General features: G+C 63.3%; 37 protein-coding genes. 17 read left to right on the top strand and 20 right to left on the bottom strand.

Annotated elements, in window-relative coordinates; all coding sequences use genetic code 11:
- Positions 1-139: 139 nt before the first annotated feature.
- Positions 140-1,039, top strand: coding sequence for an alpha/beta hydrolase (locus GE027_RS17185; protein ID WP_153558450.1), 900 nt, complete (start codon positions 140-142; stop codon positions 1,037-1,039).
- 49 nt (positions 1,040-1,088) lie between these two features.
- Here the strand turns inward: GE027_RS17185 and GE027_RS17180 are convergent, their stop codons facing one another.
- From GE027_RS17180 to GE027_RS17160, 5 genes are all read right to left on the bottom strand, one after another.
- Positions 1,089-2,606, bottom strand: a complete 1,518-nt coding sequence (locus GE027_RS17180; protein ID WP_153558449.1) for a DUF1559 family PulG-like putative transporter — start codon at positions 2,604-2,606, stop codon at positions 1,089-1,091.
- A gap of 61 nt (positions 2,607-2,667) precedes the next feature.
- Positions 2,668-4,182: a hypothetical protein gene (locus tag GE027_RS17175; RefSeq protein ID WP_153558448.1), complete on the bottom strand. Its 1,515-nt coding sequence runs from the start codon at positions 4,180-4,182 to the stop codon at positions 2,668-2,670.
- Between the two features lie 2 nt (positions 4,183-4,184).
- Entirely contained in the window at positions 4,185-4,925 is a 741-nt protein-coding gene (locus GE027_RS17170; protein WP_153558447.1) for a hypothetical protein, read from the bottom strand.
- A 4-nt stretch (positions 4,926-4,929) separates the two neighbouring features.
- A complete protein-coding gene (locus GE027_RS17165) occupies positions 4,930-5,418 on the bottom strand; it encodes an RNA polymerase sigma factor (protein WP_153558446.1) in 489 nt (162 codons plus the stop codon).
- A 152-nt stretch (positions 5,419-5,570) separates the two neighbouring features.
- Entirely contained in the window at positions 5,571-7,325 is a 1,755-nt protein-coding gene (locus GE027_RS17160) for an AAA family ATPase (protein ID WP_153558445.1), read from the bottom strand.
- A 234-nt stretch (positions 7,326-7,559) separates the two neighbouring features.
- Here GE027_RS17160 and GE027_RS17155 point away from each other — a divergent pair, with 234 nt between their 5' ends.
- The 3 genes from GE027_RS17155 to GE027_RS17145 all read left to right on the top strand — a co-directional run bounded on the left by GE027_RS17155 (position 7,560) and on the right by GE027_RS17145 (position 11,389).
- Entirely contained in the window at positions 7,560-8,600 is a 1,041-nt protein-coding gene (locus tag GE027_RS17155) for a vWA domain-containing protein (RefSeq protein WP_237607609.1), read from the top strand.
- Positions 8,597-9,673 carry a hypothetical protein gene (locus GE027_RS17150; protein WP_153558444.1) on the top strand — a complete coding sequence of 359 codons (1,077 nt, stop codon included), beginning with the start codon at positions 8,597-8,599 and terminating at the stop codon, positions 9,671-9,673. Before GE027_RS17155 ends, GE027_RS17150 begins: the two co-directional genes overlap by 4 nt.
- 141 nt (positions 9,674-9,814) lie before the next feature.
- On the top strand, positions 9,815-11,389 hold the full coding sequence (locus GE027_RS17145) for a sulfatase (protein ID WP_153558443.1): 1,575 nt from the start codon (positions 9,815-9,817) through the stop codon (positions 11,387-11,389).
- 481 nt (positions 11,390-11,870) lie between these two features.
- Here GE027_RS17145 and GE027_RS17140 read toward each other — a convergent pair whose 3' ends face one another.
- Positions 11,871-13,130 carry a trypsin-like peptidase domain-containing protein gene (locus GE027_RS17140; protein WP_237607608.1) on the bottom strand — a complete coding sequence of 420 codons (1,260 nt, stop codon included), beginning with the start codon at positions 13,128-13,130 and terminating at the stop codon, positions 11,871-11,873.
- Between the two features lie 365 nt (positions 13,131-13,495).
- Between GE027_RS17140 and metG the strand changes: the two genes are divergently transcribed.
- The 4 genes from metG to GE027_RS17120 all read left to right on the top strand — a co-directional run bounded on the left by metG (position 13,496) and on the right by GE027_RS17120 (position 20,565).
- A complete protein-coding gene (gene metG / locus GE027_RS17135; protein ID WP_153558441.1) occupies positions 13,496-15,532 on the top strand; it encodes a methionine--tRNA ligase in 2,037 nt (678 codons plus the stop codon).
- 612 nt (positions 15,533-16,144) lie between these two features.
- On the top strand, positions 16,145-16,537 hold the full coding sequence (locus GE027_RS17130) for a hypothetical protein (protein WP_153558440.1): 393 nt from the start codon (positions 16,145-16,147) through the stop codon (positions 16,535-16,537).
- Positions 16,538-16,731: 194 nt separating this feature from the next.
- Positions 16,732-17,553: a hypothetical protein gene (locus tag GE027_RS17125; RefSeq protein WP_153558439.1), complete on the top strand. Its 822-nt coding sequence runs from the start codon at positions 16,732-16,734 to the stop codon at positions 17,551-17,553.
- Positions 17,554-18,123: 570 nt separating this feature from the next.
- Positions 18,124-20,565 carry a tetratricopeptide repeat protein gene (locus GE027_RS17120; protein WP_153558438.1) on the top strand — a complete coding sequence of 814 codons (2,442 nt, stop codon included), beginning with the start codon at positions 18,124-18,126 and terminating at the stop codon, positions 20,563-20,565.
- Between the two features lie 214 nt (positions 20,566-20,779).
- On the opposite strand, the gene GE027_RS17115 is transcribed toward GE027_RS17120, so the two are convergent.
- From GE027_RS17115 to GE027_RS17080, 8 genes are all read right to left on the bottom strand, one after another.
- On the bottom strand, positions 20,780-21,841 hold the full coding sequence (locus GE027_RS17115) for a transporter (RefSeq protein ID WP_315852921.1): 1,062 nt from the start codon (positions 21,839-21,841) through the stop codon (positions 20,780-20,782).
- A gap of 123 nt (positions 21,842-21,964) precedes the next feature.
- Positions 21,965-22,957, bottom strand: a complete 993-nt coding sequence (locus tag GE027_RS17110) for a serine/threonine-protein kinase (protein ID WP_153558437.1) — start codon at positions 22,955-22,957, stop codon at positions 21,965-21,967.
- A gap of 200 nt (positions 22,958-23,157) precedes the next feature.
- Positions 23,158-24,183, bottom strand: a complete 1,026-nt coding sequence (locus GE027_RS17105) for a glutamine synthetase beta-grasp domain-containing protein (RefSeq protein WP_153558436.1) — start codon at positions 24,181-24,183, stop codon at positions 23,158-23,160.
- Positions 24,184-24,541: 358 nt separating this feature from the next.
- The gene (gene mutL / locus GE027_RS17100; protein WP_153558435.1) at positions 24,542-26,629 is read right to left on the bottom strand and encodes a DNA mismatch repair endonuclease MutL; all 2,088 of its coding nucleotides are present in this window, start codon (positions 26,627-26,629) and stop codon (positions 24,542-24,544) included.
- 282 nt (positions 26,630-26,911) lie between these two features.
- Positions 26,912-28,207: a Gfo/Idh/MocA family protein gene (locus GE027_RS17095; protein ID WP_153558434.1), complete on the bottom strand. Its 1,296-nt coding sequence runs from the start codon at positions 28,205-28,207 to the stop codon at positions 26,912-26,914.
- 604 nt (positions 28,208-28,811) lie between these two features.
- Complete coding sequence (locus GE027_RS17090; protein WP_153558433.1) at positions 28,812-29,450, bottom strand: 3-keto-disaccharide hydrolase; 639 nt, start codon at positions 29,448-29,450, stop codon at positions 28,812-28,814.
- A 142-nt stretch (positions 29,451-29,592) separates the two neighbouring features.
- Entirely contained in the window at positions 29,593-29,985 is a 393-nt protein-coding gene (locus tag GE027_RS17085) for a hypothetical protein (protein WP_153558432.1), read from the bottom strand.
- 90 nt (positions 29,986-30,075) lie between these two features.
- Positions 30,076-32,886: a serine/threonine-protein kinase gene (locus tag GE027_RS17080; RefSeq protein ID WP_202617448.1), complete on the bottom strand. Its 2,811-nt coding sequence runs from the start codon at positions 32,884-32,886 to the stop codon at positions 30,076-30,078.
- 159 nt (positions 32,887-33,045) lie between these two features.
- On the opposite strand from GE027_RS17080, the gene GE027_RS17075 reads away from it, so the two are divergent.
- The 3 genes from GE027_RS17075 (at position 33,046) to GE027_RS23780 (ending at position 35,738) form a co-directional block, all read left to right on the top strand.
- Positions 33,046-34,491, top strand: coding sequence for a sulfatase-like hydrolase/transferase (locus GE027_RS17075; protein WP_237607607.1), 1,446 nt, complete (start codon positions 33,046-33,048; stop codon positions 34,489-34,491).
- A gap of 108 nt (positions 34,492-34,599) precedes the next feature.
- Positions 34,600-35,274, top strand: a complete 675-nt coding sequence (locus GE027_RS17070) for an alpha/beta fold hydrolase (protein WP_237607606.1) — start codon at positions 34,600-34,602, stop codon at positions 35,272-35,274.
- Positions 35,275-35,504: 230 nt separating this feature from the next.
- Positions 35,505-35,738 (top strand): DUF559 domain-containing protein, encoded by a 234-nt coding sequence (locus GE027_RS23780; protein WP_390621607.1) that lies wholly within the window; start codon positions 35,505-35,507, stop codon positions 35,736-35,738.
- A gap of 196 nt (positions 35,739-35,934) precedes the next feature.
- On the opposite strand, the gene GE027_RS17060 is transcribed toward GE027_RS23780, so the two are convergent.
- Positions 35,935-37,992 (bottom strand): spermidine synthase, encoded by a 2,058-nt coding sequence (locus GE027_RS17060; RefSeq protein ID WP_153558428.1) that lies wholly within the window; start codon positions 37,990-37,992, stop codon positions 35,935-35,937.
- Between the two features lie 136 nt (positions 37,993-38,128).
- On the opposite strand from GE027_RS17060, the gene GE027_RS17055 reads away from it, so the two are divergent.
- The gene (locus tag GE027_RS17055) at positions 38,129-40,048 is read left to right on the top strand and encodes a DUF885 domain-containing protein (RefSeq protein WP_162006777.1); all 1,920 of its coding nucleotides are present in this window, start codon (positions 38,129-38,131) and stop codon (positions 40,046-40,048) included.
- Between the two features lie 173 nt (positions 40,049-40,221).
- Here the strand turns inward: GE027_RS17055 and GE027_RS17050 are convergent, their stop codons facing one another.
- On the bottom strand, positions 40,222-41,175 hold the full coding sequence (locus tag GE027_RS17050) for a ribose-phosphate diphosphokinase (RefSeq protein WP_153558426.1): 954 nt from the start codon (positions 41,173-41,175) through the stop codon (positions 40,222-40,224).
- The gene (locus GE027_RS17045; protein ID WP_153558425.1) at positions 41,168-41,926 is read right to left on the bottom strand and encodes a sugar phosphate nucleotidyltransferase; all 759 of its coding nucleotides are present in this window, start codon (positions 41,924-41,926) and stop codon (positions 41,168-41,170) included. The genes GE027_RS17050 and GE027_RS17045 overlap by 8 nt, the downstream gene beginning before the upstream one ends.
- 231 nt (positions 41,927-42,157) lie before the next feature.
- Between GE027_RS17045 and GE027_RS17040 the strand changes: the two genes are divergently transcribed.
- From GE027_RS17040 to GE027_RS17030, 3 genes are all read left to right on the top strand, one after another.
- On the top strand, positions 42,158-43,087 hold the full coding sequence (locus tag GE027_RS17040) for a lysophospholipid acyltransferase family protein (RefSeq protein WP_153558424.1): 930 nt from the start codon (positions 42,158-42,160) through the stop codon (positions 43,085-43,087).
- A gap of 269 nt (positions 43,088-43,356) precedes the next feature.
- The gene (locus GE027_RS17035) at positions 43,357-44,592 is read left to right on the top strand and encodes an amidohydrolase (protein WP_153558423.1); all 1,236 of its coding nucleotides are present in this window, start codon (positions 43,357-43,359) and stop codon (positions 44,590-44,592) included.
- Between the two features lie 28 nt (positions 44,593-44,620).
- Positions 44,621-45,736 carry a carboxylate-amine ligase gene (locus GE027_RS17030; protein ID WP_153558422.1) on the top strand — a complete coding sequence of 372 codons (1,116 nt, stop codon included), beginning with the start codon at positions 44,621-44,623 and terminating at the stop codon, positions 45,734-45,736.
- 4 nt (positions 45,737-45,740) lie between these two features.
- On the opposite strand, the gene GE027_RS17025 is transcribed toward GE027_RS17030, so the two are convergent.
- The 3 genes from GE027_RS17025 to GE027_RS17015 form a co-directional block, all read right to left on the bottom strand.
- Positions 45,741-46,583, bottom strand: a complete 843-nt coding sequence (locus tag GE027_RS17025) for a serine/threonine-protein kinase (protein WP_153558451.1) — start codon at positions 46,581-46,583, stop codon at positions 45,741-45,743.
- Positions 46,584-46,833: 250 nt separating this feature from the next.
- Complete coding sequence (locus tag GE027_RS17020; protein WP_153558421.1) at positions 46,834-48,441, bottom strand: amidophosphoribosyltransferase; 1,608 nt, start codon at positions 48,439-48,441, stop codon at positions 46,834-46,836.
- Between the two features lie 93 nt (positions 48,442-48,534).
- Complete coding sequence (locus GE027_RS17015) at positions 48,535-49,647, bottom strand: HD domain-containing protein (RefSeq protein ID WP_153558420.1); 1,113 nt, start codon at positions 49,645-49,647, stop codon at positions 48,535-48,537.
- A gap of 425 nt (positions 49,648-50,072) precedes the next feature.
- Between GE027_RS17015 and GE027_RS17010 the strand changes: the two genes are divergently transcribed.
- Both GE027_RS17010 and GE027_RS17005 read left to right on the top strand, forming a co-directional pair.
- On the top strand, positions 50,073-51,335 hold the full coding sequence (locus GE027_RS17010; RefSeq protein WP_153558419.1) for a serine hydroxymethyltransferase: 1,263 nt from the start codon (positions 50,073-50,075) through the stop codon (positions 51,333-51,335).
- Between the two features lie 65 nt (positions 51,336-51,400).
- Positions 51,401-51,853 carry a response regulator gene (locus GE027_RS17005; RefSeq protein ID WP_153558418.1) on the top strand — a complete coding sequence of 151 codons (453 nt, stop codon included), beginning with the start codon at positions 51,401-51,403 and terminating at the stop codon, positions 51,851-51,853.
- Positions 51,854-52,035: the final 182 nt, after the last annotated feature.

Genomic DNA, 52,035 nt, shown 5'->3' with positions numbered 1-52,035 from the left:
ATGGGGTGGGTGTGGCCGCTTCTGCGCTAAGCTCGCCCCGCTTCAAGGAGAAGTGCGACGAAGGTTTACTGCAACCCGTTGCTCGTCCGGGTAGACTGGTCCGAGCAATTCGTCCTGTTTCCTCCTGTGAGACCTCACCATGCGTACCCTCCTTGCCGTTTCTCTTGCTTGCCTTGTCAGCTGTTTACTGTTGCCGCCGGCCGGTGCTGCCGAGCCGGAATCGATGCGGCTATGGGACGGAGACGCTCCGGGGGAAACCGCCGAGTTGGGGCCCGAGCGGACGCTGCCCGAACGCGACGAAAAACCGACCCCGATCGTGCGGCTGACCGATGTCTCCACGCCGATGATCACCGTGTACCGGCCCGAGAAACAGGATCCTCTTCGCACCGCCGTCATCGTGGCTCCCGGCGGCGGTTACCACATCCTGGCTTACAACCACGAAGGCACCGAGATCTGCGAGTGGCTGAATTCGATCGGCGTTACCGCCGTACTGCTGAAGTACCGGGTGCCGCGTCGCGGCGACACCGAGGTTCATCAGGTGCCGCTGCTGGATGCGCAGCGGGCCGTCCGTACGGTTCGGGCGAACGCAGAGAAATGGAATATCGATCCGAATCGAATCGGCATGCTGGGGTTCTCCGCCGGCGGTCACCTGACCGTCATGACCGGCGTGCACGGCGACGCTTCGGTTGCCTCGCCCCGCGATGCGATCGATCGGGAGAGCGCGGCCGTGCAGTTCATCATCCCGATCTATCCGGCTTACTTGCTGGATAAGGAATCGCAAGGGCTCAATGCCGCGGTCAAGGTCGATGAAAACTTCCCGCCCGCTTTCATCGCGATCACGTTTGACGATGCCGATCGAGCCGTCGGCAGCGCGGAACTGATGATCGCGATGAAGGCCGCCGGTGTGCCGTGCGAGCTGCACGTGTATCGCAACGGCGGTCACGGTTACGGCATGCGCCCGACCGGCGATCCGGTTGCCGGTTGGCCACGGTTGTGCCGCGACTGGATGGTCGCGTCGGGGTTGTTGTCGGGGGAGTAAAACAGGAACCGCGGGCTAGCGCCCGGCGGCTAATAGTTAATCGCGTTGCTTAGAACGCGTCTTGCGGGATCACTTCTCGGCCGGCCATGGTTAGGAGTGCTTTCAAGACGGCCGCTTCGATGGTCGGTGACAGGAGGCGGACCGAACCATCCGCGAAGCCGACGATGGCTTGCTCCTGATCGCCGAAGAACTGGGCGTTCAGCTGTTCGCCGTCCAACTGCCAGGCGTCGGGTTTGGTCCACGGGACGGCGGCCGACTGAGGCGCGGTGCCGATCATAATTGTGTTGCTGGTCCCGTCGGTCACGTCTCGAATGGTTCGCGGCGGGCCGTCGCCATGCCACATGCTTCCTGCCAGCGCGGGCAGGCGAATACGGCTGTGGCCGGCGGGCAATTCGTCATTCGGTGCTTCGTCGCTCATGACCTTAAACACCGAAGGCATTTTCTCGATCAGCCGGCGGTTGTGCTCGCTGTCCCATGGCTCGTCTAGTTTGAAGGACCTATACAACTCAATCTGATCGACGAAGGGTAGCAGGGCGACTCGCCAGGACAGCAGCGGTCGGCCTTGCTCGTCGACGGTATGTCGGCCGGGAAAGGATTTGTACGTTTCGTGGAAATTGTGCATGCCCAAGGCTAATTGCTTGAGGTTGTTTACCGTTTGCATTCGGCGAGCGTTCTGGCGTGCTGGTCGAAGCATGCTCTCGATCAGGTTCTGCAGTTTTTCGCGGTCGGCTTTGACCACCACGGTGGCGTCGTCGACCGTGATCTCCGGACGCGGCATCTGGGCCGGCACCAGCTTCAGCAGATTCTCCCACTGAGCCTCGTTGACGGCGGCCGCGTCGGCGTCCGCAGCCTGCACGCGGATTTCGAAGGCGGCTTGCGGCGGCAGGTCCCAGCCGATCTGGACCGACCGGGCCGAGGCCATCCAGCTCCGCGGCGAGATGCCGGTCTGATCGTTCTCGCCCAAGTTCTCCGGCCACATCGCGATCACCTCCTGCCGGATATCATCGGGCAGGCTGAGCACCGCCTGATGCGCGAACTGGCTCATCGCGGCCAGCCCACGATCGAACTCCGGCCGCTGCGGGTCGGGCACGGCCTGAGCGTCCTCGCTGTAGATGTCTCGCAAGCTGGCCGGGCAAACGATCACCGCACCCTCGACGCGCAGGACTGCGAACTCGAAGGGAAAGTTGCCGGGCTGGAACATGGCATCCAGGAAGGAGCTGACTTCGGCCGTGTCCTCACATTCGATCCGCACGCAGGCCGCTCCCTGCAGTAGTGCTCGTCCGTGAACGCTGACGAACACGTGGTCCGCTCCGGCGTCCCGCAGGACTTTCCAAAGTGGCCCGGCGGTGCTCGACAACTTTTGTCCCGCCGCAACCTGAGACAGGATCTGTTCGAGGGCGGACGCGTCGATCTCGTCCAGGTCCAAATGTGCGGCCAGCAGCGTGTCCGACAACACGACCTTGGGTGGGAAACGATCGGGCGTTTCCCCGCGGGTCACGCCGGTCCACAGGAACAGGCTCAGGGCAGCGAAAAGGACGCAGAGTCGTGAGGTGCGAAGCAAAGGCATGGAGGTCAACCTCGTTGGCGAAAAGGGGCGTAGGCGAAGGAAAAAGCAGTGCAGGAGACGATCATTGCTGAGTTTGCAGCTGGAGAATGATGGTGGTGTCAGGGGCGCCCTGGCGAGCAGGGCGGGAGGTCAGCTGAGCTTCGGTTGGCGACCGGCGTTCGTAACCGAAGGGGCCTCCAGCAACCGGATCCGGCCACGCCGGCAGGTTCTGCAGGTCGTCCAGCGACTCCGGCAATTGGCCGTGCGTGGCGGCGTAGTCGCGGATCGCTTCGACCGTGGCCATCCGAGCGATGGTTTGTTGCATTCGCAAACTTGCCGAATTGGCCGCTCGAATCGCGGGCATCAGCTGGCCGGCTAAGATCGCCCCGAGGGTTCCGAAACGCAGGCCTCCAGCTCGGTTGTCGAAGACGATCGCCTTCTCGGTGCGGTCCAAGTAGTCGGCACGAATCGATTCGGGCAGCAGCGTCCATTTAAAGAACTCGTCTTGGATCACGGCGATTTGGTCAGCCGTCGCTCGCAATATCGCTTCACTGGGGCTCATCGCTCGCACGGTTTCTTCGCTTCTGCCGCTGGCGATCAACTGTTGGCGAGCCGGTTCGGTCAGAGCGATCACGAGACCGCCGGCGGCCAAGCTACTGATCGCCGGCTCAGGACTAGACCCCCATTCATTCAAAGCCCGAACCTGGTCGATCATCTCGACCAAGTGCTCTCGCCAGACCGTGTTGGTGGCTCCTTCCGGCAAATCGTTCAAGGTGGGAAACACTCGAGTGATCAACGAGGCTTCGAATTGCATGGCCGAATCAAGGCTGTAGATCGATTCAGGTAAGCTGGCCAGCGCCCAGTAGAGGTTCGGTCCGTCGGGCATCTGCATCAGCTGCTCTGCCTGGCCCAGCATCATCGCGCTGATGGCGATACCGACCAGTCGCGCAACCAGCAGGTCCGCTGCCCCGCCGCTGGCTTCGCCCAACCGAAAACCCACTCGCATCGATTCGATCGCGTCGTCGTAGCGTCCTTCGGCCAGGGCGAGGCGTGATTCCAAGGCCAACAATCGAGCCAACTCTCGCATGTTCTGGATTTCCGGAAGGCCTAACTGAATGGTTTCCATACCGCGCAGTTGATCGACACCGAGTTCGTACCGGGAATTCTGCATGCGGACAGCTCGGTGCACCTCGCGCATCACCGTGCCTTTGTCGTCCAGGTATTTTTGGACGTCTTCGGTCGGCATCTCGTCCAGCGGACCCTCCATCCAGGTTTCGTAGTTGGAGTAGAACGCGTCCAGCGAGTTGTCCGCACCGCGACCGCTGGCAGCCCGCTGTTCCAGCAACGTGATGACGGCTCGTTGGAACGGTACGAACGCGTTGCCTGGGACCATCTCCATGCGATCGGGCCAGAAGCGTACGTCCAGCGCCGGACTGGGTTCGGCCGCGGGATGCAGCGTCCACACCGGCGGCTCGGGCGGCTCCGGTTCTGACGGCGTCTCCTGTTGCAGGGCTTGGATCTGAGCATGAACCCGGAGTGGTTCACAAACCACAAAACAGGCTGCCAACGTCAGCAATAGAAAAAGTCGATAAGTCATGATTACATCCAGGATTGCCAGGAATCGAGTGATCGACGGGACGGTAAGGGAGTGAGCGGAAACGGGGTTCGATCGAGCGGGTCCTCGGACGTTTCGCGTGTCCCTGCGGGCGGTTCGGGGGCCTGAGGGAGCGAACGGCTTGGGTGCCGGTGCTGGGCCCGCGGAGGATTCCAGCGTTGCAGGTCCTCGATCGTGTCGGCCGACGGCGGGCGCGAGGTCAGCCGTGTGGCCACGACCGATCGCTGGGCCGGTGGCGTCAGCCAGCCGTTAACCGCCGCCACCGGATCCAGGGCCAGCCCCAGCACCGAGGTGGGCGGTTGGCGCGGGGCGGGCGATGAACGCAGGGCGGGCGGACGCGACGCCACGTCCGGTTCCACCCGGGCGACGCGCCGGTTGGTGTCTTGCGGCATATTTGGCAGGCCTTCGGCTTGCGGACTTGGGACCGGCATCGCGTCCGGTTGCGGCGGGTCCACGACCGGCGACTCAGTCGCCGCCACCAGCGGCGCCGGCGAGGGCCGTGCCGGGCGGTCGCCCCAGCGATACGCCAGGGGACCGACCAGCACAGCGGTCACACAGGCGGCCGCCAGCAATCGCAGGCTCTCGCGTCCGGCCCGCGACGGTTTGGCCGCGGCCGCTTGGCCGGCAGCGAATCCACAGCGATACATGGCCACGGCGGGGTCGGTTTCGCTGGCCGCCGGCTGCAGCGCCGAGAGCTGTTGTTCGAAGTTTGGTTGGTTCGACATGGTTTTACCCAGGTTGTTTTTGATGGGCACGTTGCTGCAAGGCGCTGAGTGCGCGCTGGTAGCGGCGGTTGGCGGTGGCGGCCGAACAGTCCAGGACGTCGGCGATTTGACGAAACGTCATGCCTGCCCACAGGTGCATCACGATCACGCTGCGCAAGTCCTCGTCCAGTTCTCCCAGCCAAGAGGTCACTTCCTGGCCGTCTAACTTTTGTTCGTGGTATTCGGACGATCCGGTGAACCAATTTCGCGTCAGTGCGACCGCTCGCTCGCGGGCTCGACGTCGCAGTCGCCCTCGCCAGCTCGAAAGGATCTGGTTGCGCGTGGTCCGCACCAGCCAGGCCAACGGGTCGTCGGGCAATTCGGACTGCTGGGCGAGCGCCACAAAGGCTTCCTGCACGGCATCCTCGGCACCCTCACCGGTGGCCCGCGCGATCATCACAAGACGATCCGCGTGCTCGCGCCACAGCCGGGTTAGGGTCGCTGGATCGATCACCGAGGAGACTCAAAAGCGGAGGTTCAGGGCCGGTCGGCAGGTGCCAGTCCTGCCAACAGCTACCCCAAGGATGCCACGAACGGCCGCTTGTTGCACACGAAAGCAAAAATTGATTGAGCCGTTTGTTCACAGGCTGGAAGCCTATGCCACTGTTAGGTCACACTGGCGGTGGGTTCGCCCCACTGGGCGGGGAACGCGTGCTCGCAGTGCTCGCAACGGATTTCGCTGCCCAGCTGGTGATCTTCGATCGTCGTCTCCGCTTCGCACTCCGGGCACGGCACGCGCAGGTGCAGCGTGTCGTCGCTCATTGCCGCCAGGTGCTCGATCGTCACTCCGGCGACTTCGATGTCTTCGCCTTCGAGCGTGGTCAGTAATTCGCGGTCAACCTCTTTGTAACCGGCCAGGCGATTGGCCAGCCGGCGGACGCTGCGTTCAAAGCTGTTGCGGGCGCAGCGACCGTTGCCGAAGTGACGATCACGACCGGCGTACAGGTACGCAAACCCGTGCAGCAACCGCCGCCGAGCTTCGGTGGGCAATGTGTACTGGGCGTGGCCCGCGATCAATTCAAAGATGCGGCCCAGCTGCGAGGGAGTGTAGTCGTCGAAATGCATGGTCGTGCCGACGCGTGAGGACAGCCCGGGATTGCTGCGGATCATCGTCTCCATCTCCTGCGGATACCCCGCCAGGATCACGACCAATTCGTCGCGTTGGTCCTCCATGCGTTTCAGCAGCGTCTGGACGGCTTCGCGACCGTATTGATCTTGGCCGCTGCGGTCGATCAACGTGTAGGCTTCGTCGACGAACAACACGCCGCCGAGCGCTTCATCGATCTTGGCATTGGTTTTGGGGCCCGTCTGACCCGCGTACTCCGCCACCAGCCCGCTGCGGTCGGTTTCGACCAATTGGCCTTGGGGCAACACGCCCAGCGCCCCGAAGATTTCGGCGATGATGCGAGCGACCGTGGTTTTGCCGGTTCCGGGATTGCCCACAAAGGCCATGTGCAGACTGGGGGTCGTCGTGGGCAGGCCTGCCTCGCGGCGCCGAGCTTCCATCTTTAAGAAGTTCGTCAGCGTCTGGATCTGTTCTTTGATGGCGTCCAAGCCGATCAAGCGATCGAGTTTTGCCATCGCGTCGGAAAGGCGCTCTTCGGGGCTGCGCGAATCCTCGGGCGTGGGTTTCTGGTCGACCGGCGGGGTTGCCGATCCGGCGATGGAACGCGGCGGCAGCGGTTGTTCTTGCTGGGGGCCTGTCGCGGCAGAATCCTGCCGCTCGACCGTGGACGCGCCGCTGCGCAGGCGAGCGGCTTCCTGGCGGATCCAACGCAGTGCATCGCGAGAGGCTTCGGGGGCGGCGGCCAGCGGCTGGGGGTCGCTGCCGCCGAGGCGATCCAGTTCCTCCTGGACCGCTTGCAAACGACCGGCGTCGGCCGCGCTGAAGTCGCCATCCACCTTCGATACCAGGTTGATCATCCGCGTAATCAACGCATTGACTTCGCCCCAGCGATCTCTCAGCGGCGGCAATTCGGCGAACGGTCTGACCAGATCGCTCCAGCGAAACTTTTCCGCTTCTCCGATCAACCAGTCCATGGCCTCGTTCAAACGATGGCCGATGACCGGTTCGTTCCACAGATGCGACAGCAGGACGCGGCCCAGTTGACGTTGCTGGAGCGTGCGGTTCTGGGGATCGGCCAAGGAGCTGGCAAAGACTTTCATCACCAGGCCGTGGTGCAGGTCGTTCATCTGGTCGGCGATCGCCGCGATGTCGGCCGGATTGCCGTCGGACAACCAACCGTAGCTGCCGCGCAGCAATTGACCGCTTTCGGCGTACAGCTGCTCGGTCGCCTGCAGGGCTTCGCGATACAGTCGGGTGGATTCGATGATGCGTGCGTCGGAAGAGGGGTCAGCCACGCCTGGGCCTCCAGAACGGTTTCAGAGCGTTATCGGCAGTCAGGTCGCATTGTAGAGCGTAGAGTCCTTTGCAGCAGCCACGAAGCTAGTCTCGAAGGACTGATTCGCTGCCGGGCAGAGTGTTGTTCGGCACGCAAAGCCTTGCCGGAATCGGCAATGCATGCCAGCATGGAAGCAGCGACGCCGCTGTTCGGCTGCGCGATTCATCGTCTTCTCGCACAACCCTTGTTGCCTGTGTCTTCGCTCGATCCCGCTCACAGCGCCGGGCCCACGCCCTACCCCTCGACGCCCCGGCGTGCCTTCCCGGCGTGGCTGATGTCGGTGTTGCTGCACGTGGTGTTGATGACCAGCGGCGCGATCCTGCTGGCGACCACGCGCGGGGGCACCGAGCAGGAGCCGGATCGGCCGGTGGGGATTGCGATCGTCGAAGCCCTGCCCGACCGCACCCAGTACACCACACCGCCCGACCTGCAGGTGCAGGAGGCGGTCGAGGGCGAGGCCAACGACCAAGCGGCGGCGATGGCCGCGGCCGCACCGCCCGCGGACCTCGACGCGCCGCTGGATCTGGAGGGCGTGCTGGCCGAGCTGAGTGAGACGCCGATGCCGGGATCGGTGGGAACCACCGGCGACGCGCTCCAGGGCAGCGACACGGCCCTGCCCGGTACCGACCCGCTGGGCGATGGCGGATCCAAACCGACGACGACAAAGGTCTTCGGCGTCTCGGGAACCGGTTCTCGCTTTATCTACGTGTTCGATCGCAGCGACAGCATGAACGGACACAGTGGTCGGCCTTTGCAAGCGGCCAAGATCGAATTGATCAAGAGCCTGCGAACGTTGACCGAACAACAACAGTTTCAAATCGTGTTCTACAACAATCGCTCGCAGCCCTTCGTGCCGACGGGAAGCACGGCGCGGATGTTCGAGGGCAGCGAGGTGATGCGCAAACGCGCCGAGGACTTCGTTCGCAACATGACCGCGTTTGGCGGCACCGAGCACGAAGCGGCGCTGAAGATGGCCCTGCGGATGGGACCCGACGTGATCTTCTTTTTGACCGATGCCCGGATCCCACGCTTGACGGGGCGCCAATTGCGCGAGATCCGGGCGCGCGCCGAGCGGGCCGGAACCACGATTCACGCGATCGAATTCGGAGCCGAACCGGCGGCGCCGGACGACAGTTTTTTGCGCGAGTTGGCGGCGGACAACGGCGGCCAGTATCGTTACTTGGATGTACGTCAGTTTCGCGCCGATGGCGCGTGGGATACGGAACCACAATGATGACCCGCATCGCGACTCCTCCGCTCGTTCAATCCGGTTTGTGTCGCGGTGCTCGGTGGAGCCGTCTTGGACGCTTCGGCACCGTGGTGCTCGGCATCGCCGTGTGCTGGCCGGCAATCGTCGCGAGGGCTGCCGAAGAGGGCGCCAGTGGACAAGATCGCGTGGCGTACCTGCCGGCAGAAAATGCCGCGGCCGGCAGCGAAGCGGAGCATCGCGATTGGCGAAATCGGCCGCTGCAGGTGGTTACCGGATCGATCCAGAACTGGAACGAGAAACATCTGCAGATTCAGTCCGCCGGCGGACAGGACGTGACGGCGCTGCGCAGCGAAGCCGTGGTCTGGGTGCTGCCGCACTGGAGCGACGCGGACGCTCGGGCCGGCGCGAGGGCCTACGCCGAGGGCCAGTTGGCCGAAGCGATCGCCAAGATGTTGGCGGCCATTAAAAAACGTCCACGATCGTGGCAGCAGGAAGCCCTGTCGGTGCGGTTGGCCGTGGCCGCGTTCGAAGCGGGACGCTACCCGGCCGCGTTCGAGTTGATCGCGCAACTGGATCGCGGCGATCTGCCCGCGGTTCTGGTGGGTCAGCTGCCGATCGTGTGGTCGGGCCGGTCCCGTGACGCGGGCCTCATCGCCGCCGCGAAAGCTCGACTGGACGCACCCCAGCCGCTGCTGCGTCTGGCCGCTGCCAGTGCGTTATTGTCCACCAGCGAAGCGGCTGCGGCACGGCGAACGCTGGAAGATTTGGCCGGCGATGGCACGCGACCGATCGTAGCGAAACTGGCCGATGCCCAGCTGTGGCGAACGGCCACGCCGGTCGAGACGAAACAATCCGCCTCGCGTTGGCAGGAGAAATGCGAAGCGATGCCGCCGGCGGTGACGAGCGGCCCCTGGGCGGCGATCGCTGAAAGGCTGCAGACCGCCGGCGAAACCGAGGCGGCCCTGGAGTACTGGTTGGCCGTCGCAATGCTCTCGCCCGACCCCGATCACCCGGCCGCCCAAAGAGCCCGCCGCGTCGCCGCCCAGCTGCTTAAACAACAAGGCCGCAGCGACGAAGCCGCTCGTCTGCAACGTTAAAGTAGCACGGCTGTCCCAGCCGTGAACCGCGATGCTCTCGGCTGGGGCAGCCGAGCTACTATGGACCGCGATGCCACTTCGTTACTTGTTTAAGGATGTGCTGCTTTGTTCGCTTTAACACGACCCATGTTCAGGCCCCGCATGATTGCCGCGAGCTTGTTTCTTGCTGGCCTGCTGTCGCCTGGCTTGCTCGCCGCGGCCGATTCGCCCACTCGCCCGAACATCGTCTTTATTCTTGCCGATGACCTCGGCTTGAAGGACCTCAGTTGCGAGGGATCGACGTATTACGAAAGCCCGCACATCGATCGACTGGCGGCCAGCGGGATGCGATTCACGCAGGGCTACGCGACCTGCCAGGTCTGCAGTCCTTCGCGGGCTAGCATCCTAAACGGCCAGTTTCCCGCTCGGCACGGCATCACCGATTGGATCGGCGCGGCGACCGGCAAGAACTGGAAACGCAACGATCGCATCGAACCGGCCGAGTACCGACGCCAGCTGGCCGCCGAGGACGTGACGTTGGCCGAGGCGCTTCGCGAGGCCGGTTACCGAACGTTCTTTGCCGGCAAATGGCATCTGGGCGGCGAGGGTTCGTTTCCCGAGGATCATGGGTTCGACGAGAACGTCGGCGGCCATCATCGCGGCAGCCCGCCCGGCGGCTTCTTCGCGCCGTTCAAGAACCCGAAGATGGAGGACGGTCCCCGCGGCGAATCGCTGCCGCTGCGATTGGCCGACGAGACAGTGGACTTTATTCGCCGCACGCACAACCGACAGGAAGGACCATTCTTTGCTTACCTGTCTTTCTACAGCGTGCACGGCCCGATTCAGACCACCGAGCCGCTGTGGGAGAAGTATCGCTGCAAAGGCCAGGGCCGCGCGGAGGAAGGCGAGCGCTTCGAGATCGATCGCACTCTGCCCGTGCGACAGGTCCAAGATTGCCCGATCTATGCCGGGATGATTGAATCGATGGATGCGGCAGTCGGCCGCGTGACGAAGGCACTGGATGAGCTGGGGCTGGAGGAAAACACCATCGTCGTGTTCACCTCCGACAACGGCGGCGTCTCCAGCGGCGACGCGTACAGCACCAGCAATCTGCCGCTGCGCGGTGGCAAGGGCCGGCAGTGGGAAGGCGGGATCCGCGAACCGTTCTACGTCCGCGCGCCCGGCGTGACCGAGCCGGGCAGCACCAGCGACGTGCCCGTTACCGGCGCCGACTTCTATCCCACGCTGCTCGAGCTGGCCGGATTACCGCTGCGCCCCGAACAGCACCAGGACGGCGAGAGCCTCGTGCCGGTGCTCGGTGGCGGGACATTGCCGGCGCGGCCGCTGTTCTGGCACTACCCGCACTATGGCAATCAGGGCGGCGACCCCTCGTCGATCATCCGCCGCGGCGACTGGAAACTGATCCACTACTACGAGGACGGCCGCGACGAGCTGTACAACCTGGCCGAAGACCCCGCCGAGCAGCACGATGTGGCGGCCGAGCATGCGGCGCTGAGCGGAAGTCTGCGAGCGGCTTTGGACGCGTATTTAAACGAGGTCGGTGCGGCAATCCCCGTTGCCGATACGCGTTTCGACGCCGAAGCCAAGCGGCAGCAACAGCAACACATTCGGGAGCGTCTGCTGCCGAGGCTGGAACGTCAGCACGCCCGGTATCTGGAAGCGGACTTCCAGCCCAATCCCACTTGGTGGGGAAGCCTGCCGCGGGATCCGTCGTAGAAGACGCGAGCCGTAGCCCGTAGCTGAACTCGCCAGAGTTTGGGGGAAGTCAGATTTGAGATCTCAGATTTGAGATTTGAGATTTGCTGACTCTAGCGGATTCTATGTATAGGAAAGGAAGTTTTCTCCCCTCTCCCCCGCGGCGCCGCGAGCGTCAGCGAGTGAAGCGGTGGTGGGAGAGGGGCCGGGGGTGAGGGGGCTCGAGTGCAAATAGCTGACGCGTTGCACCGGATCTTCCTGCCGCGTACCGTATCGAGGCGCGGCACTGACGAGCCTGCGCTGCAATTCCCCCTCACCCTCGACCCCTCTCCCCCAAATCCTGGCTCGCTTAGGCTCGCCAGGATTTGGGGGAGAGGGGAGAAAACGTTTTTGTCCATACATCGATTCCGCCGGAGTCAGAGATTTTGCAATTTGCAATCGACTCTCGGTGGTTGCTGCCCCTCAACCCTCAACCAACAACTAACAACTAACAACCTCCCCGTTAGCGGGCGTTTTGCAGCAGTTGCTCGAGTTCGGCGGGCGGTTGGTCGAAGGTGACCATGCGGTGCTGGTCGCCTTCGCGGACGATCACGATCACTTGACGATCGCTGCCGGCGGCGGTTTGCGTGCCCGCTGCGGCGGTTCCGCCCAGGCTGGCCAATCGCGTGGGCGGGGCCGCGGTGGCGGCCGGAGCCGTTTTAGGGGTGGTTGTGGCGGCGACCGCTGGGGCGCCTCCGCCTTTGTACAGGTTGGCCAGTTGGACGCGATCCAGTTGCCAGTAGATCGAGCGCGGGCCGGTGTAGATGCCCACGTCGCCCTGGTGGTCGGCGGCGTTGCATACGGCGATCAAACGGCCTTGTTGATCGAACAGGCCGCCACCGCTGCGGCCGTCGATCGGGGCGCCGGCGATTTCGATGTTCGAGGCGCCCTTGTTCTGGTCGTACTTGTCGACGCCCGTGATCCGGCTGTCGCGGCGGCTGGGGTCGTCGCCGCGGTCGCAGCCGAAACTGAACACGGCTTGTCCGGTTCGCACCGTTTCGTTTTTCGGCAGCACGGCGACCGGTTGGACGGGAATGCCCGGCTTGATCACCACCAAGGCGATGTCGCGGTCGTCAGCGTCGTAATCGACCACCTGGCCGGCGACGGTTTTGATTTGGCCGGCGTGAAACAATTCCACTTCGATGCGTCCCTTGCCGCCGTTCTCGCGGAACAGGTGGCCGCAGGTCAGCACCAGAGCTTCCTCGCCGTGGGTGTCGATGATTGTGCCAGTGCCCACGCCGAAACCGGTGTCGTCGTGGACTCGCAATCGCACGGTGGCCGCGCGAGCGGTTTGGATGGCGTTGGCGACGCTCATCGAAGGCACCGCTTCGGATCCTCCGCTAACGGCGGCCATTCGCGTTTCGGGCTGCAGTGCGGCCGGCGGCTGGACCGAACGCGTGGGGGTCAGTTCCGCAGTGGTTGCGGTGCGCAGCGTTTCCTGCAGCTTTTGAAGGCTTTGCACGCCGACCAGACGGGCCTGTTCGCGGCCATCGGCGATCACGACGTACGTGGGAGTGCTGCGGATCTTGTAGCGAACGGCCAAGTCCTGTTCGCGGTGGACGTCGACGTGGCGGACCGGAACGCCGCTCTGTTCCAGCCGAGCGATCACCGGCTGCATCGACCGGCACGGCGGACAACTCTGCGAGGTAAACTCGACCAGGACCGCATCGGTGGGCGTTGCCGTTACGGCCGACAACATCAACAGCATGGTTGCTTGTACCACGTTCCATCCCTCCATGGATTTCGCGTCGCCCGATTCGTCGGCGACGATTCTCTCTTGCTTGCATCTCGACCCGAGTCTTTCGGGCCGCGGTCGGCTCGAACATCCATGCCCGAACCGTGCCATCGGGGCGGATAGTCGCTCGAGGCCCGCTTCGGTGCCAAGATCAATGCCGCGGTGGCAGGCGATGGTCGGGCCGATCAACCGGCGCTAAGCCGTTGCGAGAAAAGGGGTTGAGGGACCGCGGTTTTTTCTGCGATTTTGCCGAGAAAAGTTAAAGTCTGCCTGCCGTTCCGCATTTCCGCTGGTTCTTTACAATCGGCGGACCGCATTTCGCCCCCTCAATCGGTTACGAAAGTCGTTCCAGTATGAGCCCTCGCCGAATCCTCGTTACCAGTGCCCTACCCTACGCCAACGGGCCGATCCACATCGGCCATCTGGTGGAGTACATCCAGACCGATATTTGGGTGCGGTTTCAGAAGATGATGGGCAACCGCTGTGTGTACGTGTGCGCCGACGATACGCATGGCACAGCGATCATGATCCGAGCTCGCCAGGAAGGACGCAGCGAAGAAGCGTTGATCGCGGCCATGCAGGAGGCGCACGAGCGTGACTTTGCCGCTTTTGATATCCAGTTCGACAACTACGGCAGCACCCACAGTGACGAGAATCGCCAGTTGTGTGCCCGCTTCTGGCAGGCCCTGCGGCAACAGGACCTGATCGTCCAGCGGGACGTGGAACAATTGTTCGATCCCGAAGCCGAGACGTTTCTGGCCGACCGCTTTGTCCGCGGCACGTGTCCCCAGTGTCAGGCCACGAACCAACCCGGCGACAACTGCAGCAAATGCGGCAGCACGTACCGTCCGGCCGAATTAATTGATCCCCGCAGCACCCTCAGTGGAGCCGCGCCGGAGCTGCGGTCGGCACCGCACCTGTTCGTCCAGCTGGAGAAGCTGCGCGACTTTCTCGCCGACTGGGTCGCCAACAGCGGCGCCCTGCAGAGCGAGACGGCCAATTACCTGGCCGGTCACTTTCTGAAGGATGAACTGCGCGACTGGGACATCTCACGGCCCGCCCCGTACTTTGGTTTCGAAATCCCCGATTCGCCCGGCAATTACTGGTACGTCTGGTTCGATGCCCCGATCGGTTACGTCGCCAGCACGCAGCAGTGGTGCCAGCGGAACGGCGAGTCGCTGGAGGATTGGTGGCAATCGGACGAGACCGAAATCCATCACTTCATCGGCAAAGACATCACCTACTTTCACACCCTGTTCTGGCCGGGGATGTTGAAGGCGATGGGCTGGAGCCTGCCGACGAAGGTGCACATCCACGGCTTTCTGACCGTCGATGGCGAAAAGATGTCCAAGAGCACCGGGACGCTGGTCACGGCCGAAACCTACCTGCAGCGTTTGGACCCGGCCTACCTGCGATACTTCTACGCCACCAAGCTGACGCCGCGCGTCGAGGACATGGACCTGGGGCTGGAGGAATTCGCCGAGAAAGTGAACAGCGATCTGGTCGGCAAAGTCGTCAACCTGGCCAGCCGAACGGCCAAGTTCGCCGGCAAACTGGGACTCTCGCCCGAGTACCCCGACGACGGAGGCCTGTTCGCCCAAGCAGCCGAAGCCGGGGACCGAATCGCCGAGGCCTACGAAGAGTGCGACTACGCCCGCGCCATGCGGCTGATCATGGAATTGGCCGATCGAGCCAACCCCTACGTCGAACACGCGCGGCCGTGGGAGCTGCGCAAAGACCCCGAGCGTCAGCAGGAACTGCAGGACGTGTGCACCGTCGCGCTGAACCTGTTCCGACAACTAGCTATCTATTTGGCTCCCGTGCTGCCGCGTCTGGCGCAGCAGTGCGGCGAATTACTAGGCGAACCGATCACGCGGTGGCAGCAGAGCCGCACGCCGCTGGTCGGCACGCCCGTCGCCCCTTTCAAGCACATGCTGAAACGTGTGCAAATCGAGGACCTACAACAGATGATCGAAGACAGTAAAGAACAGGACACGCCCGAAGAATCGACCCCCGCGTTTGCCGACAGCGATCAACCGCTGAAGGACGAACCGCTGGCCGAGGAAATCACGATCGATGATTTCGCCAAAGTCGATCTGCGCGTCGCCCGCGTCGTGGCGGCCGAGCATGTGCCCGAAGCCAACAAACTGTTGAAGTTGACCTTGAGCCTGGGCGGGGAAGAACGCCGGCAGGTGTTCGCCGGCATCAAGGCCGCCTACGAACCCGAGCAACTGGTCGGTCGCATGGTGGTGATGGTCGCCAACCTCAAGCCGCGAAAGATGCGGTTCGGCCTCAGCGAAGGCATGGTCGCCGCGGCCGGCCCGGGCAAGAGCGAAGTCTTCCTGCTGGGCATCGACGATGGTGCCCAGCCCGGACAACGCGTGCATTGATTGGTCAGTTGGTTATTGACCTCTCAAGGGGATTGGTATCGACATATCTCTTCACCCTCCCTCTGGAGACTCTTCAAACACACGAAATCGTTTTCTCCCCTCTCCCCCGAATTCTGGCGAGCCTAAGCGAGTCAGGATTCGGGGGAGAGGGGCCGGGGGTGAGGGGGATCGCCACGCGGCGCCTTCGTCTTTGGATACTGGTTAGTGATACGGGACGCGGCAAATCTACACGAAGCCAAGTTACAAGCAGTTGCGCCTGAGACCCCTCACCCCCAGCCCCTCTCCCCGCCGGCCTGGGCAAGCTCCACTTGCCCAAACCGGCGGGGAGAGGGGGGTAAACGTTCGTAGGAACAGATTCCGATAGCGTCGGGAAATACTAGGGAGACTCTATCGAAAGTGCTGGAAAATTAGTTTTTGAAGAGTCTCCCCCGGCCGGGGCGATGTCTTTTTCCGTTTGGCAACCTCTGTCGTTAGAAGAAATGATTTTTTCTCTGTAACGCATCTTCGATCCCTTCGCTTCTCTACGTAACGACCTGACGTTCACGAGAAAGCGACCTTCGACAGCACCGCTTTCTCCCCCCTGAAAACGCTGTCAACACAAGGATCGAAACGATGAAGAAGTTGCTGAAAAATCTGGTTCTGGCGATCGTCCCCGCGATGGTTCTCGCTTGCAGCGTCCACGCCGACGAGAACGACTTGTTCAATGAACTGGCGGCGACCGACACCCTGGCCATCTCCGATGCCGACATCAATGTCCAGGAGTTTGATCTGGATGATTTGGACGTCGACCAGTTGGCCGACGCCGCCGGGCAGGACGAAGACCAGGCCCTGGAGGCCTGCTTCCGCCGCATCGGCTACCACGGCTACAGCCGCTACTACTACCCGCGGTACAGCCACGTGCACTGCTACCGCACCTACACCTACTACCGCCCGCTGTACCACCACCACACGTACTACACCACCTACTACACGCCGGTGTACCACAGCTACTGGGGTTGCTACTAATCCACTCGGCTCGCGCTTCGGTTGCAGGGCGACCGGTCGGCAAGTGGGCTTCCCTCGCAGGCTGGTCGCCTAGGCAGCCCTCGACCCCGCTCTTCAACACGCTCGGCCCGATGCCTTGGTCCCAGGCATCGGGCCTTTTTTGTAGACCCTTCAGCGATCTCAAACACGAACACCATCCCTCGGGAGAAACAACGATGCGACTTTACTGGAACTCAACTTTCGCCGCCCTGGTTCTTCTGGGCGTCCTGATGGGGTCCTCGGCCCCAGCCCGCGCCCAAAACGATTTCGATGCCCTGTTCGGAGCCCGCCGCACCTGCGACCACGTCATCGACTTGTTGCTCCGCTATGGCAACGGTTCGGACGGCTATCAAGGCGGTGGCGGAGTGATCCGCGGGACGGCCTACGGGCCGGCCGTCGTGCCGCACGACGAGATCGGCGATCTGGAACTGATCTCGATCACGCTGGTCAACGCAGGCGGCGTCGACTGCGGGCCCACGGTCGCCGTCGCAGTGCGAAACAACAGCGGCCGCGATGTCTGCGACTTCCGCATCTCGCTGGTCGCGGTCCTGCACCGAATCCATCCGCTGTGCCCGACGACGGTGCACCGAGTCGAAAAGATATGTGCGGGCCAAACGGCCGAGTTTCAAATCGTCCTGCCGGCCGCCGCCCTGTCGATGGGACGCGCCGGCGAACAGGTGTTGTGCTGGCAGAAGTTGGTCGTCGCCATCGACAGCTACGATCAATTGCTCGAATGCAACGAAGCCAACAATCTGAAGGTGGTCAACGTCAGCGCGATCCCGCGGGCCGTGGTCGAACAGGTGGTCGGTGAATCGGTCGACGAGCCGGCAGATGGGGCGGGTCCCGAGGCATCGGTGCCGTCGGCAGGCACGCCGGGCGACCAGCCTGCACCCACGCCGACGTCGCCGGACGCCGAGTCGCCTGGCGGCCTGGACGGATTGGACTTTGACAACCTGGACTTGGGCGAAGCCACGGCCGCCGTCGCACGACCCTATTAAGGGGGCGGCCGAGTCTCTATCTCAAAGGCGCTTGGAGAATCGGCGGCGGCGCGACGGCTCGTCGATTTTTTCGAAACGCATTGCTTAGGTGAGCCGTTTGGGCGATAGCCCCGGTTCTGTGGTGACGAAACCGAGGCTAGCGCCTAAACGGCTCAATGAATCGACAGGCCGTTCACCACCGGCAAGAAGCTTTCGCCGCTGCGGCGGCTGGAGCCCGAGGGTATCCCGCCGCCATCCCTTTGACGCTCCCGGGAGGGTTTTGAAGCTCCCGGGAGGGTGAAGATCGATGGACAGCCCTCTACGCCCGACGGTAGCGCGATGCCGGAAGAATAATCTCGGAATTGCACCAGCCGTTTTTTGTTATCATGACCATTGACGGCCTGTCGATTTATTCGAAAACGCATTGCTGATGTGAGCCGTTTGGGCGATAGCCCCGGTTCTGTGGTGACGAAACCGAGGCTAGCGCCTAAACGGCTCATTAAATCGACAGGCCGTTGCGGCGCCGGGAGGCGTTGTGGAGCGAGCCCAAGAGTTGAGTCGTGGCCCCGGAAGGGGGATTTTGGATTTTCCATGTTCTATCGTTGCGTGTCGGTTGGGTTCCTGCTGCTGACTCTGGTGTTGGTCCCGCTCGGCTCTGTCGCGGCGGCTGCCGAGCTGCCGGGGCGGCGCTCGGCTGACTGGCAGGCCGATTTGATTTCGGCGCTGGTCGATGCGGAAATGCTGGACTCCGCCGAGACGATTTGCGCCCGACGGTTCGCGGCGACCGATCTCTCCTCCGACGCCGCCGCACGCTGGGCCATCCGCTGGTCCTCGGTCCGAGCGGCTCGACTGCGACTCAGCACGCAGTGGACCGAGGCGCTGGCCGAAGCCGCCCGCCAACCGATCGAGCGTCTGCTGCAGGCCTACCCGGATCATGCCCGGGCCGATTGGTTGAAGGTCCAGCTGGGCATCGTCCAGTTGGCCACCGTCCAGCACGCCGCCCTGCAGTTGGCCGTCACGCCCGACGAACCGGCGATCCAACAGCGCGGCCTGCAGTACGCCGCGGACGCGCTGCGCCGCTGGCAGGCGGTCGGCGATCGTATCGACCAGCAAACGCCGGCCACCCGGCCCGAGCTCCGCGATCTGCTGCAGACGATCCGCCAGCAACGCTTGCAGACGTTGCTGTGGCGCGGACGGTTGTTTGCACCGGAGAGTGAAAGCCGAATCGCGTCGGCGACCGAAGCGGAGCGCGAAGCCCGCGAGGTGTTGTCGCAGACGTCGCCCGATTCCTCGGCCCATCAACAGGCAAGGCGGATTCGCGCCGAGGCGTTGATCGCGATGGGACGCTCCGAGGACGCACTGCAGTGGTTGTCTGCCGATGCGGCGGCTGCGGCGGGCACGGCAGAGTCGGCGGCGTTGCTCGCCTTGCGAATCGAAGCGCTGCTGGCCGCCGGTGATCTGCAGGCGGCCGACCAGCTGCTGCGAGGTTATTTCGGCGCCGATCCCAGTGCGGTGGCCGCGCCGCTGGAGCTGCAGCTGGTGCGGCTGGACTACCTGCTGCGAACCAAACCGGCGTCGACCAGCGATGATGGCCCGGCCGATCCCGATCTGGATGCGTTGGCCGATTGGTTGGACGTGATCGAGCGACAGCATGGCGTGTATGCGCGGCGCCGCGCCGAGGCGAAAACCCTGCGCGTGGTACGGGTGCGCGGCGACCAAGGTGATTCGCGGTTGTTGGCAGCCAAGGCAGGCCAGGAGCTGCGCAGCGGAAACCTGTCGGCCGCGGCGGCACTGTTGGTTCAGGCCGCCGAAGCCGAAACGGAGGCCGCCGCCGCACTCAAGTACGCCACCCAAGCCGCGGCCGTCTTGGCACGCATCGGTTCCAGCGACAGTTGGTCCCAGGCGGCCGACATCCTGCAGCGCGTTTCACAGCGTCATCCTGGTCATGCCAAAGCACCGGCGGCGCACCTGCAGGCCGCTTATCTGGTCGCCCAAGGCATGCAGAAAACCGCTTCCTCGGACGACGGACGCCTGCGGCAGTTGTTGCAGCAGACGGTGCGTACCTGGCCCGACAGCCCGCAGGCGTCGACCGCCATCGACTGGTTGGTGCGTTTGTTGGAAGCTGGCCGCCAGCACGCGGCGGCCGCGCGTTGGCGGTTGTCCGGCGGAGCGACCGCTTCGGTGGAAACCATCCGCCGTGCTGCACGCCTTTGGCAGACCGCACTGCGAGAGAACGCGTACGACGCAGCGCTTTTGGCCGAGGCCGTGCGTTCGTTCAGGACCGCGGTCACCCAGGTGGATGAACCGCCGGTCGTTGCCGCCAGTCAAGCTGCGGCCGCCCGCTTGATCACCCTGTTTGCCGACCTTTCGACGCTCCGTAACGCCTCGCTGGAAAGCGTAATGGATACGGGCGATCCGGCGATCGCCGCCCTGTATCGCTTTCGCCGCAACGGCCTCGATCCCGCGACGCTGCTTCCCGGCCAGGGCGAACTGGGAACCGACGAGGACGGCCGGCAAAACACGCTGGATGCCGTGCGTCGCTTGCTGGCCGATGGACAAACCGAAGCCGGCCAACGGAGACGGCTGGGGCAAGGCATCCTGCGACTGCTCGATGCGTTTGCCGATTCGCCATCGGACGCACAGTCGCCGGCCGTGGGCCAGCCGACGAGGCTCGCGGAGCTGCGCAGCCGAGCGCTGGTTTGGACCGGACAGTGGCAGCAAGCGGACGCCCTGTGGCAGAGAAGAATCGCTGAGTCGCCCGACGATTTGCAGGTTATCCGCCGCGCCGCCGAGGTGTTGGGCGAAGCCGAAGAGCGTGCCGGCAAGAGTCGCGCGATCGAGTACTGGACGCGAATCGCGGCTGGCTTGCCCCAGGGCGATCCGGCTTGGCACGACGCCAAGCTGGCGACCATCGGTTTGCACCTGGCGATGGGCGACCGCACGGAGGCGGCGAAGATCGCCCGCTACGTCCTGTTGACTCGCCGCCCCAGCGACCCCGAAACGGTCGCCCGTTACCAACGGGTCCTCGAGTAACGTGGCACGGGCTTCCAGCCTGTGAAGAATGTGGCATAGGCTTCCAGCCTGTGAAGAATGTGGCATAGGCTTCCAGCCTGTGAAGAATGTGGCATAGGCTTCCAGCCTGTGGAGAATGTGGCATAGGCTTCCAGCCTGTGGAGAGCGTGGCATAGGCTTCCAGCCTGTGGAGGAACATTCACAGGCTGGAAGCCACTGCCACTGCTACTGCCCACTACCAGGCTTTGGAGATGCTGGCGATGACCGAGAAATCCGTCTCCAGCTGCAGGCCGTCCAGGTCCTGTGCGATCGTCGGCACGATCTCGGCATTCAGGTAGTAGCCCTTTAGGTTCAACTGCGTCCCGATGCCGATGTTGTACCAGTAACCGCCACGAAAGGATTCGACGTTGGTGGCGATCATCGTGTCGGGAGTCGCCGGATCGGCTCCGTCGTAGGAGGTCCGCCAGAGGTGCTCGCCACGCAGCGACACCGCCCAGTAGTCCTTCAGCAGCACGCTGGTCCAGGAGTTCAAACGGAACTCGTTGCTGACGCTGTAACCGCGGTAATTCTTGCCGATTGGCAGATCGGTCTGGAACTGGATGCCGCCCGACCACCAGTCGCGGTAGCGTTTGTAGGTCAGCCCGGGACGGGCATTGAACGTGCCGCTGCCCAGCCGCATCGGATAGGGCAGCGGCTGGGAGACCGCCCCGCCACTGGGGATGGATGTCTCGCGATAGATGTCGCCGGTGGGAACGCTGCAGCCGAGGTTGAAGATCAGGTCGTGGCAGTCGTTGCTATGCAGTCGGATCAGGGCTCCGAAGGCCGTGTCTCCGAAACCGCTGTTGTGCGTGGTGAAGTCCGTGCCGCGCATCGGACCGGCCATGTCCCCGCGGATGTGATCCATCGTCAAACTGGGCAACATCACCATCGTGTAAAGCGTGACGTCGTCCGAGGCGCCGTACATCAGATGCATCATGTGCATCTCCATCGTCATCTGCGTGGGTGCCGCTCCGGCATTGGTGCGGATGCCGTCGACGACGATTCCCGGGGGCGGTCCGGGCGGCCCGATGGCTTCTTGATCGGAGAGCCGCGACTCGCCGATGCGGTTGTCTTCCATGTACATATTCATGTACCGGTACTCGACCATCCACTCGCCTTGCTCGTGCAGGTGGTCGCCCATGATGCCTGCCGGGGCGTGTTTGTCGGCCAAGCTGCGGCGGGCATCGTCCGCGGTGGCGACGGCGGAGCAAAGGACCAACGACAGGACGGCGGTGAGAGTCGAGCGGGAGATCTTCAAGACAGTTCCTTTCCAGGGGGACGGACAGGAACGCTATCGGCATCACACCCGCGGCGGCTGTACGCCAACGCGGCGGCGGCGGAGCGAGCAGCCCCGGGGACCCCGTACAGGCTGTTACAGCCGTTACAGCTTCGCCGTTACCCCCTGCAGGGCCTCGACCAAATCGCGCATGTGCGTGTAACGATCGTTGGGATTCTTGGCGATCGCTTTCAGGACCACCTCATCGACTTCCGGCGGAACATCGTCGCGGGTGCCGCGCTGGCTGGGCGGTGGCAGGTCCTTGCGGCGGATGTTGTCGAACGTTTCGTCGATCGTGCGGCCTTTGAACGGCTCGCACAACGTCAGCATCTCATACAACACCACACCGACACTGAAGATGTCGGTACGCTCGTCGATCGTGCGATTGCCCTGCACCTGTTCGGGTGACATGTACAGCGGCGTGCCCGGACGCATGCCCTGGTTGGTCAGGGTTTGCAGTTGGTTGGTTTGAGCCTGGTTTTTGTGTTCGGTGCCGACCAACACGCTGGAGCCGATCGCCGGGTTATCGTCGGCGTGGCCCCACACCTTGGCCACGCCCCAGTCCAGCAGGATGGCTTCGCCGAAGTTGCCGACCCAGATGTTCTCGGGTTTGACATCGCGGTGGATGACGCCGCGGAGGTGGGCGTAGGCCAAAGCTTGGCAGATATTAATCACGATCTCGATCCGCTCGCGGACCGGATACATTTCCAGGGTCGCCGGGTCATTGCGGGCCACTCGCTTGAGGACCTCGAAGAAGTTTTCGCCGGAGATCCGTTTCATCGTAAAGAACAGACCCTCTTCCGGATCGTCGCCGATCTCGTACACCGGCACCGTATTGGGATGCTGGAGCTGGGCCGTGACGCGGGCTTCGCGAAGAAAGCGTCGTCGTTCGTTGCGATCGCGACGAGCTTCGGGCAACAACGTCTTCAGCGCCACGGTCCGTCCCACCACCGTATCGATACAGCTGCGCAGCAGCGCATTGCCACCGCGGGCCATCTCGCGAAAGTTACGGTACCGCGCCAGCCCCGGCGGAATAGGATCCGGCAGATCGGGGTCGGTCGAGGAGAGGATGATCTCTGAAGGGTGTGAAAAAGGCATCGCGTTCCGATTTCAGCGACAAGCATCACGAAAAAACTACCGGGGCAGACTGAGAGGTCAGTTATACCATGATCGGGCTGCCGCGCCGCCGGTCCCCGCATCCGGGCGGTGTTCGTCAGACCGGGTGGTATCCCCAAAAAAAACACCCCGTCCAAGACCGAGCTTGGACGGGGTGCGGAATCGATTGGGTTTGCCGGGTCTTAGGCGGGAGCGTTGACCTTGGCGCCGCGAACCGTGTTGATGATCGCCGAGGCGACCATGTAGGGGTCGGCGTTGGAGGCCGGGCGGCGGTCTTCCAACCAACCTTTCCAGCCGCCTTCGACCGTCGCGATCGGGATGCGGATCGAAGCACCGCGGTCGGAAACGCCATAGCTGAACTTGTCGATCGACTGCGTTTCGTGCAGACCGGTCAAGCGTTGGTCGTTGTCGGCACCGTACACATCGATGTGTTCCTGGATCCGCGGCTGGAAGGCGCTGCAGACCTGTTCGTAAACTTCTTTGCTGCCGCAGGTTCGCAGCAGGCTGTTGGAGAAGTTGGCGTGCATGCCGCTGCCGTTCCAGTCGCCCTGAACCGGTTTGCAGTGCCAGTTGATCGAGACGCTGTGGGCTTCGGCGATGCGCTCGAGCAGGTAGCGGGCGAGCCAGACTTCGTCGCCGGCCTGTTTGGCGCCTTTGGCGAACACCTGGAACTCCCACTGGCCCATCATCACTTCGGCGTTGATGCCTTCGACGTTGATGCCGGCCTGCAGGCACAGCTCGAGGTGCTCCTCGACAATCTCCCGTCCGATCGCTTTGCCCGATCCGACGCTGCAGTAGTAAGGACCTTGCGGGGCGGGAAAGCCTTCGGCCGGAAAACCGATGGGCTTGTTGGTGTCCGGGTTCCAGATCGTGTATTCCTGTTCGAAGCCGAACCAGAAATCGTCGTCGTCGTCCAGAATCGTCGAACGGCCATTGGTGCGGTGCGGCGTGCCGTCGCTGTTCAGCACTTCGCACATAATCAGGTAGGCGTCGCCCAGACGACCCGGATCGGGGTAACAGGCGACGGGTTTCAGCAGGCAATCGCTGGAGTTGCCAGCGGCCTGTTGCGTCGACGAGCCGTCGAATGACCACATCTCGGCATCTTCCAATTTGCCGCTGAAGTCGTTGACGACTTTCGTCTTGCTACGCAGGGTTTGAGTCGGCTGATAGCCGTCGAGCCAGATGTACTCTAACTTGCTCTTCGTCATCACGGATTCCCAGGTTACTCAAGTGGAAACAGTCTCGTCCTGAACAAATTTCACGCATCCGGCTTCGCGGAAAACGGAACCACGTGAATCCTAATCCAGCCAGAAGTCGTGCCACGGTTCCCTTCCCGTTTGCCTCCAGGATGGGCGGCATGACTCGCCGGCTCGTCAATTAGAATACGCTAAACTGCGGTCCATGAAAAGATGGCGGTAATTTAAAGGCCGTAAAGCGGCGCTGCGGGCCATTAGTGCGGCGAAACGGTCCGTAAGGGGGTGGCCTAGGCTTTCGGCCTGCGAGCGAACGCGGACGCCGGCCCCCGGGGATGGTTTCGCCCTTCGCACAGCGGAGGGCGGCTCTGGCTCAGGAGCCGGCCCGGCCGCGCGGCCCCAGTCGGCCGAACATGCGGTCCAGTTCGTCACGGCTGAAGAACAAGGCGGTTGGGCGGCCATGGGGGCAGTGATGCGTGTCTTGGTACAGGTCGCGTTGCTCGAGCAAGCTGGTGATCTCTTCGGCGGCCAGGCGATCGCCGGCTTTGATCGCAGCCTTGCAGGCGATCGTGTGCAGCAGATGGTCCAGCAGGTCGCGGATCTCCGGGTCCTTGCCGGCAGCGATGATCGATTCGAGCGATTGACGCAGCACCTCGCCGGGACTCAGGTTGGCCAGCATCGCCGGATAGGACTGGACCAAAACTGTGTCGCCCCCAAACGGTTCGATCTCGATCCCGACTCGGCCGAGCACTTCCTTGGCGTCCAACGCGGCGGTCTGTTCGGCCGGCGTCAGCGAGACCGGTTCGGGAACCAGCAACCGCTGGGTCTCGATGCCCTCGCCCAAGACTTTCTCGCGAATGCGTTCGTACAAAATCCGCTCGTGCAGCGCATGTTGGTCGACGACGACCATCCCGCGCTGGTCCTGCGTGACCAGATAGCGGTTGTGCACTTGAAAGCCCAGGTGGCTGATTGCTCCGCCCAGCGGGCCGGTCGCCGGACCGGGATCGGTCGCGGCCTCGCCGGGGCCGGCCATATCGCCGGGGGCGGCCATATCGCCGGGGGCGGCCATGTCGCCGGGGGCGCTTTGGGGCTCCGCGTCGCCGGTGGTCTGCTGCCAGGGCGAGGCGGAGTCAGCGGGCGCGGTGCCGGGCGAGATGGAAGGGGCGTGATGGTCGGCGGCCGGAGCGATGTTCATCGCCGCCGAACCGCTCGAGCCGGGAAACGGCCTGAAGGGAGCCACGCCGGTTAGGTTGGCCGGCAGAGAGGGCGAAGTCGATCCGGTGCGGGCCCAGTCGATGACGCTCTGCCGCTGCGACGCTTCCTGCGCCGGCGACATGCCCAGCACACTGCCCACCGGTTCGGCCGGGCTGGACGCTTCGTTCGGCGACGCTGCCGAGCCGCTCGAGCCGGAAGCCGCTGCTTGACCGCTCGCCTGGGCCGATGATTCCGCCGGGCCGACGCGCATCGTCATATCGGTCGACAGGAAGCGGTGCCGCAACGTCTGCAGCACGCGGCTGTAGATGCGTCCGCCGTCGGTGAACCGGACTTCCAGTTTGCAGGGATGGACGTTCACATCGACCATCTCCGGTGGGATCGTCACCCGCAGAAAGCTGACCGGAAAGCGGCCCACCATCAACAGTCCACGGTAGGCTTCGCCCAGGGCGTGCTGCAGGGCGCGGTCGCGGATGAAACGGCCGTTCAAAAACAGGTACTGCATGCGGTTGTTGCCGCGGCTGACCGCCGGATCGCAGGCGTAACCGGAGATGCGAATTTGTCCGTCGTCGCTGTCCAGCGGAATCAACGATTCGGACACCTCGCCACCGAAGAAGGCTTCGATGCGGTCGACCCAACGCTCCGTCGGCGGCAGGTCGTACACGACCTTGTCGCCGTTGGTCAGGACCATGTGAATCCGCGGGTTGGCCAGCGCCAGCCGTGTGAAGGCTTCGACGATGTGCCCGCGTTCGGTCTGCGGCGTGCGCAGGAACTTGCGGCGAACCGGCGTGTTGAAGAACAGGTTGCGGATTTCGATCGACGTCCCGCAGGGGCACCCGCACGGCGCTACCGGATCGATCACGCCGCCCCGGACCCGCAGCTCCGCACCCTCGCCGGCTTCGGCCGTGCGGCTGCGGACGAGCATGTGTGAGACCGAGGCGATCGAGGCCAAGGCTTCGCCGCGAAACCCCAGCGTGCCCACATGAAACAGCGACTCGTCGTCGGGCAGTTTGCTGGTGGCGTGACTGGTCACCGCCAGAATTAATTGTTCGGGATCGATGCCGCAGCCGTCGTCGCTGACGCGAATCCGTTCGGTGCCTCCCTTTTCGATCGTCAACTCGATTCGCTGAGCCCCGGCGTCGACACTGTTTTCCAGCAGCTCTTTGACGACCGAAGCCGGGCGCTCGATGACTTCGCCGGCGGCGATTTGGTTGATCAGATTGGGCGGCAATTGGCGGATGGTAGGCATGCCCTTTAGTGTAGGGCACGGCCGAGGAGGAGCAACCGCGCGGTATAAATCGCCTCAGTCGCATAGGCTTCCAGCCCCAGTGGCATAGGCTTCCAGCCTGTGGTCTGCCAGCCCCTAGTGGCATAGGCTTCCAGCCTGTGGTCTGCCAGCCCCTCAGTGGCATAGGCTTCCAGCCTGTGGTCTGCCAGCCCCTAGTGGCATAGGCTTCCAGCCTGTGGTCTGTCTGGCTAGTTGCCTGGCTGGCTTCACAGGCTGGAAGCCTATGCCACAACGCTTGCCGCGCTAGACTTCCCAGCCTTCGTGGTAGGCTTCGCGGATCAGCGACTGGGCGGCGCTGTTGTCGCCGGTGCGGAGGGATTGCGGGTCCCAGTCGAAACCGCCGGCGCGGTAGGCGACGTTGCCCAGCAGCACGGTTTCGGTCAGCGGGCCGGAGTAATCGAAGTGGCAGGAGGCCGGCTGGCCGCCACGGCAGGCTTGCAGCCATTCGCGGTAGAAACCGGGTGAGTCCTCGAGGAACGGTTCGGGCGGCTGGTACTGGGCGTACTTCTCTTCGGGCAGCAGCTGCAGTTGGTTGAAGCCGCACAGCAGCTTGCCGTCTTCGCCTAAAAACAGCGTGTTGTTGCCTTTGGCCGACAGCCCCTGCTGGGCAAGGATTTCCGGCGTGCCGTGGTACCAGTGCAGACGCACCGCATCGGCCGCGGCCGCCCCGGCAGGCTGCGGGAAACGGTACGTGCAGTGCATGCTCTTGGGCGTCCGTTGGGCATCGACTTGCGGACCGCTCGCCTCGACCCGGTCCGGGTACTTCAGCCCCAGAGCCCAGAAGGGAATGTCCAGGATGTGGCAGCCGAAATTGCCCGTCTCGCCGGTTCCATAATCCCACCAGAACCGCCAGCCGTAGGGACAGAACGAAGGGTGATAGGGCCGCCGGGGCGCCGGACCCAACCAGAGCTCGTAGTCCAGCGTCGCCGGCACCGGCGGCGTTTCCTCGGGAACATCGGGCATCCCGCGACTGCCGCCGATCCAGCTATGCACTTCGTGTACTTTGCCGATCGCCCCGGACTGAACCAGCTCGACCACCCGGCGCATGTTCGCCATCGCGTGGCGCTGGGCTCCGAGCTGCGTCGCCAGGCCCTGGCGGCGAGCGAGATCGGTCAGCGTGCGGGTTTCCCAGACGTTGTGCGCCAGCGGTTTTTCCAGATACACGTGCAGGCCCAGCTGCATCGCGGCATAGGCGGGATGGAAGTGCGTGTGGTCGGGCGTGCTGATGACCACCGCATCGAGATCCTGGCCCATCGCATCGAACATCCGGCGATAGTCCTTGAACCGCCGAGCGCCGGAATGCTTTTCGAACATCGCCCCGCCACGCTGCTCGTCGACGTCCACCATCGCAACCAAGTTCTCGCTGCGGACGCCGTTGACGTTGGCCGCACCGCGCCCACCGATCCCGATGCAGGCGATGTTCAGCTTTTCATTCGGACTGTTTTCCGCTCGGCTCGCCGGAGCGGTCGCACTGTGGAAAAAGGCGGCGGTGCCAGCGGTGCCCAGTTGCAGGGCGCGGCGACGATTGAGAAGGGACATGGTTGTTGGTTGTTGGTTGTTGGTTGTTGGTTGTTGGTTGTTGGTTGTTGGTTGTTGGTTGTTGGTTGTTGGTTGTTGGTTGTTGGTTGTTAGTTGTTAGTTGTTAGTTGTTAGTTGTTAGTTGTTAGTTGTTAGTTGTTAGTTGTTAGTTGTTAGTTGTTAGTTGTTAGTTGTTAGTTGTTAGTTGTTAGTTGTTAGTTGGTGGCGAGTTTGGGTTGTACTCGTACTCGTGCTCGTGCTCGTGCTCGTGCTCGATTTGAGATTTGAGATTTGAGATTTGAGATTTGAGATTTTTTCTCCCCTCTCCCCCGAATCGCGGAGCGATGGCATGTGGTAGCCCCGGGCGCGAGCCCGGGGAAACGTAAACAACATGAACGAAAGCCCTGGAAGGGCGACAGGAAGGTTGGCAGCGGAATTCGTGTCGTCCCTCCGGGACTGGCACGGGTGTGGGGCGCCGGCACCCCGGGCTCGCGCCCGGGGCTACCACATGTCGCCACTGGCGTGGCTGCTGCGACCGAGCTTCGCATGCCATACCTAGGTTCCGTTAGAGTCAGCAAATCTGCAATGTTCCCTTTGCAAATTGCAATCTCCCCCGCCGCCGCCGCTACGGCAGCTTCTTGACCTGCAGGTTTTTGAAATACACCTTGCTTTCTGGGTCGTGGGCCTGCAGGGCAAACGTGCCTTTGCCCAGACGGCGTTCGAACTGGTCGCTGGCCGCCGCTTGGCCTTCCGGTTCGGTGTAATCCACCATCGTCTGGCCGTTGACTTTCAGGATGATGCGTTTGCCGCGAACGATGATCTCCTGGGTGTACCACTGGTTGTCCTTGGCCGGCGGATCAGAGACGTTTTCCACGCCGTACAGGCTGCTGGTTTTCTTGGGGTCGCGGTGCGTGAGGTTCACCTGGCATTCGTAGCCGTACTTGGGCCAGCCGGTCTCCTGATAGCGGGTGTGGAAGTAGATTCCGGCGTTGCTGCCGGGCGTGGTTTTCACATCAGCTTTGAAGTGAAAGTTTTCAAACGGCGCCAGTTCGCCGACGTAGAACAGATGGCTGCGGGGGCCGTCGCAGACCAGCAATCCGTCTTCGACGTGCCAGCTGTCGCGGTTCTCGCTGGCCTTCCAGCCCTCGAGGCTTTCACCGTTGAACAGAGAAGTGAATCCGGCGTCGTCGGCCGAGGGCGACTGAGCCAGCAGCGCGGCCGCAGGATACAGCAGCAACAGGAACGTCAAGCAGCGAGCAAGCATGGTGAGACTCTTTGAGATTTGAGATTTGAGATTTGAGATTTGGCATTGCGGGCCGCCCGGGCAGGGGCCAGAAAAAACGCCGACTGACTCGGCGGTCAGACGGCGTTTCGATCGATGCATGAGCGGTGTCCGCCGCGGCGGCTTACAGTCCGGCGTCGGTGGCGGGCAGTTCGCCCTCTTTGATCTTTTCACCGAACTTCTTGCCGTCCTTGCTCTTCTTCTCAGCCGTCTTTTTGAAGGCTTCCAGGATTTCCGCCTTGACCTTTTCCGGTTCGGCCTTGATCCGCTCTTTGGGGAAGTCCTCGTGGTCCAGGAACTCGCTCATCGCCATGCCGTACTCGTTGCGAGCTTCCTCTTTCTTCTTACCCTTGACGTGGCAGACATAGCAGCCTGCGCGGCGTCCGGCTCGCTTGAATTCGTCCGAGACGTCGTCGCCCAGGTAGTGAGCTTTCCACTGCTTGCTGAATTCGCTGATTGCAAACGCCGGGGTCCCCAGCAGCATCAGGGTCATCGCCATCAAAGCCAATCGTTTCATGTACAGTCCTCGAAGAGTGAGAGTCAGGTGGGGTAAGGGGCGGGAGAGGTTTATTCTACACCGAGATTAAATCTGCCGAAGGTCCGCTTGTCAAATTTCCGCTTGCGGCTCCAGCTCCGGAGTGATTTCAACCAGTAATTTCGGCAGTTCCGCGTCGTCAAAGCCCGGCACCACCGTACCGTCCTGTTGGAAGTCACTTGGGCGCAGCAGGTGCACCGGGGCTTGGTCGGCGGGCGAGGATTGGGTCCAGTTGATCACCGATTGGGGGGCTTGCTCCTTCATCCATGCCGGTGGGTTGTTGCCCGCCAGGTCGCTCAAGCGGTACAGCACGCTGTCGTCCTGCATATCACGGATCGAAACCATCCGGTCGCTCGTGCCGGTGCCGCTGTCGTAGTGGTTGCCCGAGCCGGCCAACAGGATCAGAGGGCCGTCGTTCAGGTCGTTCACGCCGTTGATTTCGATATGGGCCGAACCCATCGTGGTGGTGAAGGCGCAATTGGTGCAGTCGCGATTGATCACGACGGGAACCGCACCGCTGGGGCCCAGGTTCTCCGCGGCCAAGCCCAGCGGCAAGGACGCGGTGACGTCGCGGAGCAATAATTTTAATTGCGTTCGGCCGGCGGGCGGTTTGGACAAGGCGCCGCCGGTTTCCAGCAACCGCTGGGAAACGGCCAACAGTCCGTTCTCCCACCGCAGTTGCAGCTGGCCTGCGGCGTCCATGCGGATCAGGGTCATCTGGCCGCGAGCGATCACGTCCTGCATGTCGATGGCGACCAGCGGGGGGCCACTGGACGTTGCGGCATCGGAATCGCCGGCATCGAGTGGCAGCGGCAGGCTGATGTGAAACGCGTTGATCGGGTCTCGCAGAGCCGTGTTCTCGATCGTCAACACGCACTGTTCCAGATGCACGCCGCGGTTGGCAGAGACGCGAAACAGGGCCCCGCCGTGGACCGCCGTGGCGGGAACCTGCCAGTGGAACTGCAGGTTTTCGAAGCGGACGCGGTGTTGGCCGATGTCCACCATCACGGCGTGTTCCATGGCCAGCAGCGGCGAGTTCTCGAAGCGGATTTGGCAGCCGCCCTCGGGGCCGGCGATGACCAGGTCGTTCTGGTCGATCACCAGCGGCGGCGAGGCGAGAAAGTCGGTGGCGATCTCGATGCGTTTCAACTCGTGTTCGGCAGCCAACTCCAGAGCCGTCGACAGGTCCGCCGCAAAAATCTCGTCCGAAGCCGCATCGGGAACGCCGCCCACGCGGATCTTGGTGGCCGACAGCGTGGTCGCCGGAGTGGGCATCATGGCCGGGCGCAAACCGTCGGCACCCTGCAGCTCGGCCGGGACCGGGATCTCGGTGATTCGCGGCCCCTGCATCGCTTCGTCAGGAGCCGCCAAGTCGTCGCTTTCCCGATCGGTTTCGCGCACTGCGGCCGGTTCGGCCGCTTCGGCGCTTGGCGAGACCACCGCGGCGGGGCTGCGAACACTGACCAGTTCCGCCGTCTGGCCAGCGGGACGCGGCATCGACGTGTCGAGGCTGACCGAAGAGAGCAACTGCAGCCAACCGACGCTGAGCAACAGCAGCGCTGCGGCGGCCAGCCACGGCAGGTGCTGCTCCAGCCGCGTCAGCCAACTGCTGCTGGTGGGCACCGACAGCGTGCCCAGCCCCATCGATCGCTGGAGGTTTTCGCGGCGAGCCAATTCGGTCAGGTCCGCCAACAGATCGACCGGGCGGCGATAACGGTCACTCGGCCGCTTGGCCAACATCTTGTGCAGGATCGCCGTCAGGTCGTCGCTGACCTCCAGCCGCAACTCCCGCGGGTCCGGCGGCGGCGAGTTGCCGTGGCTGAGCAGTTTCTGCAGGACCGTGCCGCCGGGATAAGGCGGCCGCCCGGTCAGCATGTAATACAAGGTGCAACCCAGCGAATAGATGTCGCTGCGGACGTCGGCGTCGCGGGGATCGTGCGCCTGTTCGGGCGAGATGTAATCGAACGTGCCCAGCGTAACGCCGCTGGCCGTCATGTCGCCGGAGACCTCCAGCTGCATCGTCCGCGCCAGGCCCATATCCACCACTTTGACCAACCCGTCGGGACGCAGCAGCACGTTGGAGGGTTTGATGTCGCGATGCACGATGCCGCGTTGATGCGCGTGATCGAGCGCTTCGGCCACCTGGCGCGCGTAATAGACCGCGTCGTCGATCGACAGCACGCCATCACGAGCGACCAAGTCGCGGATGTTCGTGCCTTCGATGAATTCAAAGACGATGTAGTGCCAGTCGTCGTGGCGGCCCACATCGTACACGCGAGCAATGTGAGGGTGGTCCAGTTTGGCCGCGCTCTGGGCTTCGTTGCGAAAACGCCGCAGCAGATCCGGGTCGTCACCGACGCGCGGGATCACCTTGATCGCCACCGTGCGGTCGAGCCGCGTATCGTGAGCGCTGAAGACCGCGCCCATGCCTCCGCCGCCGATCAACTGGTTCAGCTGGAAATGGTTCAGGTGATGACCCAGCAGGACGCTGGCGATTTCCGCCGGGCTGCTGCCCAGCGATGTCGTTGGCGTCACCGCCCCGGCTTTGCGAATCACCGTTTCGGCGGCGGCCAGTTCGTCATCCGGGTAGGCGCTGTCGCCGCCCTGCCCGTCGGCGGCGGCCAGCTCGCCCGTGTGCGGGCTGGTGGAAGCTTGTCCGATCGCCTCGGCCGACTGGGACCCGGCCTCTCGCGGCGGTCCCTCCTGAAGCCTCGTTTCGCCCCCGCGCGACGACTCGCCCTCACGCGGCGACCCGTCCTCAAGCCGCGACGATTCGTCTTCAAGCCGCGGCGATGCATCCTCGGGCCGCGGCGACTCGTCCTCGGGCCGGGGCGCATCGTCGGCGCGGGAGGCAGAGGATGGTTGGTCAGGATGAGAATCCATCGATCGGGCAGCCTGTCGGAAGAGCGGCATAGTACAATTGTTCCGCATGCCTCCAGTGCAACCTAACCGAGCCCTGCAAAAGGGTCAATGTTTCTGGATCGAATAAGCCTTGAGGGTCATCCTATGTTCTTCCGGTTTTGCGGGCTGTTTGGCCTCTTCTTGACTTTGCTGGCGCCGTTGGCGCTGGCGGACACCGAAGCGGGCCCGTCGGCTCCGCAAGCATCACAAGCATCACAAGCTTCAAAGGCATCAAAGGCATCAAAGGCATCACAAGCGCCGCCGGCCGCCGGATCTCCGCACGACTCCGCGGCGGACGCCGCCGAAGGGGCAAAGGATCGGCCCAACGTCCTGGTGATCATCGCCGATGACCTGGGCTTTGGCGATCTGGCCTGTCAGGGGGCGCAGGACATGCGGACGCCGCACCTGGACCAATTGTTTGCCGAGGGGCTGACGCTGGACCGCTTTTATGCCAATTGCTGTGTGTGTTCGCCGACCCGCGCGGCGGTGCTCAGCGGTTGTTACCCGGACCGCGTGGGGGTACCCGGCGTGATTCGCACCCACGCCGACAACAACTGGGGCTACCTCCAGCAGCGCCGTCCGACGCTGGCCTCGGTCCTGGCCGACGCTGGTTACAAGACCAAGGCGGTAGGCAAATGGCACTTGGGGCTGGAACCGGAAAACCATCCGCTCAGCCGCGGCTTTGCGTCCTTCGACGGCTTTCTCGGCGACATGATGGACGACTACTACGACCACCGGCGCCACGGCAACAACTACATGCGTTCGGATCGCGAGCAGATCGACCCCGAGGGGCACGCGACGGATCTGTTTTCGCAGTGGGCCGTCGACTTCGTTCGCGAGCAACAGGACTCGACGCGACCCTGGATGCTGTACCTGGCCTACAACGCCCCGCACACGCCGATCCAACCGCCCGAGGATTGGAAGCAGAAGGTGCTCGATCGGCAGCCCGGAATCGATGCTCGGCGAGCGGCCCTGGTGGCGCTGATCGAGCACATGGATGCCGGCATCGGCCGGGTGTTGGCGGCGCTGGAAGAGACGGAGCAGAGCAAGGAGACGCTGGTCATCTTTACCAGCGACAACGGCGGGCAGTTGAATGTCGGCGCGAACAACGGGCCGCTGCGCGGGGGCAAGGGCATGATGTACGAAGGCGGGCTGCGCGTGCCGTTCTGCATTCGCTGGCCCGGTCACACCGAGGCCGGTTCGCGCTCCGGCCGCTTGGCATCGACGGTGGATCTGCTGCCCACGATCTGTCAGGCGACCACGGCCACGCCGCCCGAAGATTTGGATGGCCGTTCGCTGTTGCCGCTGGTCGAGGATCCGCAGGCGGCTTGGCCCGAGCGGGAGATCTATTTCGTTCGTCGCGAAGGCGGCGTCCAGTTCGGCGGGTTAACGATTCAAGCCCTGCGTCGCGGTCCGTACAAGCTGGTCCACAACACGCCCTACGAGCCGATGCAGCTGTTCCACTTGCAGCAGGATCCGCTCGAGCAAGAGGACCTGCGGACCAAGCATCCCAAGGTGTACCGCGAGCTCTCGGCCCGGCTGCGGCTTCACATCCAAAACGCCGGTCACGTCCCCTGGCAGAAGTAGTTGTTGGTTGTTGGTTGTTGGTTGTTGGTAAGTAGGCCGCGCCGCTGAATTCGCCGGGCTTTGATGAACTTCAAGTCCGCTGGCAAGTCCGCGGTTCAGGAGTTGTCTGTGTCGAAGCAACCATCCCCACCGCTGATTCTGTTTTCTGGGTTGGCTGCGGATGCCAATATGTTTGTTCCGCAGAAAAGGGCATTCCCGCAATTGGTGGTTCCGCAGTGGCCGATTCCCCAGCCGAGCGACACGCTGGACTCGTACTGCGACCGACTCGCCGAGGACCTGCAGGCTCACGCAGAAGGCGTCATCGGCGGCGCTTCCTTTGGAGGAATTATTGCGCTGCACGTTGCGGAACGTTTGAAACCTCGGGCTGTCATCTTGATCGGCAGTGTGCGGGCGCCTGCCGAGCTGTCGCGGTTGGCGCGAGGGGCTCGGCCGTTGAAGCCGCTGATTCCGCTGATCCCGGTGCGCGTCCTGCAGGCGTGCTGCGTCCCGATCGCTTCGGAGCTGGCAAAACGCTTCGCTCCTCGCACCTCGGGCTTGATGCGACAGTTCCGAAGTTCCGAGCCGGCCGTGCTCCGCTGGTCGCTGGCCCGAGTGCTGGACTGGCAATCCGCCCCGGCCGTCGACTGCCCGGTGCGCCACATCCATGGCGACCGCGATTGGGTGCTGCCGATGCGGTATACTCAGCCCGACACGGTCGTGCGTGGCGGAGGCCACCTGATCACGCTGACGCACCCCTCGGCCGTCAACGAGTTTATTCGGTCGGCGATCCGAGAGACGGCTTGAGTTCGCGGGGAGCAAGCGCGGGGAGACGCGGGGCAGGACTCTTTTTTTCACAGGCTGGAAGCCTATGCCACTGTTCACAGGCTGGAAGCCTATGCCACTGTTCACCTTTCAATCTATTTCTCGTTTACTCCCCTCTCCCCGGGGCGCGGCGAGCCTAAGCGAGCCAAGATCCGGGGAGAGGGGTTGGGGGTGAGGGGCCTCCGGTGCAACAGTTGGATCGTCCCGCTAAGATGTGCATGCCGATTCCATGTCATCGTACGCGGAGCCCGGGGAGGAGTATCGATGTCGATGGCAGCGATCACTTAACGGTCCAGGGCCGGGCACGTGATGCGCAGCGCGATCGCTACTTTCGAGAACTCGGTTACGAAACTTTGCGTTTTCACGGTTTTGAGATCACCCAGGATATCGACTCGGTGCGGGCGAGAATCGTCGCGGCGGTTCAGCAGCGACTCGGCTCCGACTGACGCCCCCTCACCCCCAGCCCCTCTCCCCCAAAGCTTGACTCGCTAAAGCTCGCCGCGCTTTGGGGGAGAGGGGAGCAAACGCGGGGAGACGCGGGACAGGACTCTTTTTTTCACAGGCTGGAAGCCTATGCCACTGTTCACAGGCTGGAAGCCTATGCCACTTTTCACAGGCTGGAAGCCTATGCCACTGGTTTTTCTAGCGGGAGCGGAGGCGGACGATGCTGAGCAGGTCGTGGTAGTCGTCGGTCCACAGCGGGCCTTGCCGGCGCTGCGGGGCGGGGGCGGTGGGCCACGGTTCGAGTTCGGGGGAGCTCCACAGCGGGTGATCTGCTTTGGCGATGACCATCCACTGGGCGGCCAGAGTGTGTTGATCCATGTCGCCCTGTGAGGACACCAACGCGCTGGACCAGCCGGCATCGGCGGCCAAACGGTGGACGACCGGCGGCAAGTTCAGGTGGCGGTTGGTGACGTGCACGACCAAGACGCCCCGGTCGCCGAGCCGCGAACGGTACAGCGCGAAGGCTTCGCGCGTGAGCAGGTGAGCCGGCACGGAGTCGCTGCTGAAGGCGTCCAACGCGATCACGTCGTAGCTGGCCTCGGCCTGCTCCTCCAGCAGCAGCCGGCCATCGCCCAGCAGTAAATTAATTTCGGCCTGCGAATCGGCGAGGAAGCTGAAATGATCCTTCGACATCCGGATGACGTCGGGATTGATTTCGATGAAGTCAAACCGATCGCCCGGCCGGCCGTAACTGGCCAGCGTCCCGCAACCCAAGCCGACGCCGGCGACGCGTAGACCTTCGCCGTTGTCGTGGGATGAGCGCCCACAGGCCATCAGGACGCGGCCGATCCCACTCTCGCGCCCGTAGTACGTCGTCGGCTGGCTCGGTGCAGCGGAAACCTGCAAGCCGTGCATGGTGCGGCCGTGCATCATGGCCACGCAGTCGTCCATTTGAACCACTCGCAGAACGCCGAAGAAGTTTCGGCTGGACGCGGCCACGCCGGCAGGACCGGCGTCGCTGGCGGCGTACAGCACGATCAAAACCATGGCCAGCAGTCCGCCACGCATCGCGCGGACGCGTCGCAGGTCGTAGTCGGCCAGACGCGTCCGTCGGGGGCGGTAACCGATGCAGATCGCCGTGGCCACGGCGGCGGCCAGGGCCAGGCAGATCGAACGTTCGGCATAGCTGGTCAGCACTAGCGGGCACAGCAGTCCCACGCTCAAGCCGCCCAGCGCCCCGCCGGCACTCAGCATCAAGTAGTACTGCGTCAGCCGACTCGGCGACGGTTTCAACCGCGAGACCTCGCCGTGACACAGCATGCACAGGGCCATCAGGGCCGTCACGTGCAGGGCCGCATCCAACACAATCCAGTGGCTCAGCGGCGTTGCGGCCAGCACGATCAGACCCGCCACGCAGGCGAGCAGCAGCGCCGCCCAAGGCCGCGGACGATACCAGCGCGGCCGATCAAAACAGATGATGAAACTGAGCAGGTACAGGCTGAGCGGCAGGACCCACAGGAACGGGATCACGGCCACGTCCTGACAAAGATGGTTGGTAACGGCCAACAGTCCCACCGACGCCAGGGCCGGCAGCAGCAGCCAACAGACGCGGCGGTAACGCGACGGCCGTACCGCCGGTGCGGTTGTTTGCGGTTTGTGCTGCGTGCCGGCAGAGTCAACGCCCGCGGCGGCACCGGCAAACCACAACGCCAACAATCCTTGCACCAAGGCGAATCCGCAGAACAGCAAAGACCACAGCAGCGATTGACCACCCACCGGCAACAGCGGTTCGACCAGGATCGGATAGCTGACCAGAGCCGTCAGCGAACCAATATTGCTGTAGGCGTACAGCCGATACACACCGGGATCGCGCTGCCGCCGGGCCAGCCAGGCTTGGACCAAAGGACCGGTGCTGGCTAGCACAAAGTACGGCAAGCCGACGTGCACGGTCAGCAACATCAGCAGATAGGGAACCGGCATCACCTCGCCACGCGGTTTCCACGACTCGGCGGGCTGAATCGGCAGGGACAGCACGGCGGCGATCAAGAGCCCCGCATGCACGATGCCCTGCAGACGCCGCGGAACGTGTTGAACCAACAGGTGTGCATACAGGTAACCGCCGAAGAGCAGCAGTTGGAAGAACAGCATGCAGGTGGTCCACACCGCCGGCGAGCCACCGAACCAGGGCAGCACGGTCTTGCTGATCACCGGTTGGACCTGAAACACCAGGAAGGCGCCCAGGAGCGTGGCTGCCACGAAGGGAAGAGCTTGCAGGCGACGTGGCGAAGCGAACATGACGGCCGGGGGAAGCGAGGACGGTGTGGGGGGCTGTACAAAACTAGCTTGCGAAGTCGCCCTCCGCGTTCTCTTCCCTCGCCTTTTTGTCATTACAATGGCTGCCTACGATCCTTACATTCGCTGTTATCGCTCGCTTGTTCGCAAGGAGATCGTTTTGCTATTGCGTTTGCGTTTGCTTTTGCATGTGCGTTTGCACTGCCGCCGCTGGTTATCGCCTGTCGCCGTTGCCAGAGGCTCGCTGCCGGGGTCTGTCGCTATCGTGCTGGCTTTCGTCCTATCGGTCCTGCCTCGGCCTGCGCAAGCCCAGCAGTACGCTGACGCTTCGCAGCAACTGCAACAGTTGCTCGACGAGGTCTGGGATGCGGAGCTGGTGGCCGATCCCTTGTTGGCGACCGATGCCGGCGATCCTCGCGGCCAAGACCGGCTGCCCGACGATTCGCTCGGCGCGATCCAGCAGCGAATGGTTCAGCGAGCGGCTTTCCTAAAGCGACTCGAAGCGATCGATCCGTCTCACTTAAGCGATAGCGGCCGCGTCGACCACGAGGTGCTGCGGCGACGGCTGCAGGGGCAACTGGACGACGTTCGGTTCGACGCGCATTTAATTCCGATCACCAATCGCGAGGGCTTTCACATCACGTTCCCGGAACTGCCGCGAACGATGCAGCCCAAGAGCAAGCAGGATTTTCAAAACTACAACGCTCGCCTGGCCGACTTCGAACGCTACGCCGAGCAACAGATCCAGCTGATGCGCGAGGGCATCGCCCGCGGACGAACCCTGCCGGCGGTGGTGCTTCGCGAAGTCCAGGACCAAATCGCTCCGCATGTGGTCGACGACCCCACCGAGAGCCTGCTGTACGCGCCCTACAACGAGGCTCGGCCCAGCGGAATCGCGGCGGGCGACTGGGAACCATTAAAAGCGTCGGCGGCCGAAGCGATCCGCGAAAGCGTGGTTCCCGCCTACGAGCGGTTCTTGGATTTCATGACCAAGACCTACGTGCCGGCCTGTCGCGGTTCGATCGCCGCCCGTGCCCTGCCCGACGGCCAGGCGTACTATGCCAACCGCGTTCGTTGGTTCACGACACTGGAGGACATCACGGCCGAAGAGGTGCACCGCATCGGACTGGCCGAAGTCCAGCGGATCCGCGGCGAGATGCAGGAGGTGCGTCGCGCTGTGGATTTCGAAGGCGACCTGGATGCGTTTTTAGAATTCCTGCGGACCGACCCTCAGTTCTACGCGACCAGCCGCCAGCAGCTGCTCCGGCACGTTGCCTACATATTAAAAACCGCCGATGGCAAGCTGCCGGAGATGTTCGGCAAGTTGCCGCGGACGCCTTACGGAATCCGCGAAGTGCCCGAGTACGTTGCGCCGCAGACCACCAGCGCGTACTACTGGCCGCCCAGCGCCGACGGCAAGCGAGCCGGATTCTATTACGTCAACACCTACAACTTGTCGGCTCGACCGCTGTATCAATTAGAAGCCCTGTCGCTGCACGAAGCGGTGCCCGGGCATCACCTTCAGCTGGCTCTGCAGACCGAAATGGATGACCTGCATCCGATCCGCCGGTACAGCAATTTCACGGCCTTCATTGAGGGTTGGGCGCTGTACAGCGAGTGGTTGGGCAAGGAGATGGGATTTTATACCGACCCGTATCAGGAGTTCGGGCGGCTGAGCATGGAGGCATGGCGAGCGTGCCGGTTGGTCGTCGACACCGGGATCCACCACTTGGGCTGGACGCGGCAGCAGGCGATCGAGTTCATGACCGAGAACACGGCGCTCAGCCGCCACAACATCATCGCCGAAGTCGACCGCTACATCGCTTGGCCCGGCCAGGCGCTGGGCTACAAGATGGGCGAATTAAAAATCCGCGAGCTGCGCGAGCGGGCCGAACGCGAGCTGGGCGACCGCTTCGAGCTCCGCAGCTTCCACGACCAAGTCCTGGCCGTCGGCAGCATTCCCCTACCGTTGCTGGAGCAACGCATCGAAGCCTGGCTCCAGCAGCAGCGGGAGGAGTGACGGAGCTGGCTTCAAGTCGAGCGAGCGATTGTTTTGGGACCACTAATCAGCACTGATCCAACACTAATCTGCCTAGGCGAGTCTCATTAGTGTTCAATTAGTGAAGATTAGTGGTTCAGCATTCTGCTCCATGACCTCTATACTGAACTTTACTTTCGTCATCCCGCCGCGTCTCAGATCTTGCTCTGAAACAGTTCGCTGATGCTTTGGTCGTGGTGGATGCGTTTGATGGCCGTGGCCAGCAGCGGAGCGACGGACAACTGGACGACGTTCGGCAGCTGTTTCTCGGGCGGCAGCGGCAGGGTGTTGGTGACGATGATCGAATCGATCGGCGCGGCTTGGATGCGTTCGATTGCCGGGCCGCAGAAGATCCCGTGGGTGGCGGCGATATGGATTTCGCGAGCCCCGTGCTCGCGGATCAGCCGCGCCGCACCGCAGATGCTGCCGGCGGTGCTGATCATGTCGTCGAACATCAGCGCGATCTTGCCTTCGACCGGTCCGCCGATGATCGTGTTCTGTTGGACTTCCAGGGCGCTGCTGCGGCGTTTGTGGAGGATGGCCAGCGACCCGCCGAGTCGTTTGGCGTGGCCCACGGCGCGTTTGATGCTGCCTTCGTCGGGGCTGCAGACCACGATTTCGTCGCGGTCGAAACCGCGCTGGAGGAAGTGATCGTTCAGCACCGGAGCGGCGTAGAGGTGGTCGACCGGGACATCGAAGAAGCCTTGGATCTGAGCGGCGTGCAGGTCCATCGTCAGCACGCGGTCCGCCCCGGCGCGGGTGATCAGGTTGGCCACCATCTTGGCCGTGATCGGTACGCGGCCCTCGTCCTTGCGGTCTTGGCGGGCGTAGCCAAAGTAGGGGACGACCGCGGTGATGCGAGCGGCACTGGCGCGTTTGCAGCAGTCGATCATGATCAACAGTTCCATCAAACTGTCGTTGACCGGCGGGCAGGTGGGCTGGACCAAGAACACGTCGCGACCGCGAACGTCTTCGTCGAGTTTGCAGAAGTTCTCGCCGTCGGGGAATTTGCCCAGCGTGATGGCGGCCGGAGCCAAGTGCAGGTGGTCGCAGATCTCGCGAGCCAGTTCCGGGTTGCTGCGTCCGCTGAAGATTTTTAACTCACGCATCGTCGGCGTACCCCATCTGGCGCATCGTGGCATCGACCAGGGCCAATTCGTCGCGATCGTTGATGCTGAGCGATTCGCAGGACTGGAGCACCGGCAGGGCTTCGACCGCGTGGCCAGCATCCCGCAGCAGGGCGACCGTGTCGGTCAAGTAGTATTCGCCCTGGGCGTTGTCGTTGTCCAAGCGGTCCAGGGCCTTCAGCAGGGCCGGTCCGTCGAACAGATAGGTGCTCATGTTGACTTCGTTGATCTGCCGCTGTTGGTCGGTAGCGTCCTTTTCTTCGACGATTTTCAGGAAGTTGCCGGCATCGTCGCGGACGATGCGTCCCAGTCCCTGCGGGTCGTCTTTCTTCAGCGTCCCCAGCAACAGACCGGGGCGGGTGCGGTGAAAATGCTCCAGCAGCTTGCGGAGGCTGTCGGGCTGCAGCAGCGGCGAATCGCCGGCCAGCACCAGAACCGGGCCCTCGTGTCCGGCCAGTTGCTCGCGACACACCTGGACGGCGTGGCCCGTGCCCAGCTGCTCCGCCTGGAGGGCAAAACGCACGTTGCCCGGCCGGCCCTTGAGTTCCTCGCGGACGTCGTCGGCGCGGTGGCCCACGACGACGATCTGTTCGCCGATACCGGCTTTGTTCAGGGCGTCCAGAACGAAGTGGATCATGGGGCGTCCACAGACCGGAAAAAGCACCTTCGGCAGGTCGCTTTTCATCCGAGTGCCTTTTCCGGCGGCCAGAACCACCGCGACTTCACCAGCCATTTTCGTCAGCCTGCATCTAATGCGAGGAAGTGGATCGAACGTTTATCGAGTATCTAAAAGGTCTTCAGCGCCGTGCGGCGTGGCCACAGTTTGGCATCCGTACCGGGGCTCCGGCAACCGGACGCATTCGATCTAGCGGCAAAACCGGTTTTCCCGCAAGAATAAACCTTCAAGCACCCCTGGGACTTCCCCACTTTAATTCGAACTCGCTCCGATCAAGGATGACCGGCAATGCGGCAACGTTTGCAGCATTTATTGGAATACCTGGCCGTACGGCTGGTGATCGCCGTGATGCAAACCCTGCCCGAAGCCACGGCGGACGGGTTCTGCCGCGGGGGGGCCTGGCTGCTGAGCGATCTGCTGAACGTCCGCGGCCGGACCGTCGACGACAATCTGCGACGGGTCTTTCCCGATCACGGCGACAGCCGCCGAGCGGAGATTCGGCGGCAGATGTGGCACCACCTGTTGCTGATGCTGTGCGAAATCGCCTGGGCCCCGCGGCGGCTGCATCGTTGCAACTGGAAGCAACACCTGCGGATCGACGAAGCCGCCGAGATGCTGCGGTGGCTGCTCAGCCCCCGCCCGTTGGTCGTCGTCTCGGGCCACTACGGCAATTTCGAAATCGGGGGGTACATCACCGGCTTGATGGGAATCTCCAGCCTCAGCATCGCCCGCAACCTGGACAACCCTTACCTGCATCGTTACATCACCGGCTTTCGCGCCGCCAATGGCCAGCGGATGGTCGACAAGAACGGCTGTGCGCCGGAGGTCGATCGGCACCTGTCCGCTGGCGGCGTGCTGACCTTGCTGGCCGACCAGCACGGCGGCGAACGCGGCTGCTGGGTGGATTTTCTCGGTCATCCGGCCTCCTGTCACAAAGGCCTGGCCCTGTTCTCGCTGACCTCCCAGGCCCCGATGATGGTCGCCTACACGCGCCGCTGCGACGGTCCCATGCGCTTCGACCAAGGCCTCCACGGTGTGGTCGATCCGGCCGACGGAACCGAAACCACCGGCGGCGTGCGCCCGTTAACCGCGTGGTACAATGACCGCCTGGGCGAAGTGGTGATGAGGGCCCCCGAGCAGTACTGGTGGCTGCACCGCCGCTGGCGGCCCAAGCCCCAGCGGGTGCGGAAGAAACCCGCCGCTGTCCGAGCCGCCTGAGTTGGTTGTTGGTTGTTGGTTGTTGGTTGTTGGTTGATGGTTGTTGGTTGATGGTTGTTGGTTGTTGGTTGATGGGCGCGTAGCTGAAGTCGCCAGACTTTGGGCGGTGCGGGTCGTGTGGGCACAAGGCCGCTCTGCTGGCCCCCTCACCCCCAACCCCTCTCCCCCGCAGCCTGACTCGCTTAGGCTCGCCAGGCTGCGGGGGAGAGGGGAGTAAACCATTTCTTTTCATACATAGATTCCGTTAGAGTCAGGAGATTTGAGATTTGATGACGGAATCCTCGGAGCCTACCGACTGCGACCCACGGGTGTGGAGCCCGTTGATCGGCGACATCGCCGCGGAGCTGGCGCCCGAGTGGGTGCGGCTGCGGCGGCATCTGCATCGGCATCCGGAGCTGTCCGACGAGGAGTACCAGACGACCGAAGAGCTGGGCAAACGTTTCGGTGGCCTGGGCCTGCCGGTCAATTTCGTCGGCAACCGCCGCGGGCTGACCTGCGACCTGATCAGCGATCCCGATGCCAGCATGCCGCGGCTGGCGCTGCGCGGCGATATCGATGCGTTGCCGATCCAGGACGGTAAAGCGGTGGAGTATCGCAGTTGCAAAGAAGGGGTCATGCATGCCTGCGGGCACGACGTCCACGCCGCGGTGATCTACGGCGCGTTTTCGATCCTGCGCTCGCTGCAGCACCGCGGCCAGCTGCCCTGGCCGGTGGCCGTGCGAGCGGTCCTGCAGCCGGCCGAAGAGCTGGCTACCGGTGCTCGCTACATGATCCATCACCACGCCCTGCGGGACGTGGCGGCGATCCTCTCGCTGCACGTCGATCCGACGCGTTCGGTTGGCGGAATCGGGCTGCGCAAAGGAGCCCTGACGGCCAACTGCGACATGTTCCATGTGGTCTGTCGCGGCCGCGGCGGGCACGGGGCACGGCCGCATCTGACCAACGATCCCATCGATGCGATCACGCGTTGGGTGCAGTCGGCGTATCGGCGCGTGGACCGGGTGGTCGATCCGGCCGAGACGGTGGCCATCAGTATCGGCAAGATCTGTGCCGGTCACAGCCCGAACGTGATTCCCGAAGCGGCCGAACTGGAAGGCACCCTGCGGACGCTTACCACCGACAGTCGCTCGCTGGTCCTGGAGACGCTGGAGGATGTGTGCGAGGGCGTGGGCCGTGAGACGCAGTGCCAGATCGAGCTGCAGCTGAAGATGTCCGCGCCGATGATCACCAACGACGGCGCTCTGGTCGATCTGCTGCGCACCGCCACCTGTCATGCCCTGGGTGCCGAAGCGGTCGAGCCGATCGAATTGCCCAGCATGGGCAGCGAGGACTTTTCTTTCTACCTCGAACACGTTCCCGGCGCGATGTTTCGACTGGGAGTCGCCGGCGACCAGGTGGGGCGGGTTCCCTTGCATACGCCCTTGTTCGACGTCGATGAACGCGCTATTGCCGACGGGGCTAAAGTCCTAGCGACCGCGGCGATTTTGCATTTTGCGCCCGAGTGAATTTTCAACTCTGATCGAGCCACCTGCGATGACCAAGCTACAGTTCAACGGCAGCCCGCGACCGACGCTGGGAATCGAAATCGAGTTGGGGTTGGTCGACCGCCAGACGATGGCCCTGAGCAGCGCCTGCAAGCGGTTGCTGGAGCACTTGCCCGACGAGAAGGGCGAATTTTACAAGCCCGAACTGATGCAGTGCTGTATCGAATTGAACAGCGACGTCAGCGACACCGTGGCCGACGCTCGGGGCGATCTGGAAAAGAAGCTGCGGACGGTCCAGGCCGCCTGTGATGAACTGGATCTGGGCCTCTGGTGGGGCGGCACGCATCCGTTCAGTCGCTGGCAGGACCAGTGCGTCACCCAAACCGAACGCTACCAGTCGCTGGTCGAACTGCTGCAGGAGATGGCTCGCCGCTTGATCACCCATGGGCTGCACGTGCACGTGGGCGTGGAGTCGGGCGACAAGGCGGTGATGATCTGCGACCGGATCATGCAGTACCTGCCGACGCTGTTGGCTTTGTCGGCCAGCAGTCCATTCTGGCAAGGCCGCGACACGGGATTGGCTTCGCAGCGTTCCAAGATCATGGAGGGACTGCCCACCGCCGGGCTGCCCACGTTGATGCGGAACTGGAGCGAGTACGTGTGGCTGGTCAACCACATGGTCGAAACCGGGTTCATCAACACCATCCGCGAAATCTGGTGGGATGTTCGGCCGCATCACAATTTCGGCACGGTCGAGGTGCGGGTGTGCGACATGCCCGGCAACATGGACGACGTCTGCGGTCTGGCGGCCCTGGTGCAGTGTCTGGTGCGGTACCTGAGCGATGAGATCGACGAGGGCACGTACCAGTTCGACTGCCACCCGATGATGATCCGGCAGAATAAATGGCGAGCCAGCCGCTTCGGCTTAGCCGCCCCGTTGGTCAACAGTTACAACTACCGGTCCCAGTCGGTGCCCGAAGTCGCCGAGAAGCTCGGTCGACAGCTGCGCGACGTGTCCCAGGAGCTGGGCTGCGAAGCGGAACTTGAGCACGTCGTGGCGATTTCCAAAAGCAGCAACGGCGCGATACAGCAGCGAGCGGTCCTGGAACGCACCGGTCAGAAGACCGAGGTCGTGCGGCAGTTGATCGAAGCGGCGCGAATCTGACCACTTAAGTAACTTTCAACGCCGCCGGTTTGCGGATCTGCTGGAAGGCGTTGTACAGGGCCACGCCATCGCGAAACCGCCGGCTGGGCTGCGGGTCGATGCACTTGCGAATCATCGACACGAAGGGCGTCGACAGGCCGCGGCGAAGTTTCACGTAGCCCGGCAGTGGCGGCGTGTAGGGGTATTCGGGCAGGACGCCGGCGAACATCCGGTACAGCACCAGGCCCAGCGAGAAGACGTCGCTGCGGTAGGTGGCCTTGCCCATCGCCTGTTCCGGAGCCACATAGCCCAGCGTCCCCGAACCGGATTGGCTCTGGGCCGGTTTGCCCAGCCGTGCGAGGCCGAAGTCCGTCAGGCACAGCAGGTTGTGCGGAAAGAGGATGAAGTTCTCCGGCTTGATGTCGCGGTGCAGCACGTGGTTTTCGTGGGCGTAGGCGACCGCTTCGATCATCTGGGTGGCGTAATCGATGGCGGTGGCCCGAGACAGGCGTTTGCACAGCCGGTCGGCCAGCGCCTGTTCGCCCAGCGGGAAGACCATGATCAGCCGGTTGTCGATCACCCGAGCGTCTTTGAGCCGCAGGACGTTGGGATGGTCCAGGCGAGCCATGATGCGGACTTCGCGAGTGATGTCCTCCAGGCTCTGTTGGTCGTTGGTGAACGTTTCGCTGGGGATCTTCAACGCCACGCGGCGATGTTCCAGTTCGTCCATGGCGGCGTAGACGGTGGCGAAACCGCCACAGCCCAGCCGTTTGAGCAGGCGGTACTTGTCCAACCGACTGCCGATTCGCAGATTTTTCTGCGTCGTCGAGCCGCTGTTACGGCTGAATAGTTTTAACGCCGCCGCCATATCCGCTGAATCGTTCCGTGAGCGAGTCATATCGTTCTGCGTGTAATAACGGTTATCGGCACGATCCGGTCCGATTTGCAGCGTTTTTTTCCGCCTAGCGGTTCGTCGACATTTGATCTTAGAGTCTGGTCGTGATCTTGGAGTCTGGTCGTAGCTGAACCGCGCCAGACTTTGGACTCTCTCGCCGTCTCGATCCGATCTCTGGCGAGGCCCGGTCTAACCCGAGGCCAGGGCTAACCCGAGGCCAGGGCTAACCCGAAGCCAGGGCGGCGGCCAATTGCTCGTAGGTCCGCGAGGCGTCCGAAGGGTGCTCCTGATTGTCCAGGGCGATCTTGTACAGCTGCTGGCCGCAGCGCGTCGGGTATTCGCCCGTCACGCAGGCCTGGCACAGCCGCCCCGCGGGCAGGTCGATCGCGCGGGCGATCGATTCGACGGGCAGGTAGCGGAGGGAGTCCGCACCCAGGTCGTCGGCCATCCGCTGTTGGTCTTCGGCGGTCAGCCGCCCTTGGGCGAAGTACTTGGGTGCGATCAGTTGGTCGACCGTGCTCATGTCGATGCCGTAAAAGCACGGGGCGATGATCGGCGGGCAGGCGACGCGGACGTGGATCTCTCGCGCCCCGCCGACTTCGCGGATCCGGTCCAGCAGGGCGTTCATCGTGGTGCTGCGGACGATCGAATCTTCCACCAACAGCACGCGTTTGCCCTCGAGCACTTCGCGTAGCGGCGTGTACTTGCGCGACGCCTTGGCTTTACGGGCCACGCCGTTTTCGATGAACGTGCGGCCGGCGTAGCGGTTGCGCATCAGCCCTTCGCGGCTGGGCAGTCCCAGGCTGTAGGCCATCGCGTCGGCCGCCGCTTTGCTGGTGTCGGGAACCGGGACGACGATCGTGTCTTCGGGCGTCCAGTCGAACCGCTCGTCGGCCCGTTCCAGATCCGCCAGTTCCTCGCCCAGACGCGTGCGGCTGAGGTACACGCTGCGGTCGTCCAGCGTGCTGGCGACATTGGCAAAATAGATCCATTCGAAGAAGCAGTGCGCCGATCCGCTGCTGGCGGCGAAGGGCCGGATCCGCATCCCGCTGCCGTCGACCAGGATGGCGTGACCGGGAGGCAGGGAGTGGATTTGTTCGGGTTCGAAACCCAGGTTCAGCAGCGCCACGCTCTCGCTGGCCGCGGCGAACAGGCGGCCATCGTTGGCATAGCACATGGGTTTGATGCCCAGCGGATCCCGGACCACCAACAGTTCGCCTTTGGCCGTCAGCAGGGCCATGCTGTAGGCACCGTCGAAATCCTTGGTCGCCTGGCCGATCAATTCGATCCAGTCCGGCTCGTCGTTGGATTCGCTCAGCAACCGGCCGACTTCGTGCAGGATGATCTCGGTGTCGGTGTCCAGTTGCAGATGGTGCTCGCCGTTTTCGGTTAATCGCTTTCGCAGCACGCTGTAGTTGGACAGTTGGCCATTGAAGCAGACGCTGAACCACTTTCGTTTGTGGATGTGCCGGCGTTCGAAGGGCTGGGCGTAGCTGCGGTCGTCCTGGCCGCAGGTGGCGTAGCGAACGTGGCCGATGGCCGCCCGGCCGACCAGCTGTTTCATCAGCGATTCGCACTTGGCCCGGTGATTCAGGCGAAACACTTCGGTGACGCTGCCCACGTCGCGGCGAGTCTTGAGGATCTGACGCCGCTGGGGGTCATAGCTGGTCATCCCGGCCGCCAGTTGGCCGCGGTTTTGGATGTCCAACAGCAGGCGTGGCATCAATCGCGATACCTCGCCCGGTCCTTGCCTGGTGCACAGCGGACTGTCAGGCGTGTTGGGCAGGTGGTAGATCGCGGCCACGCCGCATTCGTGGTACAGCTCACTCATACGTCGTTCGCATCTTCATCAAGCGGTTTGCAAGGCATCAGCCGGTTGTGTTCGATCGTAACCGATCGAGCGGCGATTGCTATCCCAACGGGCCTAGTCGAACATGGTTTCCAGGCCGCGAATATACTCTAAAGCGTCGTCCACCTCGTCGACCATCACGCCCCGCTGCCGTCCATCGACATCGCAGCTGGAAAGTTCCAGTAAATCTTCGTACCAGGGATGCTGGACCAGCCGCCGGCGGCGGCGAGCCCCCAGCGTACCGTCGCGCAGGCCGTGCCCCCACATATGGTGTTCGATCAACCAGTGGGTGCGAGCGGTGATGAAACCCGCCAACGCTTCCAGGCCCGCCGCCACGTGATCCGCCGGATCGATCGCTTTGCCCACGTCGTGCAACAGGGCCGCCAGCAGGAATTCTTCATCGTACGGCATCGCATCGCGGGCCAGCTGGAAGACCTGCAGGCTGTGATACAGGGCATCCCCCTCGGGATGGTACTGGGGGTTTTGGCGGACGCGTTCCAGCGGCATCAGCAGCGCCGCGTAGACCTGCCAACGATCGACCGGACTGTCCATCTGCTGGACCTGACGGTCCACGGTCGCTTCGTCGCGGCCGCCTTCCAGAGCGATCAGGCGTTTCAGTTCCGAGATCGTCGCTCGCGGAATCGCTTTGCCATCGATCGAGCTGCGAAAGCGATGTCCCAGCAGGGCGGGCGGATACACGGTCAATTCGATGGGATACCGGTCGCGGATGTGCACGTGAGAGAAAACGCGGTTCTCGCCGTTTTTGACCACGCGTTTACGCTCCAGCTCGCAAGCCATGCCGGTCTGTTCGACCCGGCTCGCGACGGCCGACGGATTGCCGCTGAAGACGTGGATGTCGACGTCGGAACCATCGCGGACGTGGCCGGTCAGCACGCTGCCGATCAGCCGCGGATGGAACATCTGCAACTGTTCCATCCACCACAGGGCCCGGATCCGCATCTCCTCGAGCCGGTCGGAGTGTCCCTGTTGGCCCTCGATCAGGCGGGCCATCACCCGGACTTCGTCGCGGATCTCGGCGTTGCTCGGCAGGTCGGCCGGCCGGATCCAGCCCGAGGCGATCCGGCGCGAGGCTTTGCGTTTGGCTTGGAAGTACTCGGATTCTTCCCGGGCGTACAGCAGGCGAGCCGCTTCCCAGGCAATTTTGCGTCGAAGTTTGGAATGCGTCATCAAGTCGCGGTCGAATTGCGCCGCGAGGGGATACGTGCGAGGAAGGGCGAACTGGCGAGGGAGCGCGTGACTGCCCCGCCGCACCCTCCACTGTACGTCCGCGGCCTCGGAAAGACCAGCAACAAACAGTGGCATAGGCTTCCAGCCTGTGAACAGTGGCATAGGCTTCCAGCCTGTGAACAGTGGCATAGGCTTCCAGCCTGTGAAAAGTGGCACGACTCTCCGAGTCGTGATCCACTGGCATCGGCAAGCCGGAGTCGCTTTGCCTATTGTTCCGATGGTTGAGCCGTTTGTGGCTGCGGCGGTCGTTGGCGTGTGCTGCTCGGCCTCGCTCGCGGCTGGATTGACGCTTTTGGGCTTCACGTCGACAATGGACACTCGGCCGCCCGCCGGCACTTCCGCATTCCGTCTCATAGAGTCCCCTGATGAATCAGCTCCACGAACAAGATCCCGCCATCTGGGAAGCGATCCGCGCCGAAGCCCGTCGTCAACAGGAGGGCCTGGAGATGATCGCCAGCGAGAACTACACCAGTCCTGCGGTCATGGAAGCGGCCGGCAGCGTGCTGACCAATAAATACGCCGAAGGCTATCCCGGACGTCGCTACTACGGCGGCTGTGAGCACGTCGACGTGGTCGAGACGCTGGCGATCGATCGGGCCAAGCGGTTGTTCGGGGCCGAACACGCCAATGTCCAGCCGCACTCCGGGTCCCAGGCCAATATGGGTGTGTACCTGACGGCGCTGGAGCCCGGCGATACGGTCCTGGGACTGGACCTCGCCCAGGGCGGTCACCTGACCCACGGCATGAAGCTGAACATCAGCGGCCGGCTGTACAACTTCGTCAGCTACGGCGTGGACGCCGAAAATCATCGTTTGGATTTCGACCAGATCGCCCGCTTGGCCAAGGAGCACAAGCCGAAGATGATCGTGGCCGGGGCCAGTGCATATCCTCGCGAGATCCCCCACGACCGCTTCGCCGAAATCGCCAACGACTGTGGCGCCCTGTTGATGGTCGACATGGCGCACTACGCCGGTCTGGTTGCCGCGGGCATCCACAACAACCCGGTCCCGGTGGCCGACTTCGTCACCACGACCACGCACAAAACCCTTCGCGGACCGCGCAGCGGTTTGATCCTCAGTCGCGAAAAGTACGCCAAGGACGTCAACCGCAGCATCTTTCCCGGCATCCAGGGCGGTCCGTTGATGCACGTCGTTGCCGGCAAGGCGGTGTGTTTTGCCGAAGCCGCTTCGGACGATTTCAAGACCTATGGGCGGAACGTGGTTCAGAACGCCCAGGTGTTGGCCGAAGTGCTGATGGCCAGTGGCCTGCGGTTGGTCAGCGGCGGTACGGACAACCACCTGATGCTGGTCGACGTGACGGCGATGGGGCTGGGCGGCAAGCAAGCCGAAGCGACGCTCGATCGCTGTGGCATCACCGTGAACATGAACATGATTCCCTTCGATACGCGTAAGCCGATGGATCCCTCGGGCATCCGCATCGGCACGCCCGCCCTGACCACTCGCGGCATGGGGACGCAGGAGATGCAGCAGGTCGGCAAGTGGATGATCGCGGCCCTCGAGCATCCCGACGACGAGACGCGTCTGGAAGCGATCCGCGGCGAGATCCGCGAGCTGTGCGCCTCGTTCCCCGTTCCGGCCGCCAACTCCGCCGAGTACGCTGCGGTTTAAGGCCGGCGCGTCGCCTCAATGCACCCTTTTCCGTCGGCTCTTTCCTTTCTTGTCCTGACCGAATCATGTCCAGTTCGAACCGTATCCTGATCGCCGATGACAACGCCGCCAACCGCGAGCTGCTGGAAGCCTATCTGGCGAGCGTCGATTGTGAAGTCGACACGGCCGTCGATGGGCAGGACACGCTGGACAAAGCGGTCGAGCTGAAGCCGGATTTAATTTTGCTGGACGTCATGATGCCCAAGTTCAGCGGGTTCGAGGTCTGCAAGCAGATCAAGGAGAATCCCGAGCTGAAAGGCACGATGATCCTGATGGTCACGGCGCTGAACGAGCTGGGGGACGTGGAGCGGGCGGTGAATGCGGGCACGGACGATTTTCTCAGCAAGCCGGTCAACAAGGTCGAGCTGCTCAAGCGGGTCGAAAATCTACTGCGGCTCAAAGGTACCGTCGACGAACTCGAGCGGTTGCGGATGTACATCCGCAGCATGGAAGACGGCAACCCCGCGGCCAGCGAGTGAACGCGGCATAGGCTTCCAGCGTGTGAAAAAGTAGCTCGGCTGTCCCATAGTAGCTCGGCTGTCCCATAGTAGCTCGGCTGTCCCAGCCGAGAGCCAGTTGCGAAGCAACGACCGTCGATAGCTCCCACCTCGGATTGGCATCCGAGGCTATCCACTGCCATCGCTTCGCGATTCAACAGTGG

It is taken from the genome of Roseimaritima sediminicola (genome assembly GCF_009618275.1).
Taxonomy (GTDB): Bacteria; Planctomycetota; Planctomycetia; order Pirellulales; family Pirellulaceae; genus Roseimaritima; species Roseimaritima sediminicola.
The sequence above is the reverse complement of the archived record's forward strand: the minus strand, read 5'-3'. Positions and strand labels throughout refer to the sequence as shown.

Bases quoted from the DNA above. Each gene is read 5' to 3' on its own strand.
- GE027_RS17185 (WP_153558450.1), top strand. From the start codon at position 140: ATGCGTACCCTCCTTGCCGTTTCTCTTGCTTGCCTTGTCAGCTGTTTA.
- GE027_RS17180 (WP_153558449.1), bottom strand. From the start codon at position 2,606: ATGCCTTTGCTTCGCACCTCACGACTCTGCGTCCTTTTCGCTGCCCTG.
- GE027_RS17175 (WP_153558448.1), bottom strand. From the start codon at position 4,182: ATGACTTATCGACTTTTTCTATTGCTGACGTTGGCAGCCTGTTTTGTG.
- GE027_RS17170 (WP_153558447.1), bottom strand. From the start codon at position 4,925: ATGTCGAACCAACCAAACTTCGAACAACAGCTCTCGGCGCTGCAGCCG.
- GE027_RS17150 (WP_153558444.1), top strand. From the start codon at position 8,597: ATGATGACCCGCATCGCGACTCCTCCGCTCGTTCAATCCGGTTTGTGT.
- GE027_RS17145 (WP_153558443.1), top strand. From the start codon at position 9,815: ATGATTGCCGCGAGCTTGTTTCTTGCTGGCCTGCTGTCGCCTGGCTTG.
- metG (WP_153558441.1), top strand. From the start codon at position 13,496: ATGAGCCCTCGCCGAATCCTCGTTACCAGTGCCCTACCCTACGCCAAC.
- GE027_RS17130 (WP_153558440.1), top strand. From the start codon at position 16,145: ATGAAGAAGTTGCTGAAAAATCTGGTTCTGGCGATCGTCCCCGCGATG.
- GE027_RS17125 (WP_153558439.1), top strand. From the start codon at position 16,732: ATGCGACTTTACTGGAACTCAACTTTCGCCGCCCTGGTTCTTCTGGGC.
- GE027_RS17120 (WP_153558438.1), top strand. From the start codon at position 18,124: ATGTTCTATCGTTGCGTGTCGGTTGGGTTCCTGCTGCTGACTCTGGTG.
- GE027_RS17110 (WP_153558437.1), bottom strand. From the start codon at position 22,957: ATGCCTTTTTCACACCCTTCAGAGATCATCCTCTCCTCGACCGACCCC.
- GE027_RS17105 (WP_153558436.1), bottom strand. From the start codon at position 24,183: ATGACGAAGAGCAAGTTAGAGTACATCTGGCTCGACGGCTATCAGCCG.
- mutL (WP_153558435.1), bottom strand. From the start codon at position 26,629: ATGCCTACCATCCGCCAATTGCCGCCCAATCTGATCAACCAAATCGCC.
- GE027_RS17095 (WP_153558434.1), bottom strand. From the start codon at position 28,207: ATGTCCCTTCTCAATCGTCGCCGCGCCCTGCAACTGGGCACCGCTGGC.
- GE027_RS17090 (WP_153558433.1), bottom strand. From the start codon at position 29,450: ATGCTTGCTCGCTGCTTGACGTTCCTGTTGCTGCTGTATCCTGCGGCC.
- GE027_RS17085 (WP_153558432.1), bottom strand. From the start codon at position 29,985: ATGAAACGATTGGCTTTGATGGCGATGACCCTGATGCTGCTGGGGACC.
- GE027_RS17080 (WP_202617448.1), bottom strand. From the start codon at position 32,886: ATGGATTCTCATCCTGACCAACCATCCTCTGCCTCCCGCGCCGACGAT.
- GE027_RS23780 (WP_390621607.1), top strand. From the start codon at position 35,505: ATGTGCATGCCGATTCCATGTCATCGTACGCGGAGCCCGGGGAGGAGT.
- GE027_RS17055 (WP_162006777.1), top strand. From the start codon at position 38,129: ATGGCTGCCTACGATCCTTACATTCGCTGTTATCGCTCGCTTGTTCGC.
- GE027_RS17050 (WP_153558426.1), bottom strand. From the start codon at position 41,175: ATGCGTGAGTTAAAAATCTTCAGCGGACGCAGCAACCCGGAACTGGCT.
- GE027_RS17045 (WP_153558425.1), bottom strand. From the start codon at position 41,926: ATGGCTGGTGAAGTCGCGGTGGTTCTGGCCGCCGGAAAAGGCACTCGG.
- GE027_RS17040 (WP_153558424.1), top strand. From the start codon at position 42,158: ATGCGGCAACGTTTGCAGCATTTATTGGAATACCTGGCCGTACGGCTG.
- GE027_RS17035 (WP_153558423.1), top strand. From the start codon at position 43,357: ATGACGGAATCCTCGGAGCCTACCGACTGCGACCCACGGGTGTGGAGC.
- GE027_RS17030 (WP_153558422.1), top strand. From the start codon at position 44,621: ATGACCAAGCTACAGTTCAACGGCAGCCCGCGACCGACGCTGGGAATC.
- GE027_RS17025 (WP_153558451.1), bottom strand. From the start codon at position 46,583: ATGGCGGCGGCGTTAAAACTATTCAGCCGTAACAGCGGCTCGACGACG.
- GE027_RS17020 (WP_153558421.1), bottom strand. From the start codon at position 48,441: ATGAGTGAGCTGTACCACGAATGCGGCGTGGCCGCGATCTACCACCTG.
- GE027_RS17015 (WP_153558420.1), bottom strand. From the start codon at position 49,647: ATGACGCATTCCAAACTTCGACGCAAAATTGCCTGGGAAGCGGCTCGC.
- GE027_RS17010 (WP_153558419.1), top strand. From the start codon at position 50,073: ATGAATCAGCTCCACGAACAAGATCCCGCCATCTGGGAAGCGATCCGC.
- GE027_RS17005 (WP_153558418.1), top strand. From the start codon at position 51,401: ATGTCCAGTTCGAACCGTATCCTGATCGCCGATGACAACGCCGCCAAC.